At 38.5% G+C, this 57,671-nt stretch carries 52 protein-coding genes and 1 pseudogene (1 of these 53 running past the window's edge); 29 read left to right on the top strand and 24 right to left on the bottom strand.

Annotated features, from left to right (window positions below):
• From ABN256_RS06520 to ABN256_RS06510, 3 genes are all read left to right on the top strand, one after another.
• Positions 1–219, top strand: the 3' portion of a protein-coding gene (locus tag ABN256_RS06520) for an acetyl/propionyl/methylcrotonyl-CoA carboxylase subunit alpha (RefSeq protein WP_349439276.1). Its footprint begins 1,527 nt before the window's first position; 219 of the gene's 1,746 nt are visible here — the last part of the coding sequence; its start codon lies off the left edge, out of view; the stop codon is at positions 217–219.
• 202 nt (positions 220–421) lie between these two features.
• Positions 422–1,219 carry a sulfite exporter TauE/SafE family protein gene (locus tag ABN256_RS06515; RefSeq protein ID WP_196554892.1) on the top strand — a complete coding sequence of 266 codons (798 nt, stop codon included), beginning with the start codon at positions 422–424 and terminating at the stop codon, positions 1,217–1,219.
• Between the two features lie 103 nt (positions 1,220–1,322).
• Positions 1,323–1,553 carry a hypothetical protein gene (locus tag ABN256_RS06510; RefSeq protein ID WP_072069856.1) on the top strand — a complete coding sequence of 77 codons (231 nt, stop codon included), beginning with the start codon at positions 1,323–1,325 and terminating at the stop codon, positions 1,551–1,553.
• A gap of 38 nt (positions 1,554–1,591) precedes the next feature.
• Here the strand turns inward: ABN256_RS06510 and ABN256_RS06505 are convergent, their stop codons facing one another.
• Complete coding sequence (locus tag ABN256_RS06505) at positions 1,592–2,032, bottom strand: PACE efflux transporter (RefSeq protein ID WP_196554891.1); 441 nt, start codon at positions 2,030–2,032, stop codon at positions 1,592–1,594.
• 111 nt (positions 2,033–2,143) lie between these two features.
• On the opposite strand from ABN256_RS06505, the gene ABN256_RS06500 reads away from it, so the two are divergent.
• A complete protein-coding gene (locus ABN256_RS06500) occupies positions 2,144–3,046 on the top strand; it encodes a LysR family transcriptional regulator (RefSeq protein WP_340894911.1) in 903 nt (300 codons plus the stop codon).
• Here the strand turns inward: ABN256_RS06500 and narL are convergent.
• Positions 3,043–3,696 (bottom strand): two-component system response regulator NarL, encoded by a 654-nt coding sequence (gene narL / locus ABN256_RS06495; RefSeq protein WP_082151816.1) that lies wholly within the window; start codon positions 3,694–3,696, stop codon positions 3,043–3,045. The genes ABN256_RS06500 and narL overlap by 4 nt on opposite strands.
• Before the next feature lies 1 nt (position 3,697).
• Entirely contained in the window at positions 3,698–5,527 is a 1,830-nt protein-coding gene (gene narX / locus ABN256_RS06490; protein ID WP_196554889.1) for a nitrate/nitrite two-component system sensor histidine kinase NarX, read from the bottom strand.
• Positions 5,528–5,824: 297 nt separating this feature from the next.
• Here narX and ABN256_RS06485 point away from each other — a divergent pair, with 297 nt between their 5' ends.
• From ABN256_RS06485 to ABN256_RS06450, 9 genes are all read left to right on the top strand, one after another.
• Positions 5,825–7,219, top strand: coding sequence for a NarK family nitrate/nitrite MFS transporter (locus tag ABN256_RS06485; protein ID WP_072069851.1), 1,395 nt, complete (start codon positions 5,825–5,827; stop codon positions 7,217–7,219).
• Between the two features lie 52 nt (positions 7,220–7,271).
• A complete protein-coding gene (locus ABN256_RS06480) occupies positions 7,272–11,033 on the top strand; it encodes a nitrate reductase subunit alpha (protein ID WP_196554888.1) in 3,762 nt (1,253 codons plus the stop codon).
• Positions 11,033–12,586 carry a nitrate reductase subunit beta gene (gene narH / locus ABN256_RS06475; RefSeq protein ID WP_072069849.1) on the top strand — a complete coding sequence of 518 codons (1,554 nt, stop codon included), beginning with the start codon at positions 11,033–11,035 and terminating at the stop codon, positions 12,584–12,586. Before ABN256_RS06480 ends, narH begins: the two co-directional genes overlap by 1 nt.
• Positions 12,586–13,311 (top strand): nitrate reductase molybdenum cofactor assembly chaperone, encoded by a 726-nt coding sequence (gene narJ, locus ABN256_RS06470; protein ID WP_072069848.1) that lies wholly within the window; start codon positions 12,586–12,588, stop codon positions 13,309–13,311. The genes narH and narJ overlap by 1 nt, the downstream gene beginning before the upstream one ends.
• On the top strand, positions 13,308–13,985 hold the full coding sequence (gene narI, locus ABN256_RS06465) for a respiratory nitrate reductase subunit gamma (RefSeq protein ID WP_109409196.1): 678 nt from the start codon (positions 13,308–13,310) through the stop codon (positions 13,983–13,985). The genes narJ and narI overlap by 4 nt, the downstream gene beginning before the upstream one ends.
• Positions 13,986–14,361: 376 nt before the next feature.
• Positions 14,362–14,985: an isochorismate family cysteine hydrolase YcaC gene (gene ycaC, locus ABN256_RS06460; protein WP_072069846.1), complete on the top strand. Its 624-nt coding sequence runs from the start codon at positions 14,362–14,364 to the stop codon at positions 14,983–14,985.
• 126 nt (positions 14,986–15,111) lie between these two features.
• Positions 15,112–16,308, top strand: a complete 1,197-nt coding sequence (locus ABN256_RS06455; protein WP_196554887.1) for a lactate oxidase — start codon at positions 15,112–15,114, stop codon at positions 16,306–16,308.
• 127 nt (positions 16,309–16,435) lie between these two features.
• Positions 16,436–16,840, top strand: coding sequence for an SPM autocatalytic domain-containing protein (locus tag ABN256_RS19185; protein ID WP_502929689.1), 405 nt, complete (start codon positions 16,436–16,438; stop codon positions 16,838–16,840).
• A gap of 59 nt (positions 16,841–16,899) precedes the next feature.
• Positions 16,900–17,415: a tetratricopeptide repeat protein gene (locus ABN256_RS06450; RefSeq protein ID WP_197269592.1), complete on the top strand. Its 516-nt coding sequence runs from the start codon at positions 16,900–16,902 to the stop codon at positions 17,413–17,415.
• Positions 17,416–17,512: 97 nt separating this feature from the next.
• Here the strand turns inward: ABN256_RS06450 and eptB are convergent, their stop codons facing one another.
• Positions 17,513–19,204, bottom strand: a complete 1,692-nt coding sequence (gene eptB / locus ABN256_RS06445) for a kdo(2)-lipid A phosphoethanolamine 7''-transferase (protein WP_196554885.1) — start codon at positions 19,202–19,204, stop codon at positions 17,513–17,515.
• A gap of 530 nt (positions 19,205–19,734) precedes the next feature.
• On the opposite strand from eptB, the gene fdhF reads away from it, so the two are divergent.
• From fdhF to ABN256_RS06425, 4 genes are all read left to right on the top strand, one after another.
• Positions 19,735–21,879, top strand: a complete 2,145-nt coding sequence (gene fdhF, locus ABN256_RS06440) for a formate dehydrogenase subunit alpha (RefSeq protein WP_340894930.1) — start codon at positions 19,735–19,737, stop codon at positions 21,877–21,879.
• 298 nt (positions 21,880–22,177) lie between these two features.
• Positions 22,178–23,755, top strand: coding sequence for a PTS transporter subunit EIIC (locus tag ABN256_RS06435; RefSeq protein ID WP_196554883.1), 1,578 nt, complete (start codon positions 22,178–22,180; stop codon positions 23,753–23,755).
• Positions 23,756–23,769: 14 nt separating this feature from the next.
• Entirely contained in the window at positions 23,770–25,131 is a 1,362-nt protein-coding gene (locus tag ABN256_RS06430) for a 6-phospho-alpha-glucosidase (protein WP_072069840.1), read from the top strand.
• Positions 25,132–25,240: 109 nt separating this feature from the next.
• Positions 25,241–26,017, top strand: a complete 777-nt coding sequence (locus ABN256_RS06425; protein ID WP_115350572.1) for a MurR/RpiR family transcriptional regulator — start codon at positions 25,241–25,243, stop codon at positions 26,015–26,017.
• Between the two features lie 22 nt (positions 26,018–26,039).
• Here ABN256_RS06425 and ABN256_RS06420 read toward each other — a convergent pair whose 3' ends face one another.
• The gene (locus ABN256_RS06420) at positions 26,040–26,927 is read right to left on the bottom strand and encodes a 2OG-Fe dioxygenase family protein (protein WP_196554882.1); all 888 of its coding nucleotides are present in this window, start codon (positions 26,925–26,927) and stop codon (positions 26,040–26,042) included.
• A gap of 173 nt (positions 26,928–27,100) precedes the next feature.
• On the bottom strand, positions 27,101–28,714 hold the full coding sequence (locus ABN256_RS06415) for a sigma 54-interacting transcriptional regulator (RefSeq protein WP_164525901.1): 1,614 nt from the start codon (positions 28,712–28,714) through the stop codon (positions 27,101–27,103).
• 417 nt (positions 28,715–29,131) lie between these two features.
• On the opposite strand from ABN256_RS06415, the gene hydN reads away from it, so the two are divergent.
• The 4 genes from hydN (at position 29,132) to sugE (ending at position 30,902) form a co-directional block, all read left to right on the top strand.
• Positions 29,132–29,689, top strand: coding sequence for an electron transport protein HydN (gene hydN / locus ABN256_RS06410; RefSeq protein WP_349439274.1), 558 nt, complete (start codon positions 29,132–29,134; stop codon positions 29,687–29,689).
• Between the two features lie 72 nt (positions 29,690–29,761).
• Positions 29,762–30,103, top strand: a complete 342-nt coding sequence (hypA, locus tag ABN256_RS06405; RefSeq protein ID WP_109409209.1) for a hydrogenase maturation nickel metallochaperone HypA — start codon at positions 29,762–29,764, stop codon at positions 30,101–30,103.
• An 8-nt stretch (positions 30,104–30,111) separates the two neighbouring features.
• On the top strand, positions 30,112–30,402 hold the full coding sequence (hybG, locus tag ABN256_RS06400; RefSeq protein ID WP_072069834.1) for a hydrogenase maturation factor HybG: 291 nt from the start codon (positions 30,112–30,114) through the stop codon (positions 30,400–30,402).
• A gap of 185 nt (positions 30,403–30,587) precedes the next feature.
• Positions 30,588–30,902, top strand: a complete 315-nt coding sequence (sugE, locus tag ABN256_RS06395; RefSeq protein WP_072069833.1) for a quaternary ammonium compound efflux SMR transporter SugE — start codon at positions 30,588–30,590, stop codon at positions 30,900–30,902.
• 92 nt (positions 30,903–30,994) lie between these two features.
• Here the strand turns inward: sugE and ABN256_RS06390 are convergent, their stop codons facing one another.
• From ABN256_RS06390 to frdA, 5 genes are all read right to left on the bottom strand, one after another.
• Complete coding sequence (locus ABN256_RS06390) at positions 30,995–32,134, bottom strand: Fic family protein (protein WP_196554881.1); 1,140 nt, start codon at positions 32,132–32,134, stop codon at positions 30,995–30,997.
• A 331-nt stretch (positions 32,135–32,465) separates the two neighbouring features.
• Positions 32,466–32,825 (bottom strand): fumarate reductase subunit FrdD, encoded by a 360-nt coding sequence (gene frdD / locus ABN256_RS06385; protein WP_023583699.1) that lies wholly within the window; start codon positions 32,823–32,825, stop codon positions 32,466–32,468.
• A gap of 14 nt (positions 32,826–32,839) precedes the next feature.
• The gene (frdC, locus tag ABN256_RS06380) at positions 32,840–33,232 is read right to left on the bottom strand and encodes a fumarate reductase subunit FrdC (RefSeq protein WP_036933153.1); all 393 of its coding nucleotides are present in this window, start codon (positions 33,230–33,232) and stop codon (positions 32,840–32,842) included.
• A 14-nt stretch (positions 33,233–33,246) separates the two neighbouring features.
• Positions 33,247–33,984: a succinate dehydrogenase/fumarate reductase iron-sulfur subunit gene (locus tag ABN256_RS06375; RefSeq protein ID WP_109409210.1), complete on the bottom strand. Its 738-nt coding sequence runs from the start codon at positions 33,982–33,984 to the stop codon at positions 33,247–33,249.
• Entirely contained in the window at positions 33,977–35,773 is a 1,797-nt protein-coding gene (frdA, locus tag ABN256_RS06370; protein WP_196554880.1) for a fumarate reductase (quinol) flavoprotein subunit, read from the bottom strand. The genes ABN256_RS06375 and frdA overlap by 8 nt, the downstream gene beginning before the upstream one ends.
• Positions 35,774–36,718: 945 nt before the next feature.
• Here frdA and epmA point away from each other — a divergent pair.
• Positions 36,719–37,696, top strand: coding sequence for an elongation factor P--(R)-beta-lysine ligase (epmA, locus tag ABN256_RS06365; RefSeq protein ID WP_196554879.1), 978 nt, complete (start codon positions 36,719–36,721; stop codon positions 37,694–37,696).
• A gap of 46 nt (positions 37,697–37,742) precedes the next feature.
• Here the strand turns inward: epmA and ABN256_RS06360 are convergent, their stop codons facing one another.
• The 6 genes from ABN256_RS06360 to glpT form a co-directional block, all read right to left on the bottom strand.
• Positions 37,743–38,156: a hypothetical protein gene (locus ABN256_RS06360; RefSeq protein ID WP_196554878.1), complete on the bottom strand. Its 414-nt coding sequence runs from the start codon at positions 38,154–38,156 to the stop codon at positions 37,743–37,745.
• Positions 38,153–38,695 carry a LemA family protein gene (locus tag ABN256_RS06355; protein WP_349439273.1) on the bottom strand — a complete coding sequence of 181 codons (543 nt, stop codon included), beginning with the start codon at positions 38,693–38,695 and terminating at the stop codon, positions 38,153–38,155. The genes ABN256_RS06360 and ABN256_RS06355 overlap by 4 nt, the downstream gene beginning before the upstream one ends.
• Before the next feature lie 8 nt (positions 38,696–38,703).
• The gene (locus ABN256_RS06350) at positions 38,704–39,777 is read right to left on the bottom strand and encodes a hypothetical protein (RefSeq protein ID WP_340894948.1); all 1,074 of its coding nucleotides are present in this window, start codon (positions 39,775–39,777) and stop codon (positions 38,704–38,706) included.
• Positions 39,778–39,813: 36 nt separating this feature from the next.
• A complete protein-coding gene (locus ABN256_RS06345) occupies positions 39,814–40,371 on the bottom strand; it encodes a LemA family protein (RefSeq protein ID WP_197269588.1) in 558 nt (185 codons plus the stop codon).
• A gap of 303 nt (positions 40,372–40,674) precedes the next feature.
• Complete coding sequence (gene glpQ, locus ABN256_RS06340) at positions 40,675–41,754, bottom strand: glycerophosphodiester phosphodiesterase (RefSeq protein ID WP_072069825.1); 1,080 nt, start codon at positions 41,752–41,754, stop codon at positions 40,675–40,677.
• Positions 41,755–41,888: 134 nt separating this feature from the next.
• The gene (gene glpT, locus ABN256_RS06335) at positions 41,889–43,241 is read right to left on the bottom strand and encodes a glycerol-3-phosphate transporter (RefSeq protein ID WP_349439272.1); all 1,353 of its coding nucleotides are present in this window, start codon (positions 43,239–43,241) and stop codon (positions 41,889–41,891) included.
• Positions 43,242–43,621: 380 nt separating this feature from the next.
• Here glpT and glpA point away from each other — a divergent pair, with 380 nt between their 5' ends.
• The 3 genes from glpA to glpC are packed head-to-tail and all read left to right on the top strand — an operon-like array spanning position 43,622 to position 47,767.
• Positions 43,622–45,280, top strand: coding sequence for an anaerobic glycerol-3-phosphate dehydrogenase subunit A (glpA, locus tag ABN256_RS06330; protein ID WP_176694719.1), 1,659 nt, complete (start codon positions 43,622–43,624; stop codon positions 45,278–45,280).
• Complete coding sequence (glpB, locus tag ABN256_RS06325) at positions 45,270–46,577, top strand: glycerol-3-phosphate dehydrogenase subunit GlpB (RefSeq protein WP_196554875.1); 1,308 nt, start codon at positions 45,270–45,272, stop codon at positions 46,575–46,577. Before glpA ends, glpB begins: the two co-directional genes overlap by 11 nt.
• Positions 46,574–47,767, top strand: coding sequence for an anaerobic glycerol-3-phosphate dehydrogenase subunit GlpC (glpC, locus tag ABN256_RS06320; protein WP_349439271.1), 1,194 nt, complete (start codon positions 46,574–46,576; stop codon positions 47,765–47,767). The genes glpB and glpC overlap by 4 nt, the downstream gene beginning before the upstream one ends.
• Before the next feature lie 190 nt (positions 47,768–47,957).
• Here the strand turns inward: glpC and ABN256_RS06315 are convergent, their stop codons facing one another.
• Positions 47,958–49,103: a phosphoenolpyruvate-utilizing N-terminal domain-containing protein gene (locus ABN256_RS06315; protein ID WP_196554874.1), complete on the bottom strand. Its 1,146-nt coding sequence runs from the start codon at positions 49,101–49,103 to the stop codon at positions 47,958–47,960.
• A 59-nt stretch (positions 49,104–49,162) separates the two neighbouring features.
• Complete coding sequence (locus tag ABN256_RS06310) at positions 49,163–50,266, bottom strand: glycerol dehydrogenase (protein ID WP_349439270.1); 1,104 nt, start codon at positions 50,264–50,266, stop codon at positions 49,163–49,165.
• Between the two features lie 242 nt (positions 50,267–50,508).
• Between ABN256_RS06310 and ABN256_RS06305 the strand changes: the two genes are divergently transcribed.
• Positions 50,509–50,952: a hypothetical protein gene (locus ABN256_RS06305; protein WP_196554872.1), complete on the top strand. Its 444-nt coding sequence runs from the start codon at positions 50,509–50,511 to the stop codon at positions 50,950–50,952.
• A gap of 47 nt (positions 50,953–50,999) precedes the next feature.
• Here the strand turns inward: ABN256_RS06305 and ABN256_RS06300 are convergent, their stop codons facing one another.
• A complete protein-coding gene (locus ABN256_RS06300) occupies positions 51,000–51,671 on the bottom strand; it encodes a 7-cyano-7-deazaguanine/7-aminomethyl-7-deazaguanine transporter (RefSeq protein ID WP_196554871.1) in 672 nt (223 codons plus the stop codon).
• 205 nt (positions 51,672–51,876) lie between these two features.
• Here ABN256_RS06300 and tusA point away from each other — a divergent pair, with 205 nt between their 5' ends.
• Positions 51,877–52,131 (top strand): sulfurtransferase TusA, encoded by a 255-nt coding sequence (tusA, locus tag ABN256_RS06295; protein ID WP_069368408.1) that lies wholly within the window; start codon positions 51,877–51,879, stop codon positions 52,129–52,131.
• 89 nt (positions 52,132–52,220) lie between these two features.
• Here tusA and ABN256_RS06290 read toward each other — a convergent pair whose 3' ends face one another.
• Together ABN256_RS06290 and ABN256_RS06285 are read right to left on the bottom strand one after the other, a co-directional pair.
• The gene (locus tag ABN256_RS06290; protein ID WP_196554870.1) at positions 52,221–54,605 is read right to left on the bottom strand and encodes a zinc/cadmium/mercury/lead-transporting ATPase; all 2,385 of its coding nucleotides are present in this window, start codon (positions 54,603–54,605) and stop codon (positions 52,221–52,223) included.
• A 180-nt stretch (positions 54,606–54,785) separates the two neighbouring features.
• Positions 54,786–55,412 carry a lysoplasmalogenase gene (locus ABN256_RS06285; RefSeq protein WP_349439269.1) on the bottom strand — a complete coding sequence of 209 codons (627 nt, stop codon included), beginning with the start codon at positions 55,410–55,412 and terminating at the stop codon, positions 54,786–54,788.
• Between the two features lie 147 nt (positions 55,413–55,559).
• Here ABN256_RS06285 and ABN256_RS06280 point away from each other — a divergent pair, with 147 nt between their 5' ends.
• A complete protein-coding gene (locus ABN256_RS06280; RefSeq protein WP_196554868.1) occupies positions 55,560–55,946 on the top strand; it encodes a DUF2500 family protein in 387 nt (128 codons plus the stop codon).
• Positions 55,947–56,026: 80 nt separating this feature from the next.
• On the opposite strand, the gene ABN256_RS06275 is transcribed toward ABN256_RS06280, so the two are convergent.
• Both ABN256_RS06275 and rsmD read right to left on the bottom strand, forming a co-directional pair.
• Entirely contained in the window at positions 56,027–56,323 is a 297-nt protein-coding gene (locus tag ABN256_RS06275) for a DUF1145 family protein (RefSeq protein WP_072069814.1), read from the bottom strand.
• A gap of 17 nt (positions 56,324–56,340) precedes the next feature.
• Complete coding sequence (rsmD, locus tag ABN256_RS06270) at positions 56,341–56,925, bottom strand: 16S rRNA (guanine(966)-N(2))-methyltransferase (RefSeq protein ID WP_196554867.1); 585 nt, start codon at positions 56,923–56,925, stop codon at positions 56,341–56,343.
• 228 nt (positions 56,926–57,153) lie between these two features.
• On the opposite strand from rsmD, the pseudogene ABN256_RS06265 reads away from it, so the two are divergent.
• A pseudogene (locus ABN256_RS06265) lies at positions 57,154–57,671 on the top strand (signal recognition particle-docking protein FtsY); the annotation flags it as partial.

The following is a 57,671-nucleotide window of genomic DNA, read 5'->3' as shown; positions in this document are numbered from 1 at the left end:
GAAGAGAATGAAAATGCTGTGATAGCGCCAATCTCTGGCATATTACATAGCTGGATCTTATCTGATGGTGATAAAGTTAAAGAAGGTGATGTCATTGCCATTATGGAAGCGATGAAAATGGAAGTTCAGGTAGTCGCATCTCGTGACGGGGTATTACAGCAAAAAGCCAAAACAGGCGATTACTTTTCAGCAGAAACCATTTTAGCTGAAATAAATTAAGTACGTTAAAGAATTAATACATTGATTAATAAGAATAATACCTGTCTTTAATCTTATCCCTTTAATATGAGTAAATTTCGTATTAAAGGGTTTTTTATAATAACTTTATTTATATATTTATTTGTTATATCTAATTCCTTTTGGTTATAAGTTATTTTGCCTATAATCTAGGCTCGCTAAATTATCAGCAAAAGGAAATAAGATGTTACTCGTCTCACAACTGCTTATCGGCGCTGCAATAGGGTTAGTTATTACAACGACCGGAGTTGGCGGAGGCGTTATTTTATTGCCTGTTCTTATTTATCTTTTTGGAATGAATGCATTAGCGGCTGTGGCAACAGCTAATTTGTTATCTATGCTAATGAAACTCTCGTCTTCTTATATCCATTTTCGTTTAGGTAATATTCCATTAAAACCCGCATTATTAATTTTAGCGATCATGTTTCCTGCAACTTTTTTAGCAAGTTATGGGGTGACGTGGTTGGGATCGCAACCTCAATATTACGATCGTGTTGAATCTGGTATTAATATTTTAATGATCGTTGCCATTGTATTTTCATTGGTCTTGTTTTTACAACGAATGATAAGAAGATCAACAGGTTCAGATCCTTTAATTTCTTTGCCACCATCTTCATCTGTTACTTTTTCTTCCTTATTTGTACCAGGAATGAGTGCAGGGTTTGTGCTTGGAGCAACGGGAGTAGGGGGGGGATTAGTCGTATTGCCTGTATTAATGCGTTTTGCACAAATGGGGATTAAAGAGGCGATTGGTACCTCTATTTTTATTACAACCATTCTTTCGGGGGGCTCCGCTATCGCTTATAGTGCTGGTGGCTATACCGACGTACATACCGCACTTATTCTCTGTTTAGGCTCATTACTTTCTATTCCGCTAGCACGCTATCTTTTAGCATATTTATCAGAGCGTTTTTTCCAATACTTAACACTGTCTTTTATTCTGATCAGCATCATGATGATGAGTTGGAAGTTAATAAATTAACTTAATGTAATATCGAGTGAGTCAATTTTTCTCTTATTACCTTTCGTTAGACTAAACTAATTGATCATTATTAGATTAATTCTTAAGAGTAAGTAGAAACGAGATGAACATTAAAATAGGTGATGAATTTTTAGTTTATATGGCGCTAGGTGAAGAAAGCTATATGAAAGAATATTATCGTGTTGTTGAATTAGATACTCAGCTTTCTCAAGTAACAGGTAAGTTACTCAAAAGAACAACGGCTGATGATAAAAACATGGGTTTAGGTCGTTGTGAGTTAGAGGGCGGTATTGAGCAATTTGCCTTAGAAGATATCTATCCTGTTAAAGAGTGATCTTAATTGCAGATCACTCTTCTTAATTCGCTTGTCGTTTAGGCTACAGGCGCATTTTCAGGTAATGCAGATTTCGGTAAACCAAATACTTTGTCAAATATCCAGTTATAAACGAAAGTATAACAAGGGATAATGATGATCAGCGCAAAATCCATCACTAACGCTTGCCATAACGAAACATTAAGCCACCATGCAATTAACGGAATTAAATAGAGTACTAGTGTTAGCTGAAATCCAATTGCATGTACAATACGACGTCTAAAAGTTCGAATTCTTGAAATCTGCCGACTTTCCCAAAATTCAAACATACAGTTATAAATAAAATTCCAACTCACCGCGATTGTTGTTATCACAAGTGCTAATGGGCCAGTTACTGCTGTTGAGCTATCGGCCAAAAGAGCAAGTCCAACGGATGAAATAACCCACCCAAAAATCTCATAAGCTGTCACGTAGACAATTTTTCGTTTGATACCTTGCATTGTGCTCTCTTTTTTCTGTGGATTAGTGTTGTTAAGCATCGTAAGATAAATCAGCAAGAATGACAGAAAAAGTCAGCTAATATCAATTTAACTGAAACATCAGGAGTGAACATGCAGTTTTCAAGTGAACATATTGCGATATTTTTAGCCGTGATGGATAAGGGATCTTTTTCTGCGGCAGCTCGTTCATTAAAACGCGTTCCTTCCGCAGTCAGTATGGCGATTGCCAATATGGAAGCTGAATTAGGTTATGCACTTTTTGAGCGCTCATCACGGGAGCCTCAGCCAACCGAAAAAGCCAAAGCACTTGAACCTCATGCCAGAATGATCGCAGAGCAATTAAAATTATTACAAGTGCATGCTCAAGAGCTTTCAATGGATCTCGAAAGTGTCTTAAATATTGGTGTTGCAGCTGATATTAATCCTGATTATTTATTACCTGCGTTATCTGAATTAACGCAACGTTATCCATTACTTAATGTGAATGTGATAACCGCGGCACAAGATGACATTATTGAGATGTTACATTCACATAAAATTCAATTGAGCCTAGTTTATGGGGGGTTGTATGTGAACGGTGATGAGCAATTTCAATATCTCGGTTCTGAGTCATTAGTGGCAACGATCTCTGCAAGTCATATTGCATTAGCACACCCATCTGGCGTATTTATTGAAGATTTAGTGAATGTTCGCCAAATTATGATCGCAAGTCATACCAAAGAGTTGAGGGATGAGCGCTCATTAGTGGCTACGAATTATTGGCAAACGGATAGTTTTCAAATGGCATTAGGCATGGTTGAAGCAGGAATGGGATGGGGTAATTTGCCATATTCGTTGATTTATACTCAATTGCAAAAAGGTAAATTAAAACAACTTCAGTTTAAAAATACGAAAAATGAGTTGCGATTGCCTATTCATGCCATGTGGTTAAAAGGGGAGTCGTTACAAAAAGGGGCGAAAGAGTTAGTTGAGCTAATGAGAACTCATCAGCCCATTGTGCCTAATTTTGATTAATCGACACGTTGTTGATGAACCCAAACGGCAACTTCAACGCGAGATTTTAGCTTCATTTTTTTCAGTAAGTGTTTAACGTGTACTTTGACCGTACTTTCTGTGATATCAAGTTTACGTGCGATCATTTTATTGGATAGCCCTTGTGCTATTAGTTTTAAAATATCACGTTCACGCGGGGTGAGCTGTTCAATATCACGCTCACCTTCAGAACGATCTTCACGTAATGATTCAGCTAAAATAGGCGTTAATGCAGGGCTGACAACCATTTTTCCGGCAGCCGCCTGTTTAAGTGCCGCAAGTAATTCTTCAGGTTCCATATCTTTTAGAAGATAACCATCAGCACCACGTTTTAGTGCTGTTACTAAGTCATCACTGTAATTTGAGACACTAAAAACCACGATCCTGCCTGACAATGATTTTAATCGCAGTTGATCGAGTGTTTCAAAGCCGTTCATTCCTGGCATATTTAGATCGAGTAAGATTAAATCGGGATCGAGTTCCTCTGCTAATTTTACACCTTGTAGCCCATCACCCGCTTCCCCAACGACAGTTAATGTTGCATCAAGACTTAAGAGTTGTTTTACGCCATTGCGTAACATTGGATGATCATCAATCAGTAAAATTGTCGCTTTTTCTGTGGGTGGAACCATATTATTCATTACGACTTGCTCCATTTTGGACAGGATCTTTATGAGTAGTTATTAATGGAAATTTAACAAACACTTGAGTACCGCCCTGTTCACGTACTTTTATAGTATAAGAACCATTTAGGCTATTTGCGCGCTCTCGCATAATAATAAGACCATAATGATTTAATTTTTCAGGGTTAGGGCTAATTCCTTCACCATTATCATTAATTTTTAGTTCTACTTGCCCATTATTAAGGCTTAAAGAGACTTCAGCCCAGTTTGCATTGGCATGTTGCAAAATATTATTTAATGCTTCACGTACAATTTGAACAACATGGATGCTTTGATGTGAATTGACACATTTTGCTGGTAGCTGATAATCAAAATTAATAGCAAAACCAAGGCGCTGATTAAATTCATTGAGTGTGCTTTCTAGTGCAGCAAGCAATCCAGGCTCTGTGAGTTTTAAACGAAATGTCGTTAATAATTCTCTTAATTGTCGATATGCGACATTCAGTTCTTCACGCATCTCTTTAAGTAATTTTTGGCAATTATCTGGAAGGGTCTCAGACTGCATTTGCAAATAGCTAACCTGCATTTTTAAACATGATAACGATTGTGCAATTGAGTCATGCAATTCACGTGCAATCGCTGAGCGCTCATCCATCAATAGTAGCTGTTGCTGTTGCTCGTTTTGTTGTTCCATTGCCAGCATTGCCGAAATTTGTTTTGTGAGTAATAACATGAGATTTTTTTGCTCATCACTCAACACCATATTTTCAGGTAATTGCATAACAAACAATCCATAACGATGGATCTGATCGGCGAGTTCCCAATGCAGTAGTTCACTATGTAGTGGTGTTTCGGTAAAAGAAGTTTCTTCACAACGTTCGCACTCTCTATCAGGGCAATGCTCTGGGCGAGATTTTGGCGCTAAACTAATTTCATTAAACAACGTGTGGTGATTATCTTCATATAAACGTATTTGCAAATAAGCATCAGGAATAATTTGTTGAAGCTCAAATAATATTTGTCTTAATCGAGCGCAAAGAGGCGTGGGTGAATGCAATTGTTGACTTGAATGATAGAGGTAAGAGAGTACTTTATTCTTTTGTTGTAAATCGTGAGTTTTCTCAACCACTCTTTTTTCTAGCTCGCTATAAAGTGTAGAAAGCTCTTCTGACATAGTATTAAGTGCAATACCGAGTGTGGCGATTTCATCGTGATGTGTGCGTTGGTGAAAGCGGGCAGAAAAATTACCATGACCAATTGAGTTCGCCATTGCCATTAATTGCTGCCAAGGGTGAAGTAAACGGCGACGGAAATGCCAAACAGAGCCAAATAACAATAACAGTGTGAGTGCAGTGAAAATCAGCTGCGTATAAGCTACCAACCTTATTTTTTGTTCTGTTAACTGATCTATGCTTAAGACTAATTTGTCTAACTGAGAAACAAACAAGGCGACTTCTTGTTTTGCATCATCTCGTTGTTGTGCATAGAGCAAGGTTGGTTTTAAGGTTTCCTTCCAGTATGTATTTAATTGAGCATATTGTGATTGTAACGATGCATTACTCAGGACTTGAAGTAACTCATTGCTGTCTAAATCGGTTTCTAATTCATGAAGGTAATAACGATGTTGTTCATCTAGGGGTAAAGCAGATAGTAAGCGATAGCTTTGCATTCGTAGCGATCCAGACTTATTAATCGCATGAGCATTACCTTGTACGCTCAAAATAATATGGTTAGAAATCGCCATGCCTACCACACCCAATAGAGTGAAAAGTAACATTAATATCGCAATTTGATTAATAATTGAAAAACGGTAGTGCCATTGGACTTTATGAGTACTCATCGTTATTTTTCCAAATTTATTCTGGCGCTATATTGCCTTAAAAACTCATCAAATGTCACATACTACTAAAGTATTACCCCTAAATAGCCAGTAGGTGTAATTTCACTTACAAAGTATAGTGTTTTTTATTTAACTTGTTAATTTAAAATGAAAAATTAAGACTAACCCTATTAATACTTAGGTGTGAATAATACAATCAGTCTAAAAATCAAACAAAACCTTGCTTGATGCAGATCATGACTTATTAACAAATCTAATCGTAAAAAGGTGCCAATCTAACCGTTAATCGAGGTTGTTATGGCACTCACTCAACACCCAGAAAAAATGAGAAAAGGGGTGATCGAAGATTGGCATCCTGAAGATAAAGCTTTTTGGGAAAAGACTGGTCAAAAGATCGCTTCACGCAATTTATGGATTTCTGTTCCTTGTTTACTTTTATCGTTCTGTGTATGGATGCTTTTTAGTGCCGTTGCAGTAAATTTGAATAAAGTAGGTTTTAACTTTACCACAGATCAGTTATTTATGCTGACAGCATTACCTTCGGTATCTGGCGCTATTTTGCGCGTTCCTTACTCTTTTGTTATTCCTATCTTTGGTGGTCGTCGCTGGACAGCAATCAGCACGGTATTTCTGATTATTCCTTGTATTTGGCTGGGTTTTGCAGTGCAAGACACGACAACGACCTATTCAACCTTTATTGTCATTTCTCTATTATGTGGGTTTGCTGGGGCAAACTTTGCATCCAGTATGGCAAATATCAGCTTTTTCTTTCCTAAAGCACGTCAAGGTGGTGCATTAGGATTAAATGGTGGATTAGGTAATCTGGGTGTCAGTGTTATGCAGTTAGTCGCACCATTAGTGATTGGTGTTGGCGTTTTTGCAATGTTTAGTGGTCCGGGTGTTGTTCAGCCAGATGGTTCACGTTTATGGTTAGAAAATGCCGCGTGGATTTGGGTTCCTTTCTTACTTATTCTGACATTTGCGGCATGGTTTGGTATGAACGACCTTGCGGCGAATAAAGCCTCTTTAAGCCAGCAATTACCCGTTTTAAAACGTGGTCACCTCTGGTTATTAAGTATTTTATACCTGTGTTCTTTTGGTTCATTTATCGGTTTTTCAGCGGGTTTTGCGATGTTATCTAAAACCCAATTCCCAGATATCATTATTTTACATTATGCCTTCTTTGGGCCTTTATTAGGTGCCTTAGCTCGCCCTGTCGGTGGCGCTTTGTCTGATAAATTTGGGGGGATTAGAGTCACGCTGATTAACTTTATCATCATGGCAATTTTCTCTGCTCTACTTTTCTTAACACTACCTGAAAACGGTGCTGGTGGCTCATTTATCGCGTTTTATGGCGTCTTTATGGTGCTGTTTTTAACCGCAGGTTTAGGTAGTGGTTCTACATTCCAAATGATTGCAGTGGTGTTTAGAAAAATTACTGTTGACCGTATGAAAGCACAAGGTGCTTCCGATGAAGCTGCTCAAAAAGAAGCGGTAACAGAAAGTGCGGCTGCGCTTGGTTTTATCTCTGCAATTGGTGCAATTGGGGGCTTCTTTATTCCTAAAGCCTTTGGCACATCACTTGCAATGACTGGCTCACCTGCCGGAGCCATGAAAATCTTTGTTCTATTTTATATCGCCTGCGTCTTGATCACTTGGTTGGTCTATGGACGTAAACACAATAAACAATAATGACGAATTATACGCAATGTGAGAGCGCTCGCGCGCATTGGGAGAGTATCTGATGAGTAAGTTTCTCGATAGATTCCGCTATTTTAAACAACTTGGCGATAGCTTTTCAAAGGATCATGGCCAAGAATTAAATGTTAATCGTGACTGGGAAGATGGTTATCGTAGTCGCTGGCAACATGACAAAATTGTCCGTTCTACTCATGGTGTTAACTGTACAGGCTCATGTAGCTGGAAAATTTATGTCAAAAATGGGTTAGTAACTTGGGAAACCCAACAAACGGATTACCCACGTACACGCCCTGATTTACCCGATCATGAACCTCGAGGTTGCCCTCGTGGTGCAAGCTATTCATGGTATTTATACAGCGCAAACCGCGTTAAATATCCTATGGTGCGTAAACGCTTAATTAAATTATGGCGTGAAGCGAAAGCACAACACAGTGATCCTGTCGATGCTTGGGCTTCAATTATCAGCTCGCCAGAAAAAACAAAAAGCTATAAACAAGCACGCGGTCGTGGTGGTTTTGTTCGCTCTTCATGGTCTGAAGTGAATGAAATTATTGCCGCTTCTAACGTATTTACAGCTAAAGAATATGGTCCTGATCGTATTATCGGCTTTTCGCCAATTCCGGCAATGTCGATGGTGTCATACGCTGCGGGTGCGCGTTATTTATCTCTTATTGGCGGGGCATGTTTAAGTTTTTACGATTGGTATTGCGATTTACCACCCGCATCACCAATGACATGGGGTGAGCAAACAGACGTTCCTGAATCAGCGGACTGGTATAACTCTTCTTATCTGATTGCATGGGGCTCTAACGTACCGCAAACACGTACTCCAGATGCCCACTTCTTTACAGAAGTTCGCTACAAAGGAACAAAAACCGTTGCGGTTACACCGGATTACGCTGAAATCGCTAAACTGTGTGACCAATGGTTAAATCCAAAACAAGGTACTGACAGCGCAATGGCAATGGCGATGGGACACGTTATTCTTAACGAATTCCACGTTAAACGCCAAACTGAATACTTTAGTAACTACGTGCGCACTTACACTGACATGCCAATGTTAGTGATGTTAGATAAACATGATTCTGGCAATTTAGTTGCGGGTCGCATGCTACGTGCTTCTGATTTAGTGAACAATCTTGATCAGGAGAAAAACCCAGAGTGGAAAACCATTGCTATTGATGAGAAAACACAGCAACTGGTTGCTCCTCAAGGTTCAATGGGCTTTCGTTGGGAAGGGGCTGCTAAATGGAATCTAGAGCCTAAAGACGGTAAAAGTGGCGAAGAAGTCACTTTACAATTGGGGCTTCTAGAGAGCCACGATGATGTTGTTGATGTTGCATTTCCTTACTTTGGTGGCATTAAGAGTGAATACTTTGAAGGTGTTGCCCTTGATGATGTTCTCGTTCATAAACTGCCAGCTAAGCGTATTACACTTGCGAATGGCGAAGAAAAATACGTTACAACTGTCTATGACTTGTTATTAGCAAACTACGGTATTGATCGTGGCTTAAATGATGAAAACTGCGCATCAAATTATGATGAAATCAAAGCATATTCACCAGCATGGGCAGAAAAAGTTACAGGCGTAAACCGTCAAGATATCACCCGTATTGCGCGTGAATTTGCAGATAATGCAGAAAAAACGCATGGTCGTTCTATGGTGATTGTAGGTGCAGGTATTAACCACTGGTATCACATGGATATGACCTATCGCGGTATTATCAACATGCTGATTTTCTGCGGTTGTGTCGGGCAAAGCGGTGGCGGTTGGGCACACTATGTTGGACAAGAAAAATTACGTCCACAAACAGGTTGGTTGCCTTTAGCCTTTGGTCTTGATTGGCAACGTCCACCTCGTCATATGAACAGTACATCGTTCTTTTATAATCACTCCAGTCAGTGGCGTTACGAGACCGTATCACCAACGGAGTTATTATCACCATTAGCGGATAAATCACGCTTTAGTGGTAGCTTGGTTGATATGAACGTGCGTTCAGAACGTATGGGGTGGTTACCATCGGCGCCTCAATTAAACTTAAACCCTCTGACTATTGCGAAAAAAGCCCAAGAGGCAGGCGTTAGTGCCACTGACTATACCGTTAATGCATTGAAATCAGGTGAAATCCGTTTTGCTTCAGAGCAACCTGATAACCCACAAAACTTCCCTCGTAATTTATTTATTTGGCGTTCTAACTTATTAGGTTCGGCGGGTAAGGGACATGAGTATTTACTGAAATACCTGCTAGGTACAGAGAACGGGTTACAAGGTAAAGATTTAGGCGAGCAAGGTCAAGTTAAGCCACAAGAAGTGGAATGGCAAGATAAAGGTGGTGAAGGTAAAGTTGATTTAGTGGTGACTTTAGACTTCCGCATGTCAAGTACCTGTCTTTTCTCAGATATCGTTTTACCAACCGCAACATGGTATGAAAAAGACGATATGAATACTTCGGATATGCATCCATTTATTCACCCATTAACGGCAGCCGTTGATCCTGCTTGGGAGTCTAAAACAGACTGGGAAATCTATAAAGGTATCGCTAAAACCTTCTCTAAATTGTGTGTAGGCCATTTAGGGGTTGAAACCGATTTAGTGACATTACCTATTCAACATGACTCTGCTGCTGAAATGGCACAGCCTTTCGATGTAAAAGATTGGAAAAAAGGTGAATGTGACCTTATTCCGGGTAAAACAGCACCACACCTTATTCCTGTTGAGCGTGATTATCCAAATACTTATGCTCGCTTTACCTCACTTGGCCCTCTGATGGATAAATTGGGTAATGGCGGTAAAGGGATCAGTTGGAATACACAAACAGAAGTCGATTTCCTGAAAAAACTCAATCGTGTTCGTCATGATGGCGCAGCAAAAGGGCGTCCAGCGATTGAAACGGCAATTGATGCTGCTGAAGTTATCCTCTCTTTAGCGCCTGAAACTAATGGTCAAGTGGCTGTAAAAGCGTGGGATGCACTAAGTAAAGTGACTGGACGTGATCACACGCATTTAGCCAAAGTGAAAGAAGACGAAAAAATTCGTTTCCGCGATATCGTTGCTCAACCTCGTAAGATTATCTCAAGCCCTACATGGTCTGGTCTTGAAGATGAGCATGTCTCTTATAACGCTTGTTATACCAACGTTCACGAGATGATCCCTTGGCGTACGTTAAGTGGTCGCCAGCAGTTGTATCAAGATCACGAGTGGATGCGTGCTTACGGTGAAAGCTTAGTGGTTTATCGTCCACCAATTGATACCAAAGCGATTGATGCGGTTAAGGGTAAAAAACCAAATGGTTTCCCTGAAAAAGCGCTGAACTTCCTGACTCCTCACCAAAAATGGGGTATTCACTCAACTTATAGCGATAACTTACTAATGTTAACACTAGGTCGTGGTGGCCCCGTAGTGTGGCTAAGTGAAGATGATGCTAAAGAGATGGGAGTTAGCGATAACGATTGGGTTGAAGCGTACAACAGTAATGGTGCGTTAACGGCAAGAGCCATTGTCAGTCAACGTATTCCTGATGGCATGATTTATATGTATCACGCACAAGAGCGTCAAATAAACCTACCCGGCTCAGAAGTGACGGGAATGCGTGGTGGTATTCACAACTCTGTGACGCGTGTTTGCCCTAAACCAACCCATATGATTGGTGGATACGCTCAATTAGCTTATAGCTTTAACTACTACGGTACTGTTGGCTCTAACCGTGATGAGTTTGTTGTGGTGCGTAAGATGAAACAGATTGATTGGCTTGATGGTGAAGGTGATGCTTATCAACAGACCCTGAATGGACAGGAGAAGGCATAATGAAAATTCGTTCACAAGTCGGTATGGTACTCAACCTCGACAAATGTATCGGTTGCCATACCTGTTCAGTAACCTGTAAAAACGTATGGACTAGCCGTGAAGGTGTTGAATACGCATGGTTCAATAACGTTGAAACAAAACCAGGTACAGGGTACCCACAAAATTGGGAAGACCAAGAAAAGTGGAAAGGCGGCTGGATCAAAAATATCAAAGGTAAATTAGTGCCAAGAATGGGTAACCGTGTTGGTCTGTTATCTAAGATTTTTGCCAACCCTGATGTCCCCGCATTAGATGATTATTATGAGCCATTTGATTACGACTATGAGCATTTGAAAAATGCACCAGAAGGCTCATTGCCGACAGCACGTCCTCGCTCGCTGATCACTGGTCAACGCATGACTAAAATCGAAAGAGGTCCAAACTGGGAAGATGATTTAGGTGGCGAATTTAGCAAACGTGCTGCGGATAAAAACTTCGCCAACATGCAAAAAGAGATGTATGGACAGTTTGAAAATACATTCATGATGTATTTACCACGTTTATGTGAACACTGCCTAAATCCTGCTTGTGTGGCGACCTGCCCAAGTGGTGCGATTTATAAACGCGCTGAAGATGGCATTGTGCTTATCGACCAAGATAAATGCCGTGGGTGGCGCATGTGTTTAACTGGGTGCCCATACAAAAAAATCTACTTCAACTGGAAAAGTGGTAAGTCAGAAAAATGTATTTTCTGCTATCCACGTATTGAAGCTGGTCAGCCAACACTGTGTTCAGAAACTTGTGTAGGGCGTATTCGTTATCTGGGTGTAATGCTGTATGACGCAGATAAAATCTCACAAGCTGCCAGTGCGGATAATGAAAAAGATTTATACCAAAGCCAGTTAGATATCTTCTTAGATCCTTTTGATCCAGAAGTTATCAAAGCGGCAGAAGAACAAGGTATTCCATTAAGTGTGATTGATGCAGCACAGCGTTCACCTGTCTACAAAATGGCAGTGGATTGGAAGCTCGCATTGCCATTGCATCCAGAATACCGCACCTTACCAATGGTTTGGTATGTACCACCTTTGTCACCAATTCAATCTGCTGCTGATGCAGGGGTGTTACCACATACAGGCGTTCTGCCTGATGTAGAAAGCTTGCGTATTCCAGTTCAGTATTTAGCCAATTTACTGACGGCTGGGGATACTGCACCAGTATTATTAGCACTAAAACGAATGTTAGCGATGCGTCATTACAAACGTGCTGAAACCGTAGAAGGAAAAACTGATTTAAGTGCGTTAGAGCAAGTCGGTTTAACTGAAGCACAAGCACAAGAGATGTATCGTTATCTTGCTATTGCAAATTATGAAGATCGCTTTGTTATTCCATCAAGCCATAGAGAACTTGCAAGAGAGGCTTTTCCAGAACGTAATGGTTGTGGTTTTAGCTTTGGTGATGGTTGCCATGGCAGTGATAGCAAATTTAATTTGTTTAATAGTCATCGCATCGATGCGATTGATATCACTTCAAGAACACCTCAGGATGAACGTCGTTCAGAGGAGAAAATATAATGATTTCTCTGAAAGTTATTTCTCATCTCTTAGATTATCCCACACAAGAGTTGTGGGATAACCGTGGCGAGCTTATTGATGCATTACAGGAGGCCGATGAGCTTCCTGTGACTCAAGTTGCAAAATTGATGGCGTTTATTCACGCTTTAACGCAACAAGAGTTATTAGATGCGCAATCTAACTACAGTGAGCTTTTTGATAGAGGTCGAGCTCGGTCACTGTTGTTATTTGAACATGTTCATGGTGAATCTCGCGATCGTGGTCAGGCAATGGTTGATCTGTTAAATCAATATCAACAAGCGGGGATCACATTAAGTAGCCGTGAACTCCCTGACTATTTGCCTACTTACCTTGAGTATTTAACACTTTTACCTACAACCGAGTGTATTGAAGGGCTAAACAATATTGCTCCTATTTTGGCACTGTTAGGTGAGCGTTTAAAACAGCGAGGCAGTGATTATCACGCTCTCTTTGATGTATTACTTTGTCTTTCACAAAGCGGACTAGAAGCATCACAACTCACTGCTCAAGTAGAAAAAGAGCCTTTAGATGATACCCCAGCGGCGTTAGATGCAGTATGGGAAGAAGAACAAGTGACGTTTCTTGGAGAAGGTACACAATGTGGCAGTAGCAATATTAGCCAACATCAGCGTCGTTTTGCACAAGAAACCGCAGTTCAATATCTCAATGTGGGGAATTCTTTGAATACGGGAGCACAAAAATGAATTACATCAATATGTTATTTTTTGATATCTATCCCTATATTGCTGGTGCCGTTTTTATTATCGGTAGCTGGTTACGCTATGATTACGGTCAATACACTTGGCGTGCAGGCTCTAGCCAGATGCTAGACAAGAAAAATATGCGATTGGCTTCTAATTTATTCCACGTTGGGATCATCGGTATTTTTGCAGGGCATTTTTTAGGTATGTTAACGCCACACTGGATGTATGAATCATTCCTGCCTATTGAATATAAACAAATTATGGCGATGGTGGGGGGAGGTACTTGTGGTGTGTTAATGCTGGTGGGGGGCGTGATGTTATTAAAACGCCGTTTAACCAATCCACGAGTGAGAGCCACATCTTCATTTGGTGACATTATGATTTTAACGCTGCTGGTTATTCAAGTGGCATTAGGTCTACTAACAATTCCATTCTCAGCACAACATATGGATGGTAGTGAAATGATGAAGCTGGTGGCATGGGCACAATCTATTGTGACATTCCATGGTGGTGCTTCAGCAAATCTTGAAGGTGTTGCATGGGTATTTAAACTGCATATTTTCTTAGGAATGACGATTTTCTTATTATTCCCATTCTGTCGATTAGTCCATATTTGGAGCGTACCTGTTGAGTACTTAACTCGTCGCTATCAAATTGTCCGTAATCGTCATTAATGAGATCCATCTCCTGATAGTAAGTTAGAGACCTTTTAGTTGCGCTTATCTCACCCCCGCCCGCGGGGGTTTTTTTATTTCTTTTTCCTGTCCTAAAACATCAACAAATTTTTTGAACGGTTAGAGCAATAATCTTTAGATTCATTTAAGAATGATTGCACTTATAATTCTTTTCAACGAAACGAATAAATTTATATAAACAAATAAGCAGTTAATTAAGTATCGTGATATTCAATTAAATTTTAAGTTTGCAATAGATTGTTTATTATTAATAAGTACATTTAAATGTAAATTTAAAAGGATCTGAATATCGTCATATAAATTTGGTGCTATGATTTAATTGAGTCTTACCTCTATTATATTATCGGAGATTATTATGAGCTTTAAATATCATCGTATTGATAAAAATAATGCCGCTGTTTTGTTGGTAGACCATCAAGCCGGATTACTCTCTTTAGTGAGAGATATCGAGCCAGATAAATTCAATAATAATGTATTAGCATTAGCCAATGCTGCTAAATACTTTAATTTACCTACCATTTTGACTACCTCATTTGAAAATGGCCCTAATGGCCCTTTAATGCCTCAACTTGTTGAGATGTTCCCTGATGCACCTTATATAGCTCGCCCCGGACAAATTAATGCTTGGGATAATGAAGATTTTGTAAAAGCAGTTAAAGCAACAGGTAAAAAACAACTAATTATTGCTGGTGTTGTGACTGAGGTTTGTGTCGCATTCCCTGCATTATCAGCACTTGAAGAAGGTTTTGAAGTATTTGTTGTCACAGATGCTTCAGGGACTTTCAATTCAATCGCACGTGATTCAGCGTGGGACAGAATGTCAAAAGCGGGTGCTCAATTGATTAACTGGTTTGGTTTGGCTTGTGAATTACACCGTGATTGGCGTAATGATGTCGAAGGATTAGGTACACTGTTTGCTAACCATATTCCAGACTATCGTAACCTTATGACAAGTTATAATGCATTAACAAAAAAGTAATCGATTAATTTAAGTTTTTCCTAAAAATAGGGCTTATATTATTTTTCGGTAAGTATAATTTAATGAAAATAAAATTTATTAAATTATAGATATAAGCCCCTAATTAAATTAACAAATGGATCAGAAATGAAAAATAAGCTATTAAAAACAACCGCTATTGCAATGGCATTAAGCGTAGGTGTTGCACAAGCAGCTGAATATAAAGCAAGTACAGCAGAAGGCCCAATTAAAATAGTTAACTTAAAAGCCATGGAAGCACAAGTTCAGGCGAATATGGAAAAAGGGGCTTTTGGTTATATTCGTGGTGGTGCAGAAGACGAAAATAATTTACGTTCAAATACGACTGCTTTTGATAAAAAATATATTATGCCTCGTTCATTACAAGGCATCGAATTTTCTGACATAAATCTAAAAACAGAATTTCTAGGTATTAAATTAGATACGCCTATTATTCAGGCGCCGATGGCGGCTCAAGGGCTTGCTCATCAACAAGGCGAAGTTGCCACAGCAAGAGGTATGGCGAAAGCGGGTTCTATTTTCTCATTAAGTACTTATGGAAATAAAACCATCAAAGAAGTGGCTGATGCTCAACCAGGTTATCCGTTCTTCTTCCAGCTCTATATGAGCAAAAATGATGCCTTTAATGAGTATATTTTATCTCAAGCAAAACAGTATGGCGCTAAAGGTATCATTATGACTATCGACTCTTCTGTTGGTGGTTATCGTGAAGATGATGTGAAAAATAATTTCCAATTTCCACTCGGCTTTGCCAACTTAGAAGCGTTTGCAAAAATCAGTGATGATAAATCTAAAACAGGTAAAGGTGCGGGTATTAGCGAAATTTATGCACAAGCTAAACAAGCCTTCACACCAGCAGATATTCAGTATGTGAAAAAAATGTCTGGTTTACCGGTCATTGTAAAAGGTATCGAATCACCTGAAGACGCAGATACTGCTATTAAAGCCGGTGCAGATGCAATTTGGGTTTCTAACCATGGTGGTCGTCAATTAGATAGCGCACCCGCAACCATTGATGTATTACCTGCGATTGCAAAAGTGGTGAATAAACGTGTTCCTATTGTCTTTGACAGTGGTGTTCGTCGTGGCTCTCATGTATTTAAAGCATTAGCAAGTGGCGCAGACGTTGTTGCAGTAGGTCGTCCAATTCTTTATGGTTTAAATTTAGGTGGTGCTGAAGGTGTGAATTCAGTTATCCAACATTTAAATAAAGAATTAAGAATTAATATGATGTTAGGTGGCGCGAAAACAATAAAAGATATTCAATCTACTCCACTTTATACTGAAGCAAGTTTTAATCAATAATTAAAAATGTATTAAAAAAATAAAATGAACCGCACTTAAATTAAATGTTAAGTGCGGTTTTATTTTTATATAAAAATAAATCTATAAATTATAGTGTCATGTTTTTATATCACTATTTTTATAATGGATTATCAAATGGATAGAAGCGTTTGGTCATAAGGTCTCTAATATATTAGGAAGTTATGCAAAGCACGGGTTTGAAGCATTATCTCAATATGATAGCAATCAAGATAATAGAATTGATAAGAGCGACATAATCTGGTCTTCTTTAAATCTATGGATAGATAAAAATATTGATGGAAAAACAGATGCTGATGAATTGATTAAGATTGAGTGCTCAGGTATAGAATCAATAGATTTAAATTATAAGAAAAATGGCGTTATAGATGAAAATGGAAATCAAATTTTATTAACAAGCACTGTTATATGGAATGATGGCCGTCATACTGAAATTTCCGATATCGTATTTAATACACATATTTCTTCTCAAAAGAATAATACCTTACTTAATAGTGATGATATATGGTTATGAAAAATAGATGGATTAAAATCATTTTTTTTAGTACGGCAATTATGTTAAGTGGAAACACAATGGCTGATATTCTTGTTCCTGATAAAGTTTATTCACATGATCCCGATTTTCTAGCATCGTCCAACATAAAAATGCCAAATACAAAAGATGAATTTTATAGTTTAATAAAACTTGCTGATGATGGTAATAGTGAAGCTAATTGGATGGTTTCAGTTATTTATCAGCAAAGTGGTAATAATGTTGAAGCTGAAAAATATTACCAACGCTCTATTGATCGACAAGATGATTACATGGGGCCATCAGCTGTAAATTTAGGTTATATGTATGATAAAAACAATAATATTAAAAAGGCAATGGAATTATTTCATCAAGCAGGTGATGCGGGTTATTATGGCGGTTATCAAGCAGTAGGTACTGAGTATTTTTTAGGGCGTGATATACCGTTAGATTTTGAAAAAGCAAGGTTTTATTATAAGAAGGCCGCAGAATTAGGATGTTATGAATGTCAATATTATATTGACAACTGGGATGGAGTTGTACAGTTAAAAATGAAAGATTTAAAAATAGAAAAATAAAACAATAAAACAATAAAACAATATATATACTTATGATAATAAAAACCCCATGCTCAATATCAAGCATGGGGTTTTGTCTATTGGTTATTACGAAAATTTAATTTTGGGTTGATGGCATATCACCAAAACAGAGGTTATTTTGATTATTAATACCACCATCTGACGATGAATAACCTAAGCAACCTAACATCGAATCAAAAATATTGTGATGATAGAACGTGCGCTCTGCATCTTGATTACGTTTTAGATTATCAAATAACTGTTTATTTTCAGGCTCAGCTAAATAACTATCCGACATCCAAACTAAGAAAGGCACCTTAAATTGTTCTGGTGGTGCAATTTCTTTTGGTGTGCCGTGTAAGCCACCTTTCTCTGAAATAGATTCACCGTGATCGGAGGTATAAAACACAATGGCTTTCTTATCGCGTAATGTGTCGAGTATGCCATCAATAAAATAGTCGGTATAAAGAATCGAGTTATCATAAGCATTCACTAATTGTTCTTTAGTACATTCATCATCCACATTTAAACATTCAGGTTGATATTTTTTGAATGACTCAGGATAACGCTGAGAATACATAAAGTGAGAACCTTTCGTATGTAGAATCACTAAATGGTTTCCTTTAGGATAATTAGCGACGGCATTCGCCGTTTCAGCAATTAATAAGGTGTCATCTAGCTCTTTACCGAAGTTGCTGTTTTTCGCGGTCATCATCTCTTTCATTGCATAGTTGTTTAAATCAAGTTTATTGTAAAACCACAGCTCACTTTGCATTGAAAAAAGTTCTGATGTCATTCCTAACTGTTTCAGAACTGAGAAAATATTGTTCTCTTTTAATGTACGCTGGTCGTTACTTTCGGTCCCATCTTCACGAACAAACATACATTTTAGCGAAAGTTTGGTTGCGGTATCACAAGAAATACCTTTAAAGGCAACAAGATTTTTCTCTTGGCTTAATAGAGGATTTGTTTGACGCTCATATCCTAACAACCCCATATGATCCCATCTTGCGGTCTCACCAATAATAAAGACAACATATACATCTTCATTAGCTTTTGATGGTTGATAGGTGAAATGATCGGCTGGATTAAAAATATTTTGGTTATTAAAGGTATCGTCATATTGCGTTATAGCATATTGAAAGAGTGGAATAATCCAGTTTGTTGGCAAATACGCATAACTTAAGCCACCACTATAACTTGGTAGATCCAAATTATTTTTTATTTCATAGGCTTTTTGTCTTGAATCGAGTGTTTTTAAATAGGCAAAAACAGCCAGTGCAATCACTAGCATTTTTACGGTATTTTTTATCCAGATTTCTTTCTTTTGTTGTGTAGTGAGATTTTTTTCTGGTTTCTTACATAGCCAAATAAGCGCTAAGGGCAAAATAGATAAGCCAATAATCCAAATAATCACATTTGGGCTGACCAGCTCTTTAGATAAATCGGTATCTGTGGTGAGTGTTGAAATGATAATACCGTATCCAATGACGACGTCATAAAAAGAAATATAGTAACTCGCACAGACACTGACAACGAGAATAAAAGAGGCGACTACTTTAAAAAATAGAGAGCCAAAAAAAGAAATAAGTCGTAATAAGAAGAAAGTAAAAGCAATATTAACGGCAATTTCACCTAGAATATATAATGCATCAATGAGGGGGTTGTTTGTGTTCTGTGTGCCGTATCGGCCAATGTAAACGGAAATATTAAGAAAAAAACCAAGATAGATAGCTAAAAAAAGGGCAATATTTTCTTTCGAAAACCTTAAAAACTTTAATTTTTGCATGTTCAATTATTATCAAAATGTATGGTGTAGAGGTCTTTATGACCGCGAAGTTGTTTTCAGGTTCAGTATTATGTGCTTTTTTTTATTGAAGTTTAAAAATTTTTTATTTGAATAACATTAATATCAAAATTATTAATTTTGAATAGTTCTAGTAAATAGAAATATTGGTAGAGATATTAGGATGTTGTCATCATTATATACGGCAAGGCCTCGATAAAGGCAGATAAGAAAGCGTATTTGCTCAATTGTTATTTCTTATCAAATGAAAGATATTTTTTCGCTATAACTCCTTATGCATAACGTATATTGATAGAAATGAAAGTCGACATAAATATCGTCATTAGTGTCGATGACTCCTCACTATTTCATTATTCGTTACTTGTTCATTGATTTATTCATATTTATTTCCCTTTATTTTTCATTGCATTACAAAAAGCTAAAAAAATATGCTTATTTGGCACACTCTCTGCATAGATAAAGGAGAAGATCAGGTAATAACCTGAAAGTTGATGAACACAGGAGCAATGTTGATGAAAAAAGTCATCACGGTCTGTCCGTATTGCGCCTCAGGATGCAAAATCTACCTGAAGGTGGAAAACGGTAAAATCATTGGCGCTGAAGGAGCCAATGGTTTAACAAACCAAGGTGAGCTGTGTCTGAAAGGGTATTATGGATGGGATTTTATCCATGATACTAAGATACTGACTCCACGTCTTAAAACACCGATGATCCGTCGAGAAAGAGGCGGAAAATTAGAATCGGTTTCTTGGGAAGAAGCGATTGAGTTTGCCAGTAGCAAACTGCTTGCTATCAAAGAGAAATACGGTGCTAAATCTATTATGACAACCGGTTCATCACGAGGTCCGGGTAACGAAGCTAACTTCGTTATGCAGAAATTTGCTCGTGCGGTTATCGGAAATAATAATATAGACTGCTGTGCTCGTGTCTGACACGGCCCTTCGGTTGCAGGTCTGCAGCGTTCGGTCGGTAATGGTGCTATGAGCAACTCAATCGTCGAGATTGAGGATACCAAATGTCTATTTGTCTTCGGCTATAACGCCGCAGACTCGCATCCTATTGTTGCTCGTCGTATTGTTAAGGCGAAAGAAAAGGGTGCCAAAATTATTGTATGTGACCCTCGTTACATCGAAACAGCACGCTTAGCTGATTTACACTTAGGCTTAAAAAATGGTTCTAACATTGCGCTATTAAATGCAATTGCACATGTGATTATTGAAGAAGGATTGCATGATAAATCCTTTATTGAAAATCATACTGAGCAGTTTGAAGAATATTGTAAATTAGTTGAAAGCTATACACCTGAATCGGTTGAAGAAACAACAGGTTTAAGTGCTCAAATCATTCGTGAAGCTGCGCGTATGTACGCAAAAGCAGAAACAGCAACAATTCTTTGGGGGATGGGTGTTACTCAATTCTACCAAGGTGTTGAAACTGTCCGTTCATTGACTAGTTTGGCATTATTAACCGGTAATTTAGGTAAAAAATATGTCGGAGTTGGCCCCGTTCGTGGTCAAAATAACGTACAAGGTGCGTGTGATATGGGAGCATTACCTAACACACTACCAGGTTATCAATACGTTACCGACGAAAAAGCACGTGAGAAGTTTGCTAAGTTCTGGGGCATTGAATCTATGCCTGAAGAAGTGGGCTATGCATTGAGTGAAGTTCCTCATAATATCGATCACGGCTTATTAAAAGCTCACTATGTAATGGGTGAAGATCCACTGCAAACTGAGCCTGATTTAGCAACCATCCGTAGAACTTTTGAAAAACTGGAACTGCTGATAGTCCAAGATATCTTTATGACCAAAACGGCAGCGATTGCTGACGTTATCTTCCCTGCAACATCATGGGGTGAACATGAAGGTGTTTACACTGCTGCAGACCGTGGTTTCCAACGTTTCTATAAAGCGGTTGAACCTGTTGGTGATGTGAAAACAGACTGGCAAATCATCAGTCTGATGGCAACCGCAATGGGTTATCCAATGCATTACAACAATACCAAAGAGATTTGGGATGAGTTGCGTGAGTTATGCCCAATTTATTATGGTGCGACTTACGAAAAAATGGCGGACTTGGCTTATATTCAATGGCCTTGCCCAACAGAGGATAGTCCAGGTACACAATATTTGTATGATGGTGGTAACTTTGATACCCCTAATGGTAAAGGTCAATTCTTTACTTGTGAGTGGGCACCACCAATTGACAAACTTTCTGATGAATTCCCAATGGTGCTGGCAACAGTCCGTGAAGTTGGGCACTACTCTTGCCGTTCAATGACGGGTAACTGTAAAGCATTGGCGGCATTAGCTGATGAGCCGGGTTATGTTCAGTTAAACACTGAAGATGCCAAACAACTAGGAATTAAAGATCAAGAGCTAGTTTGGATACGCTCTCGTCAAGGTAAAGTGATTACGCGTGCTGCAGTCAGTGATAGACCGAATAAAGGCGCGGTATATATGACTTACCAGTGGTGGATTGGTGCTTGTAACGAACTCGTTGCGGAAAACTTAAGCCCAATAACCAAAACACCTGAGTATAAATATTGTGCAGTATGTGTTGAGCCAATCAAGGAACAGGCTCAGGCAGAACACTATGTGAAAACGGAATATAGCAATATTAAACGTCGTTTAAGAGAAGCCGCCGAGGGCTAATTTTATCTGATTAATATTACTTTTCTGCCTTAAGACCGAGTTTATTGACCTTGTGTCAGTAAGCTCGGTTTTTTTTATAATTTTTTATTGTCACAAGCTCTTTTTTCTACAGCTTATCGTTAAACCCTCTTTTTATCTGTCTGAATATTCACCATGCGTTGGCTCACAATAAAAAAAGTAACATGTTACTTTTGACGTAATCCGTTTCTAAATCAAGTGGATAAATTGCTTTTTATTTAAGGCCAGCGCAGGATGCTGTCATGGAAATGAGTGTAAGAAAACAACAACGAGATACTGTATGAAAAAACTCATTAATGCCCTACAAGCGTTTGGTAAATCCTTATATGGACCCGTCTTGATATTGCCTATTATCGGTTTATATATCGCTTTAGGTAACGTCTTTGGTAATGGCAATCTTGCGGAATATATTCCGTTTTTAAATCACCCGGTTATTCAAAGTATTGGACAATTACTCGCAAAATCATCGGTTGCTATTTTAGTCAATTTGGCGCTGATTTTTGCTGTAGGTATTCCTGTTGGCTTAGCAAAAAAAGATAAAGGTTATGCAGGGCTAATTGGCTTAGTCGTGTTTGTTATTTTCACGAATGCGATGAATATTACGCTAACACTGCAAGGGAAGTTGGTTAGCGCAGAAGAGATGCGAGCCGCAGGTCAAGGCATGGTGTTAGGTGTACAAGTCCTTGAGATGGGAGTATTTGCCGGTATTTTAACAGGGGCAATATCTGGATGGCTTTATAATCGTTATTCAGGTCGTCAATTTAGTGGCATTATGGCTATCTATTCTGGTCATTGTTTTGTCGCCATTATTGCTATTCCCTTCACCATTGCATTGGCCGTTTTAATGTGTGAAATCTGGCCTTTTGCTCAGGCAGGTATTACTAAAATGGCACTTGTTATTCATGACTCTGGTGCTTTTGGTGCGCTGATTTATGGATTCTTAGAACGCATTCTTATCCCAACAGGATTACACCATTTAGTCTATACCCCATTCTTGTATACCGAACTAGGCGGTGTTGCTGATGTTTGTGGCACAACTTACCAAGGTGCAAGAAATATCTATTTTGCTGAAATGGCTTGTCCTGACGTGAAACAACTCAGTAGCACTGTAATTTGGGATGCTCGTGGTATTGCTAAAATGTTCGGTCTAACAGCAGCAGCTGTAGCCATGATCTCTGTAGCCAAAAAAGAGAAAAAGCAGATAGCAAAGGCGATTTTAATTCCTGCGGCTGCAACTTCTTTCTTGCTAGGGGTGACAGAGCCTCTTGAGTTTTCCTTCCTTTTTGTTGCTCCTGTTCTATTTTTAGTTCACGCCGTATTGACGGGTATTGGCATGATGCTGTTCTACCTATTAGGTGTTCATGCGATTGGTGCAAATGGTGTCATTGACTTCATTTTATATAACTTGCCGTTAGGGACTGAAAAATCAAATTGGCCAATGTATATCGTGGTGGGTTTGATTATGTCAGCTCTCTATTTCGTTATCTTTAGAACCTTGATTTTAAAACTAGATCTTAAAACTCCTGGGCGAGAGGATGATGATGAAGAAACGCGACTATATAGCAAAGAAGACTATAAGAAAAAAGCAGAAGTAGTCACTGGTGAGGAACAAAACACTAAAATAATTAATAGCTTAGGTGAAGATATTATTGAAGGGCTAGGTGGGCGTGACAATATTGAAGTTGTTGATAATTGTTATACGCGCTTACGAGTCATTGTTAAAAATGTCGATGCAATTCATGAAGATCTACTGAAAAAAACCGGTGCTAAAGGCGTTGTTCGCCACGGTAATAATGTTCAAGTGGTTTATGGATTACATGTAAAAAAAATGCGTGAAGCGGTCGAAGCCGCACTTTAATAGGAGAAAGTAAGATGACGAAATCACCTTTTATCTTAAGTATTGCAGGCGGCGGAAGCACCTATACACCGGGAATTGTAAAAAGTTTAATGGTACGTTTAGAGGATTTTCCACTGAGTGAAATTCGTTTATACGACATTGATAAAGATCGCCAAGATACTATTGCACCCGTGGTTGAAAAAGTGATCCGTGATCATAGTGAGACCATTAAATTTACGGTGACAACAGATCCAGAAACGGCATTTGATGGTGCTCACTTTGTATTTGCCCAAATGCGTGTGGGTCAATACAAAATGCGTGAACAGGATGAAAAAATTCCATTACGTCATGGTGTTGTTGGGCAAGAAACCTGTGGACCCGGAGGACTTGCTTATGGCTTACGCACTATTTTACCAATGGTTGAGCTAATTGATTTAGTTGAACAACATGCCTCTCCTAAAGCATGGATTGTAAACTATTCTAATCCAGCGGCGATTGTTGCTGAAGGTGTGCGTCGTTTACGTCCTAATGCTCGAGTATTGAATATCTGTGATATGCCTGTTGCGGCAATGCGTAATATGGCCGCTGTATTAAAAGTGGATCGTCATGATTTAGATGTGGATTATTTTGGCTTAAATCACTTTGGTTGGTTTACTTCAGTGCGCGTAAAAGGCGAAGAAAAACTGCCTGAATTACGTGAACATATCGCTAAATTTGGTCTTTTAACAGAAGATGCGGCACAAACTGACCCACAACATTCTGATCCATCATGGGTAAAGACGTGGCGTCATATTCAGCCATTAATGGAAGCATTCCCTGAATATATTCCAAACCCATATTTACAGTACTACTTGATGCCAAATTATATCGTGGAACATCAAGATCCTGACTACACTCGTGCAAACGAAGTGATGGATGGTCGTGAAAAACGCCTGTTTGAAGCTGCTCGAGAATATAAAGAGACGGGGATTTTACCAGATGCATTCCATGTCGGTGTTCATGGTGCCTTTATTGTTGATGTTGCTTGCTCTTTAGCTTTTGATTTACGTCAGCGTCACTTGGTGATTGTTGAAAATAAAGGCGCAATTTCTGATTTGCCTTATGATGCGATGGTTGAAGTACCCGCTTATATTACGTCTCATGGTCCTGAGCCTATTCGTGTCGGCGATATTCCTCGTTTCCATCGGACTTTACTGGAACAACAACTGGCATCAGAGCAATTATTGGTGGAAGCAACATTAGAAGGTAGCTATGAAAAAGCACTAGAGGCGTTCACACTGAATAAAACAGTTCCAAGTGTGATCCACGCGAAGAAGATCCTTGATGATATGATCGAAGCAAATCGTGAATATTGGCCTGAATTACGTAAAGCTTATGTAAAGGGCAAGCGTGTTTGATCTCAACACTTGCTGTTAACGAGTAATTGAATAAAAATGCTGTTCTATCACCAGAACAGCATTTTCCTTTTATGTTGGTAAGGACGATGTATCAATGAAGGTAACCGGTATGTCGGCACGATTATCATCTTTACTCTCAAGAGCAACAGAATTAACACGCGCAGAATATCGTATTCTCTCTTATTTAATTGATAACCCAGCACAAGTTGGAAAACTTACGATCAGAGCACTAGCACAAGCCAATTTTGTTTCGACAACGACCATTATGCGACTTTGCCAGAAATTAGGTTTTTCTGGTTATAGCGAGTTGGTTTATTATTGCAAGCAGTTGTTATCCACGGCTGAAAAATCTCATCAATTAAAAAGTGATGAAAACGAGGTAACAGAGCCTCTTTTTGATCAGTTTTTGGCAAATTATTTAAAAACCTTCACGTTAATTTCAGATGAAAAAAGACACGCTTTTGTTAATTTAATTAACAGTAAGAATTCATTTTTTATTTATGGTGCAGGATTTTCTCATATATTCTCAGAATATATCAGTAAGCGATTACAACTGATTGGCAAGGATGCATTTCTCTCAGGATTGAGCGACAGTAAGAATATCTTTATTAATAATGCTTCACGCTATACCGTTTTTATTGCGATATCTCGTAGTGGAGAGACAGAGCAAGTGGTTGAAAAAGTGAGAATAGCAAAAAGTATTGGTATGAAGATTATTGCATTTACTCGCGCAAGTGCCAATCCGTTGGCAGAACTTGCTGATATTCATTTTCCCATTTATGACGATGCAGTGAATTATCATTGTGACACTATCGAAAGCTCATCTTTTGAATCGAACCTTGTCTTGATTATTGATTTATTACTTAGCCGAGCTCAACGATTTTAATTTATATAATAACGCTTTATGACTAAGCAACTGACTGATTTAAATAAAGCGTTAAGGGTAAATCAGGGTGTGCATTCATTGAATCAAATTTATGTGACGGGTGAGCATCAACGGTAGGATAACGAGATAATAAAACCATAAAATCTTGGTAAGCCTGATTTTTATTATCATGAGTAAAAATAGGTGTACCACTATGATTTAACTCATTATCTGCAATTAATAAAACATCAAGATATTGTGCATTATTGTGTTCATAAAGTACATTTTCAGGATTAATTTCTTGCCAAGGTGTTCCTATGGCTTCTTGTGGTGAATGAACACGTAAAGCACCTGTATTATCCTTAACATTATGCTTATTCATCGTAACAATCATGGTGTGGTCAACTCCATCCTTATGCACTCCTTCAATTGAAAGTTCGCTTAAAGAATCCGGTTGAGCAATTAATCTTAAATGAAAAACAGTCGATATTGATTTTGGCGATTGTTGATCTGTTAAGTGGCGAGGAGTAAATGTATTACCTTGAATTAATAGCATTTTTAACTTTAATAAGGCTTGATAGGCTGTATTGCTCTGCCAGCGATCATCAAGTGCTCTAAAATGTCTTTGTGCACCACTGTCTTCACGAATAAATCCATCTTCCTCAGTAAGAACAAAAGGTTGGTACTCTAATCTGGAGATAGTTTCTATGTCATTATCAAAAAGGTAGCGCCCTGTTCGAGAGTGACGAAACGAAAGGGTGGGATCTTGTGCTAAATAATCGCCGTACTCTATCAGAGTATTAATATCTTTTTCTTCAGCACCTAATTGTTTTATTAAATCAATAACAACATTTTGAGGAATAAAGACATATTTATTATTTTTATATTCTTTTTTTATCTCATTAATTTTATTTGTAAGCAGGCTGTTCATATATAATATGCTCCATTGATGATTTATATTATTAATAATTAATTAGAGGAATAATAAGTAAAATATAATTACTTTTATTATAGATAGAGATTAATAAGTTTCAAATGAATTAAAAAAGAGAGTGTAATAAAATTATTACACTCTCTTTATATAAATAAGAAATTATTTCAAGATTAAAGTATTTCTGGAATTGAAATACCTAAACGTTGCATCCGTGATAATAACGTTGTTCGTTTTAATCCTAGTTTTAAAGCTGCACCTCTGGCTCCAGCAACAACACCATTGGTTTCTCTTAACGCTTGAATGATCCTTTCTCGCTCCTCATCATCACTTTCTGGCGCATTAGTTTGCATGCGTTTTTCAATTGATGATGGTTGAGTTAGTACCTGTTTTAAACGAGAGGGCTTATTAATGTGAAGCTCTTTTAATTGAAGGTTTAATGTTGAACCTCGAGTTAAAATAACAGCACGCTCAATAATATTTTCAAGCTCACGGACATTACCTGGCCATGGATAAAGTGTTAATTGTTCCAATGCATTGGCCGGAATACAATCTATTTTTCTATCCATTCTACGGGCAATTTTTTGTGTAAAATGTTTAACCAAAAGTGGAATATCTTCTGGTCGTTCTCTTAACGGCGGAATAATAATAGGGAAGACATTAAGGCGATAATAGAGATCTTCTCTAAATTCACCTTCATCTGTTAATTCATGAAGATCTTTATTGGTTGCTGCAATCAGCCTAACATCAACAGGAATAACTTTATTACCACCCAGTCTTTCTATTTCTCGCTCTTGAAGAACACGAAGCAGTTTAGGTTGTAATTCAATTGGCATATCACCAATTTCATCAAGAAATAGAGTGCTTTTATCCGCCATTTCAAATCGACCAATATGTGTATTGGTTGCACCCGTAAATGCGCCTTTGTCATGGCCAAAAAGATCGCTTTCTAATAGGCCAGAAGGTACAGCAGCACAGTTCATCTTTATCATCGACTTACCTTTGCGCTGACTAAGACGATGAATCGCTCGTGCAATTAATTCTTTACCTGTACCTGTTTCACCTAAAATAAGTACCGTGCTATCACTTTGTGCCACTAATTCAATTTGTTCGAGCACATTATGCATAGCGTCGCTTTGGTAAATAATTTCACTAAAGCATCCATTTTTATCTATTTGCTCATTAAGCCAAATATTCTCATTCTTTAAACTGTCTTTTAGATGCGTTATTTCTTCATATGCAGCTGCGTTTTCAATAGCGATACCAATACGAGCAGCAATCTGTTGTAGCAATTGGCAGGTATCGTCGGTAAAAACACTACCGATTTCATGTGCTAAAATTAATAAACCTAGTGGTTTATGATTAAAAGCCAGTGGCAATAACAAAGCCGTCTGCATATTTTGCTTAACTAGACGTTTAATCAAAACATCTTCTTGATCTTCATTATTAATATCAATTAAGACAGGTTTATTTTGATTAATAATTTCTTCTGCTTTGTTATTCGCGCTACTAAACTTACGTTGTTGGCGGATGACTGATTTTCCACTCTGATAACGACTAGAATAAAGAATACCTTCATGACTATTTTGTGATGAAGTACGGCATAACATTAGACTAATATGATTTAGTCCAAAAAAACGATGTATTTCTTTAGAGACTTCAGAAATAAGACCATCCATGTCTAGGTGAGCTAATACAGAGTTTGTGATATCAACCAATATTCGATATTGGTTACGCTCATTACGAAGGCTCTCCATAGTTTCAGCATTGTTACTGCTTAATTTCATGACACCACCGATTGCCCTAAAAAATTAGCTATATTGTAGTAGGTTTATAATAAATTTATATCAATGACTGAATCATTTTTGATCCAACCCGCTATTTTTGTATCTGTAATGAAACTTAAAAATATAAACTTATCAAATTGTTATATATTTGATTATATAGCGTTTTAATTTATCGTCAAAAATGTCGAATAATTTGACGAAGTGACTTATTTATTAATTAATAATCATTTTTATTTAAAAATTATTTAATTGAAAAATAAGGAATAGTTATATCAAAAATATATTGGCATGAACCGTGCTAGATTCATTCTATAGATACTCTAATTATTACTCTTAATTAGAATAACTCGTTGCATTTATCGCCATATATAACGGCTATATATAACAGCTATATATAACAAAAAGCAGGAGAATATGATGAACCGTTTCATCATTGCAGACCCTAAAAAATGTATTGGTTGCCATACTTGTGAGGTAGCTTGTGTGGTTTCACATCAACAAGCCGATCAAGATAATTTAGCCATTGAGCAAATTAGTGAGCAAAATTTTCAACCACGAATTCATGTGGTTAAAGGATTCTCAATTAGTACAGCTGTTGTCTGTCACCAATGTGAAGATGCCCCTTGTGCAAATGTGTGCCCGAATGGTGCCATTATTCATAATAAAGATTATTACTATGTCGATCAGGATAAATGTATCGGCTGTAAAACCTGTGTGTTGGCTTGCCCTTATGGCACTATGGAGGTGGTTTCACGCCCTATTATGCGCAAATTAACTGCGCTCAATACTATTGATGCATTTAAGGCTGAAGCAAATAAATGTGATTTATGCCATCACCGAGAAGCGGGGCCTGCATGTATTGAAGTTTGCCCAACACATGCTTTAGTGTGTATTGATAGAGACGCACTTGAAGATATGGTGAAAGAGCGTCGTCGTAAAGCGGCTTTTGAAACCGGTGCTGAATTGTTGTTTTAAGATCAATAATAAAGCAACTATGTACTGATACTATAGTTGCTATTATTTATCCTGCTTCAATAAGGTATCGACATGCATGAAATCACACTTTGCCAAAGTGCATTTGAGATAATAGATTCTCAGGCAAAATTAAATAATGCAAAAAAAGTAAAAAGCGTATGGATGGAAATTGGTGCATTATCTTGTGTTGAAGTGAGTGCGCTTGAGTTTTGTTTTGATATTGTTTGCAGAGACACTATTGCACAAGGCTGTGAATTACATATAGAAGTTATTCCTGCAAAAGCGTGGTGCTGGGATTGTCATCAAGTCGTGACGGTTTCAACGTTTAACGCAGGGTGCCCGTCTTGTGGTAGCCAAAATATGCGTGTTGAGAATGATGATGCAATGCGAATAAAGCAAATAGAGATCGAATAGGGGTTGTTATGTGTCTTGGTATTCCAGGTCAGGTTGTTGAAGTAGGAAAAACAATCACTGAAAATGCAATGGTCGATGTTTGTGGTGTAAAACGTGAAGTGAATATTGCACTAGTCTGTGAGGGAGAGCCTCATACGATGATTGGAAAGTGGGTATTAGTACACGTGGGTTTTGCCATGAGTATCGTCAATGAAGAAGAAGCAAAAGAGACTCTGGATGCCTTGATGGCAATGGGAGAAGTGGAAGATGATGTCTCTGCTTTTCTTTATGGTGAAGACGGCGCACCTAAAAAAAATTGAGTTAATTTTATGCTATTGCATGATTAATTTCTTTTTCTTATACTAGGTCGAGTTGATCTTTTCTTGCTATAAAACAAGCAGAAAAGATCAATATGCTCTACACCTTCATCTTTTAAAAGCTGGGACGACCCAGCTTTTTGTCTTTGTATTCAGGGGACGACCCCAATTTATCGATAGGGGACGTTATGTCTTGGATTATTCTTTTTGTTGCGGGTTTATTGGAAATCGTTTGGGCCGTTGGTCTTAAATATACACACGGTTTTACACGCTTAACACCAAGTATTATCACGATTAGTGCCATGGTTGTAAGCATGGGAATGTTATCTTATGCCATGAAAGGTTTACCTGCGGGTACTGCTTATGCAATTTGGACGGGTATTGGTGCTGTCGGTACTGCAATCTTTGGTATTTTGGTCTTTGGTGAGTCTGCGAATATCTATCGCTTATTGAGTTTAGCGATGATTATTTTCGGTATTATTGGGCTGAAACTAGCGAGTTAAACCCTGAATATCCGATATAAAAAAAGCCACTCATTGAGTGGCTTTTGGCCGAAAATAAGATGTATCACTGTTAAATATAGCCACAATATTTATTAATCTCGAAGAAGTTCCACATAGCGATTATAGGTATAACTTCTATGTCGCGCTTTACCTGATGTTTCAGTCAAAATTTCTGCTTCAACCAGATTTTTCACTGCGGTATTTGCTGTTGGATAAGTCACATCAAGAAGCTCAACTGCTCGCTCTACAGTGAGTTTTGGCATTGTTGGCAAATATTCAAATAGGCGAATAGTATGCACGGATGTTGAATGCATTGAGAGGAGCTTTTTTCTATCATTAGCAAATAATGTCGCAATTTTTATAATATTTTGTTGTGCTTCATCTGCTGAAAAACATACGGCTTCAAGAAAAAATGTTACCCATTTTTCCCAATTACCATCGTTTCTGATATCTGTTAAGCACTGATAGTAGTATTGCTGATGCCTTTTTAAATAGCCTGATACATACAAAAGAGGTTCTTTCAGTAATTGCCATTCTTCAAGAAGCATGGCAATTAACAAGCGGCCAATGCGTCCGTTACCATCAAGGAATGGGTGAATAGTTTCAAACTGAGCATGTACTAATGCAATACGCACTAATGGCGGTAATGATGGAGAAGAATTATGAATAAATTTTTCCAGATCAGACAGTAACTCATCCACTTTTTCTGGTGGAGGAGGGACATAAGAAGCATTACCGGGTCTAGTTCCTCCAATCCAGTTCTGTGTTGTCCTTATTTCTCCAGGTTGTTTTGTTGCGCCACGAGAACTTGATAATAGGATCCGATGGGCTTGTTTAAGTAGGCGGATACAAACAGGTAAACCTGATGGTGAGTTAAGCTCATTATTAACAAATTTATATGATTGCAGATAATTAGTCACCTCTTCAACATCATCAATATTTACAACAGTAAGTCCTGCTTCTTCATCAAAGATATCAGTTAACGTTGCTTGTGTACCTTCCAACTGTGAAGTTAGTAGAGCTTCTTTACGAATAGCGCTATATACCAGCCACTGACTAGAAGCAACGAGTCCAGATATACCAGATAGTTTTGCTAAAGAATTTTCAGCTTTTTTATTTGATTCTAAATACGATGTGGGATCTATCTTGGGTGGTAAAGGCGCTGGTATAAAAGCTTTAACTGTTTCAGCATAGCTATGCGTTTCGATAAATTGTCCTGATGTGCGTTTCATTAAAAAATCCTTTTATTGTGGTTAGTGTTATTAAAGCATGCTTTAATAAGATAGATGTAATTAAAAAATTTTTGCCTACGGTATTGTGGTGATATAACTGTGATATAGCCTATTGTGTGGCTAAGGATTTCGGAGGGATAGAAGAATATATAATGTATTTCAATACCTAACGAATTAAGACCGAGTTAAAAAGACCAAATCCTAGTAAATATAAAATGAGATCTAGCCAGTTAAACCTGAATTTTACCCATAAAAAAACACCCCAAAGTTGGTGCCCAACTTTTGGGGTGCAGTTCACATTGAGTGGCTTTTTATCTTACATATTAATCAATTACAGTGTAAATACGCCAATGATAGCGAGAACACTGATAATCGCAGCACCACCATAAAATACCCATTTGCTTGCAGGTACATGCACTTTAAAATCATGCAAAGTATGGTGAATACGGTGTAATGCACACCAAACTGGCAGAATGATCATCAATAGTAAGAACAGACGGCCAATAATGCTTTGGCTAAATGCCATAATACGTTCATAAGTAAATGCTTCTGGCGCAATACCCATAGGGATTAGGATACCGAGCAGGATGATGATTGCTGGAGAAACAATCGCACTCCACATACCACCTGCACCAAATAATCCCCAGAAAATAGGTTCATCAGAGCGCTTAGGAAGTTGATTCTGATTCATTATTTCCTCCTGGGTTACATTAACGCCACTGCCAGAATAGCGGCAGTAACAACGATAGTGACAGCCCAAAAACCACGAACAATAGGCTCTTGAGGCATTTTTTCATCTTTAACAACGATAACCACAGCTTTTGGTGCAAGTTTAAACCAAGTTGCAGTGTGGAATACTGTTGCAATAAGAGTCACAATGTTAATCAGCATTACAATTGGGTTGCTCAGGAATCCAACGAAACCTGCCCAACTTTCTGGTCCATTTTTCAGTGCGAATACACCAAACAGTACAACCAGACTGAACCAAAGTTGTGGAAGACAAGTACCTTCACGGGTGATATAGAAACGATAGAAACCGAGTTTCGTCCACCAGTTTGGTTGCATGCCACGAACATAAGGCTTACGTTTTGTTGTCATGTCTTGTTTCCTCCTTAACGTGGTTTCAGCATCGCAATGACAAAGTCTTGCGCGCTGGCTGCTTTACCTTGCTGAATAGCAGCAGCAGGGTCCACATGTTTTGGACAGACTTCAGAACAGTAGCCAACAAAGGTACAAGACCAGACACCGTTCTCACCATTTAACTGAGGCATACGCTCTTTTGCCCCATGGTCGCGACTATCTGTGTTATAACGTTGAGCTAACGTAATCGCTGCTGGACCAATAAACTCTGGGTTCAAACCAAACTGAGGACATGCTGCATAGCAAAGGCCACAGTTGATACAACCAGAGAACTGGTGGTATTTTGCCATTTGAGCAGGAGTCTGTTTATTCGGACCTTCTGAAGGCTTACGATCATTACCGATGATATAAGGTTTAATCGCTTCTAAGCTTTCGATAAAGTGAGTCATATCAACAACGAGGTCGCGCTCAACTGGGAAGTTACCTAGAGCTTCAACTCTTACGCCGTCTGGATATTCACGAATAAAGGTTTTACAAGCCAATTTAGGTACTTTGTTGACCATCATGCCGCAAGAGCCGCAAATCGCCATACGGCAAGACCAACGGTAAGAAAGATCAGGCGCTAAATTGTCTTTAATATAACCCAATGCGTCCAGTAATGAGGTTTGCTCATCATAAGGAACATCATAAGTGACGAAATGAGGTGCTTCGTCAGTTTCTGGGTTATAGCGCATGACTTCCATTTTAATGTGCTTCATGTCATCAGCCATTCGCTTTCTCCTTATTCTGCTTGTCTTGTGCAGTCGCTTCACCACCATAGACACGTTTAGCAGGAGCAGACTTAGTGATCTTCACATCGCTATATTCTAAACGAGGGGCACCTTCTGGGTTATAGAACGCCAGAGTATGTTTCAGGAAGTTCACGTCATCACGCTCAGTACAACCTTCGTCAAGACGTTGGTGTGCACCACGAGACTCTTTACGATTGATTGCAGAATGAGCCATACATTCAGCGACATCTAAACCAAAGCCAAGCTCAATTTTGTACAGTAAATCTGTATTAAAGACGCTACTGGTGTCTTTAATTTCAACACGTTTGAAACGTTCTTTTAATTCAGCCAGTTTATCAACGGTTTTTTGCATTAACTCAGGTGTACGGTAGATACCGCAACCTTCTTCCATTGATTCACCCATTTCATCGCGAATTTGAGACCAGCTTTCAGAACCTTTTTGGTTCATCAGTTTTTTCAGGCCATCTTCAATGTCACGAGTACGAGCATCTAATGCTGATGCGTTAGCAGGTGCTGCTTCTTGAGCACAACGAACCGCTTCTTCACCCGCAAGGCGACCAAATACAACCAGTTCTGCCAGTGAGTTAGAGCCTAAACGGTTAGCGCCGTGTAAGCCAACAGATGAACATTCACCTACTGCAAACAGACCTTTAATACGCGTTTCTGTTTGTTGGTTGGTTTCGATACCACCCATAGTGTAGTGAGCAGTAGGACGAACAGGGATTGGTTCATTAACTGGGTCAACACCCACATACGCTTTTGCCAGTTCACAAATAAATGGCAGACGTTCATGAAGTTTTTTCGCACCCAGATGACGTAAGTCAAGATGAACAACGTCACCACGGTGAGTTTTGATAGTACGGCCTGCACGCCACTCATGCCAGAATGCTTGAGAGACTTTATCGCGAGGGCCTAATTCCATGTATTTATTTTCTGGTTTGCCTAATGGTGTTTCTGGTCCTAGGCCGTAATCTTGCAGATAACGATAGCCATCTTTATTGACCAGAATACCACCTTCACCACGACAACCTTCAGTCATCAGAATACCTGAGCCTGGTAAGCCGGTTGGGTGATATTGAACAAATTCCATATCACGCAGTGGAACGCCATGGCGTAAAGCGATACCCATACCATCACCCGTTACAATACCGCCATTGGTATTGTAACGATAAACACGTCCAGCACCACCGGTTGCCATAATGACAGCATTTGCACGAATTTGAACTTTCGTACCTTCCATCATATTGATAGCAACAAGACCACGAGCGTGACCTTCATCAACAAGGATATCGAGAACAAAGTGTTCGTCAAAACGTTGAATCTGTGGGTATTTTAAGGATGTTTGGAACAGGGTATGTAGCATATGGAAGCCGGTTTTATCGGCTGCGAACCAGGTCCGTTCGATCTTCATCCCACCAAAACGTCGGACGTTGACTGACCCGTCTTCTTTACGGCTCCAAGGACAGCCCCAGAGTTCTAGTTGAGTCATCTCTGTTGGACAATGCTCAACGAAGTAATCTACGACATCCTGTTCACACAACCAGTCACCGCCTGAAACGGTATCATTGAAGTGGAAATCATAGGAGTCGTGAGCCTGAGTCACTGCTGCTGATCCACCTTCTGCTGCCACGGTGTGGCTACGCATTGGGTAAACTTTTGAGATCAGAGCAATTTTCAGTTGAGGATTCGCTTCCGCGGCAGCTATTGCTGCTCGTAAGCCTGCGCCCCCGGCTCCGATTATCGCTATATCGGCATTAAAGGTTTGCACTGCGCTTCTCCATTGTTCAAGTGAAAATTGGAATAATTGTCTAGAATTCAATTCACTGACATTATTAATTTGTAATGCTATTTTTTTAAGCTATCCGTAACGAAATTGTTTCACTGCCTTGTGACTGCGCTTGATAACATCTTTATTATCATTGACTGTAATTTTAGTATAACGAAATGTAGGGCACCGAAATTTGATATGAATGATGGTTTTCCCGTATTTCGCAAAAAAAGTGTGATCCACGCCAAGAATTCTGGGTTTTGATAATAAGAGCCCAGAGAAACTTGAAGATAAAATAGAATATATTTTTTTAAATTGAAAATTATAAATAGTAATGAATAATCCGTTTTTAAAGTATAGATAACTTTAATTGAAAATGACAAGGTTTTTTTGTTATTTATTGATTTTAAAGAGTAAATGTTTATGTCTTTCATTTAGGTAATTTAAATTAATAAAAAGTCATTCTGAAAATTAAAATAAATTTTTTACTATTTATCTAAAACAAATCGGTTTGTCTTGTTAATTGTTAATAAAATATTAATAATATTTCTAAAGGTTTTTAATACTCGTCAAAATACGCAAATTTAAATAGAAAGTTAACGTTGAAGTTAAAATGAGATTGGCTATTCAAATATAAGCATTGTGTTAGATTATTGTTATTCGCAATTGAGAAAAAGAATTATTACAATTTACTATTATTATAAAATAATAGCTAAAGAGTTGCCTCTGGTGCATTGGATTGATGTTTATTTCGACGATAAAAAGTACCTTAAAGTAGATGTTTTGTAGAATTACATTTATTTGTCTTATGTGTTTTTACTTAAAAAACTATAAAGATAATGAATAAACATAAAATGAAACGCCTCTTTAATTAGGGAGAAATTTGTCTGTTGAAGAGGATGCGAGTAAACTGCACGCTTTGTTTTCTGTTGGAGTTTTTTGTTCATGAGTGATATCGCGGATTGGCAGCCAAGCGCCTCAATCGCCAACTTACTGAAAAAGGCGAAAATAGTCAGTAATATTAGGCGTTTTTTCGCTGATCGTGGTGTGTTAGAAGTTGAAACACCTATGATGAGTCAGGCTACCGTTACCGATGTTCATCTTTTCCCATTTGAAACTCAATTTGTCGGGCCAGGTGCTTCACAAGGGCTAAAACTTTATTTGATGACAAGCCCTGAATATCACATGAAGCGTTTATTAGCGGCAAACAGTGGGCCTATTTATCAAATGGGGCGTTGCTTCCGTAATGAGGAAGCCGGTAGATATCATAATCCGGAATTTACGATGCTAGAATGGTATCGTCCTTGTTTTGATATGTACCGGTTGATGAATGAAGTCGATGATTTATTGCAAGAAGTGTTAGATTGTGAAGCGTCAGAATCACTCTCTTATCAACAAGCATTCTTGCGCTATCTTGATATCGATCCTTTATCAGTTGATAAAGAAAAATTACGAGAAGTGGCAGCAAAACTAGATTTATCAAATATTGCAGATACTGAGGAAGATAAAGATACACTGCTTCAGTTGTTATTTGTCTCTGGAGTTGAGCCACATATCGGTTTAGAAAAACCAACCTTTATCTATCATTTCCCTGCGTCACAAGCGTCATTGGCTGAGATTAGTTCAGAAGATCACCGTGTTGCAGAGCGCTTTGAAGTCTATTTTAAAGGTGTGGAGTTAGCAAATGGATTCCGTGAGCTAACAGATGCGCAAGAACAACGCCATCGCTTTGAACGTGATAATCGCCAGCGAGTGGCAATGGGATTACCTGAGCAACCTATTGATGAGCGCTTTTTAGCTGCCCTTGAAGCAGGATTACCAGAGTGTTCTGGTGTTGCTTTGGGTGTTGATCGTCTCATTATGTTGGCGCTTGGTGTCGATCGTCTTAGTGATGTGATTGCATTCCCTGTTTACAGAGCATAAGCTCACCTATCGATGAAGATTAAAAAAGAGAGCCAAGGCTCTCTTTTTATTTTTTAGATTTTCGGCTTTGTCTTCGTTTTTCTTCTGCTTCAAGTGCTTTTTCTTGAAACTTTGCAAACTTATCTCCTGTTACGTCTTTCATATAGCGATAATTAATAAACCAAAACGTAATGCACGAAAATAAAATAACCCACCAAATTAAAAGTAGTTTTAATGAAGAATTAACGCCTAGCATTAAATTAAAGCTAATTAAGACCATTAAGCTGACAAAGATCGAGCTAAATAGCCCACCAGCAATTTGCGACATATATTTTTTTAAAGGAGTGATACTTATTAATGGCAAAATAATGGCCATAGAAAACAGCACGCCAAATGTGGCAAACATAATAATCGAAATAGGTTCATCAAAGCTTAAAAACCAATCCGTTATACCAAAAAAAGAAAAAGGAATTTCTATCATGATATTACCTCCCTACTAGGGTAAAAAAGAGGGATATCTTTAAATTTAAAAATAAATGTAAATAACACATTAGGGAAAATATGTATTTCAGTATTATAGAGAGTCACGGATTGATTGAAGAATTCTCGTCTGTCAGCTATGCATTCTTCTAGTTCTTTCGCTTGTATTTGTAATAGGTGTAAGTTTTTTCCACTGATAAGTTCAGGGTAATTTTCAGCAATGATGAGTGATTTTTTTATTTGAGGTAATAACTGATTAGCTAAATCAACTTTTTGGTCTAATACATCTGCGCGTAAATAGTGATCTCTATTTTCAGCTAATTTTTCAAATAAGGCCTTCTCATGCTCCATCGCTTTTTGTGTAATCACTATCAGCATGGGGATCAAATCAGCTTGTTTTTTTAATAAAACATCAATATTTGCAAAGGCTTTATAACAATTATTCTTTAACATCACCATGTTGTTATAAATCATCACTAATTGGCGTATTAAGAAATAAACCAAAGTGAGAATAAAAATGATGAAAATAAGCCATTCCATATAATTAATTACCAAGGAAGAGAAGTATTATTAAAATAAAGCGTTAGTATGCCGTTTTGATAATCCATTGGTATCACTAGAATGGAAAGGATAACAAAAAGAGCAATGATAACGATAGTGGTCGCGTTGCGACGAAAAGGGCGCGCTTTGTTCCAACTAACAACATAATCTTGTGGCGATAAACCCAGTAGGTAATGAGGTGCTTTACGTGTGATAACCACTTCGCCATTGATAGACTCTGCATGACCAATTAATAAATACGTTGTGTTTGCTCCTAAGATGTACTCTTTAAAACGTTTATTATTATATTCAAGATCCTGATGAGGCTTGATACCAAGGTGAACAAAAGGAGTATCTTCTGCGAGCACTTGGATTGATCCCGTATCATCGCTCATCGTGAAATTATGGATCTTCTTTTCACAGAGTGTTTGGTGATAGCTTTTTTTGCCTTCTTTGTCTGTGGATATATCATATTCATAATAGAAGTAGCCATAACACTCTTTTTGGCCTAATCGACTACTTAAGATTTTCCCTGCGGTTATCTTACCTTCAATTTCAACAAGCCCAATGGCCAAAGAGCGGATCTTTGATGTTGCTAGAATTTTTTGAAAGCGTAAAAAACGTTTTTCAGGAGTTCTTTTGACGATTTGGTAAACGAACATTAAAACGAAACTTAAAAAGAACAATCTTTGGTCAATAAACAAGCTGAAGCTTAAACTCAACAATAAAAGGCTAATAAATACAGTGTTTATCAGTGCCGAAAATTTAGAGTTTCCTTCATTTTGCAATTGATGATAATTCTTTATCGCTTTTTCACCAATATTAGCAATATGGGTTGAAATGCCATAGGCAAATAGCAAAATAACAGAGAACGCAATACCAGAAATAAGATTAACAACGGAGTCTTCGCCACTAGGATATAAGTTAGTTTCTCGCGAAAAAAACAGGTATTTTCCGGCAGCAAAAGCGATCCCTAAAAAAGGAATAATACTCAAACTGTTCTTCTTTTTTTGAGTACGTTTGCTGCGTAAAAAATAGATTAATACGCCTACAGCACAGCCGATAAAAAAATAAATTAACACTGTAACCTATCCTTAATGCGGTTATTTAAATTGCTGTCATTTAAAATGAATACCATCAAATTTGATTTCTTCTTTTGGTATTTCTAGCAATTGCATACGTTCAAAGCGGAAAAGGCCAGCAATTAAGCTATCAGGAAACATCTCTATTGCGGTGTTGTAGTTGGTAGTTGCATCATTAAAGCCTTCACGGCGTTGAGCAATTTTATTTTCTACATCACTAACACCCGTTTGAAGTAATGCTAATTGTTCACCTGAAATTAACGTAGGATAATTTTCAGCAAGGGCAATCATGCCACGCAATGCGGTATTCATCTCATTTGATGCGCTGATTTTTTCATTAATATTTTGTGCTTTAAAGTAGCGTTGTCTTGCGTCGCTTAATGCAATAAATACACTTTTTTCGTGCTCCATGGCTTTTTCAGCTACAGCCATTAATTGAGGAATTTGGTCTGCTCGTTGTTTTAAAATAACGTCAATATTCGCAAATTGATTACTGACTTGGTTACGCGTCGCAATAAGACGATTATAAATTGAAATACCCCAACTAATAAAAAGAACGATAAGAACGAGTAAAATAATGGCCATTATTGTCATTGTGATCCCTTCTTTTAATCAATATTTAAGAAATGATAATAGCTAACTCAAAAAGTTATTTTGGTTTTTTAATTAAATTATTAGAGTAACTTAAAGAAAGATGAAGAAATATACAATCAGAAAGGGCGCAAATAGCCTACTCTTTCAAAAGAAAGAGTAAAATACTTGTCATACTTCAAGTTGCAGCGTTGTTGACGCCGTTTACTCGCGCTAGTCACATACTCATGTATGCTCCTAGCGTTTCGTTCACTTGTCGCCTAGCTGCACCTTGAATTATTTAGGGTGTAAATAAAATGCGATGAATTATTTGGCTTGTTTTTGTAAGAACTTAACCCCTAAATCAGGGAAGTCTGTAAAGACACCTTCAGCGCCTGCTTGGTTATAAATAATGTCATAAAGCTGGTCACCATCTTTTGCGTATTTAGGAAGTTTATCAATACGAACAGTAAACGGATGAATAGTCAGTTTATTAGCATGGGCATCAGCAGACATACCGGTTAAGGTGATTTTTTCTGGCGTTGAGTTTTCTTCCACTAACATATGGTAATCAGGACCAATTCCATCAGCATAAGTGGCAATCTCTTTCATTGCACCCGGCTTAAACATCCATTCATAGCTGTAGTTTGTCCATGTGCCGTCGGGCTGTTTCTCATAAGTCTCATTCCAGTCGGTATAAGCAATTAACTGAACAAGTTTTAAGTCCATGCCCATTTTTGGCATCAATTCTGTTTTGATGCGTTTTAGGTCGTTAGCATCGAATGATTGCAGATAAACATTATCGGTTTTTTTCGTATAACCGTACTGTTTAAGCACTTCTAGTACTTTGGTGGTAATGTCTTTACCTTCTTGTTCATGGAACCAAGGGGCTTTAATTTCAGGGTAAATACCAATGTCTTGACCCGTAGATTTATTTAAACCCTGAATAAATTCAATTTCTTCTTGGAAGGTATGCACACGAAAATCAGATTTCCCCATCGGGAAACGATTTGGATAACTTTGGACTTTTTTACCGTCAACGATATCGAAGCCTTCGGTAAATTTCAGTCCTTTGATCTCTTCAAGCGTAAAGTCGATAGCATAGTAGCGACCGTCTTTTCTTGCTCTATCAGGGTAACGCTCAGCCACATCTGTTACACGATCAAGATAGTGGTCATGTAAGACAACCAATTCATTATCTTTGGTCATCACCAAGTCTTGTTCTAGATAATCTGCACCTTGCGCATACGCTAATGCTTTAGCAGGAAGCGTATGTTCAGGCAAGTAACCACTTGCACCACGGTGAGCGATAACGACTTTATCACTTGCCGCTTGTGCGATTGCACTTAAAGATAGAGTTAAAAGAACGCCTGCAACTAACGGTTTTAGTCTAAAAGATGTACTCATAAAGCTGCTCCATTTTAATTCTACGTACAATAATGTTATGTACAGTTGGCAATAAAAAAGCCACATCAAATAACGGATGTGGCTTGGTTTTTAGAGATGAGATTTAATCAATTTCATAAATAATCAGTTAGCGATTATTCGTACTTCTGAAGCATTTCACGTTTGTGTTTGGTTTCAGTAACCATCACGATAAGTAATAACACAACAGACAGTGCACTACCGCCGATCATGACCATAAAGCCGCCATCCCAGCCGAAGTAGTCAACGGTGTAACCTACGATAGCACTCGCTGCAACAGAACCACCTAAGTAACCGAATAGTCCAGTAAAGCCGGCTGCTGTACCTGCTGCTTTTTTCGGTGCAAGCTCAAGGGCATGCAGACCAATCAACATAACAGGGCCGTAGATTAAGAAACCGATGATTAACATACACGCCATATCAACATTCGGGTTACCCGCTGGGTTCATCCAGAATACGATAGTTGCGATAGTTACTAAGGTCATAAAGAACACACCTGTTGCACCACGGTTACCTTTGAACACTTTATCCGACATCCAACCACACAGCAGTGTGCCCGGAATACCTGCGTATTCGTATAAGAAGTAAGCCCATGATGATTTATCCATTGCAAAGTGTTTTACTTCACGCAGATAAGTCGGTGACCAGTCCAGCACGCCGTAGCGCAGTAAGTAAACGAACACGTTCGCAATCGCAATCATCCACAGAAGTTTGTTAGGGAACACATACTTCATAAAGATTTCTTTTGCAGTCAGTTCTTGTTCGTCAGTTTCTTTATAATCAGGTGGATAGTCGTTTTTGTACTCTTCAATTGAAGGTAAACCACATGATTGAGGGGTATCGCGCATTAATGCGAATGCAATCATAGCAACTAAGATCGCGGCAAATGCTGGCATATATAACGCTGCTTTCCAGTCGTTAAACCACGCCATACCTAATAAGAACAGTAATGGAGGTAAGCCACCGCCAACGTTATGTGCACAGTTCCAAATCGAAACGATACCGCCACGTTCTTTCTGTGACCACCAGTGCACCATGGTACGTCCACAAGGAGGCCAACCCATACCTTGGAACCAACCACAAAGGAACAACAGAACGAACATTATCATAATGCTCGAAGTTGCCCATGGTACAAAGCCCATAAATAGCATCACTAGAGACGCTAAAATAAGACCTGCTGGTAAGAAATAACGAGGGTTAGCGCGGTCAGAGAATGAGCCCATGATAAACTTAGAGAAACCGTAAGCAATCGAGATCCCTGATAAAGCAAAACCTAGGTCACCTTTAGAAAACCCTTCTTCTACGAGGTAAGGCATTGCTAACGCAAAGTTTTTTCTTACTAAATAATAAGCAGCATAACCGAAGAAAATCCCCATAAAGATCTGCCAACGTAGGCGACGATAGACAGGATCTATCTGCTCTTTTGGCAAACGCGCTTTATGTGGCGCAGGTCTAAACAGACTTAACATATTAGCCTCCGATGGCTTTTATTTTAATATGTTGATATTAAATAATGACAAAACGAACAGTGAAATTATCAAAAAATTTTCTTTAACGAACTTAATAGTAAACTTATACAATCAAATTTACTGTGAGGTATTACTCAGTTGTCGAATAATTTTTCAAGATGTGCAATTTTGAGTGATATGTTAACTTTATCAAATACTTTTTGTTAAATAATTTGTGATTAGTATCACATATGTGGTTTTAATTTTTCACTCGTGAGCGTTTCTCTTTCGTTTTTGCTCATTATCAAACATTAACCACACTTTTTGTGTATCTTATACACTATAATTAACGCTAAAGAATAATTAAGCGTTTGCTGAATGTAATGTGAGAGGGCATCTCTATGATGAGCGGTTCACCAGTGACAGAAACAGATGTCATTATTATTGGCGGAGGAGCAACCGGTGCAGGCATGGCAAGAGACTGTGCACGCCGTGGATTACGTTGCGTTCTGCTAGAAAGACACGATATTGCAACCGGTGCAACCGGTCGAAATCATGGGTTGTTACACAGTGGTGCGCGTTATGCAGTAACCGATCCTGAGTCAGCACGTGAGTGTATTGAAGAGAATATGATCTTAAAACGGGTCGCTCGTCATTGTGTAGAAAAGACGGATGGCCTTTTTATTACCCTGCCTGAAGATTCTTTAGAGTTTCAACAGACTTTTATTCAATCTTGCCAAGCAGCAGGTATTGATGCTCAAGCTATTTCACCCGAAGAAGCTATTCGCTTAGAGCCTTCTGTTAACCCGAATTTAATCGGTGCAGTTAAAGTACCTGATGGCACAGTCGATCCTTTTCGTTTAACCGCGGCAAATATGTTAGATGCTCGCGAACATGGCGCACAAGTCCTGACTTATCATGAAGTCGTTGGTCTTATTCGTGAAGGTGACCGTGTTAAAGGTGTCAAAGTTTACGATCATCAAACGAAAAGAATGTATGAAATTCGCGCACAAATTGTGGCGAATGCTGGCGGTATTTGGGGACAAAAAATTGCTGAATACGGTGAATTAAAAGTTCGAATGTTCCCAGCAAAAGGTGCATTACTGATTTTAGGTCATCGCATTAACAATATGGTGATCAATCGTTGTCGTAAACCTGCCGATGCCGATATTTTAGTGCCTGGCGATACGATTTCATTAATTGGTACAACTTCAACACGTGTACCTTACGATGAAATTGACAATATGTATGTCACTCCTGAAGAAGTCGATATTCTTATTCGTGAAGGTTCAATGTTAGCGCCAAAACTGGCTCAAACTCGAATTCTACGTGCTTATGCTGGTGTACGTCCTTTAGTGGCAAGTGATGATGATCCATCAGGCCGTAATGTTAGCCGTGGTATTGTTTTACTCGACCATGCGCAACGTGATGGATTAGAGGGCTTTATTACCATTACGGGCGGTAAATTAATGACTTACCGTTTAATGGCCGAATGGGCGACAGATAAAATATGTGAGAAATTAAATGTCTCTGCGAAATGTACCACTGCAGAAGAAGCATTACCTGGCTCTCGCCAATCTGCGGAGCAAGCATTACGTAGCGTTGTTTCATTACCTGCACCAATTCGTGGTTCAGCGGTTTATCGCCATGGTGATTTAGCGAATAAATTACTGAGCAATGAACGTATTGATAAAAGCTTAGTATGCGAATGTGAAGCGGTAACAGCGGCCGAAGTTCGCTATGCGGTTAACTCTTTAACAGTTAATAACTTACTTGATTTGCGTCGTCGTACTCGTGTGGGTATGGGAACTTGCCAAGGTGAACTTTGTGCTTGTCGTGCTGCTGGATTATTAAACCGTTTACAAGTTACTACTCCTCACGAATCAGAGCAGCAACTTGCTCATTTCTTGAATGAGCGTTGGAAAGGTATTCGACCAATTGCTTGGGGCAATGCATTACGTGAAAGTGAGTTTACCAGTTGGGTTTATCAAGGTTTATGTGGTTTAGATGCAGATATGATTGAAAAAACAGCTTCAGCGGAGGCAGATAATGAAATTTGACGTCATCATTATAGGTAGCGGACTGGCAGGGTTAACTGCGGGTATTCGTCTTGCCGAAGCCGGTAAGTCTTGTGCAATCATTAGTAATGGTCAAAGTGCGTTGCATTTTTCATCAGGTTCACTGGATTTATTAACTCATCTTCCTGATGGAACAGCGGTGACTCAGCCTAAAAAAGCTCTGGCAACGTTAGCAGAGTTAGCGCCAAAACACCCTTATAGCCGTATTGGTGAAATTCAAGTTTCAACTTTAATTGAACAAGCTCAGGCATTGTTGGCAAGTACAAGTGGTCTTGAGTATCAAGGTAGTGGTGATGAAAACCATTATCGTATTACGCCAGTAGGGCGCTCTCGTATGAGTTGGATGAGTCCAAAGCGAGTTCCTATTCATGGTATTGATAAAGCATTACCATGGAAAAAGTTGGCCGTGGTAGGAATTGAAGGTTTCTTAGATTTTCAACCTCAATTTGCAAGCAATACGCTTAATGAGCAAGGTGTTGAAGCAATTCCTTATCATATCCACTTACCGTTATTAGATAGATTGCGTGATAATCCAAGTGAATTTAGAGCAGTTAATATTGCGCGTTATTTAGATAAACCTGAAAACACACAAGCGTTAGCTGACGAACTGAAAAAGCATGTTGACGACAGTGCTGAGGCGATTATTTTACCTGCATGTATTGGGCTTGATGCTGAAGAGCCTGTGACATTACTGCAACAGTTAGTAGGTAAACCGATTTGTCTATTACCAACATTGCCACCTTCTCTATTAGGAATTCGTCTACATCAAGCATTAAAACTGCGTTTTCAAAAAGCGGGCGGTTTAATTATGCCAGGTGATCGCGCAGAGGAAGTTGACTTAGTGGGTAACACTGTTACAGGCGTTCACACTAGAAATCACACTGATATTCCTATTCGTAGTGAGCATGTGGTATTAGCAACGGGTAGTTTTTTCAATAATGGCTTAATTGCCGAGTTCGATCGTGTTTATGAGCCTTTAATGGAGCTGGATTTGTTAGAGGTATTACCTCGTAATGAGTGGACGCAAGAGAATGTCTTTGCGAAACAGCCCTATATGCGCTTTGGTGTTAATACCGATAGCCAATTAAGGCCCATGAAATATGGTGAAGTATTAGACAATGTCTATGCTGTGGGTGCTGTGTTAGGTGGATTTGATCCGCTAAATGAAGGCTGTGGTGCTGGTGTTTCAATGATTAGTGCTCTTTATGCCGCGCAACAAATTTTACAGCATCATAAATCAGAACAGACCACATCTGCGGTTGTGGAGGCAGCACAATGAGTTTACAAGATAACAGTTTTGAAGCTTGCATTAAGTGTACAGTTTGTACCACTTACTGCCCAGTTGCAAAAGTAAATCCACTTTATCCTGGTCCTAAACAAGCAGGTCCTGATGGTGAGCGTTTACGCTTAAAAGATCCGATGCTTTATGATGAAGCATTGAAATATTGCACTAACTGTAAGCGTTGTGAAGTTGCATGTCCGTCAGATGTAAAAATTGGTGATATCATTTCGCGAGCGAAACTGAACTACAATACCAAAACACCTAAAATTCGTGATGCTATTTTAAGTCATACGGATTTAATGGGAACATTATCCACACCAATGGCGCCGATAGTAAATACTATTACCGGATTAAAACCAGTCCGTAAAATCTTGGATAAAGCGCTTAAAATCGACCATCGTCGTGAATTACCAAAATACTCTTTTGGTACATTTAGAACATGGATGAAAAAACAAGCTGAAGAGCAGGCACGCTTTAAAGATCAAGTTGCTTTCTTCCATGGTTGTTATGCTAACTATAACCACCCACAATTAGGGAAAGATTTAGTTAAAGTATTCAACAAAATGGATATTGGTGTTCAGTTATTAAAACGTGAAAAATGCTGTGGTGTTGCATTAATTGCGAATGGTTTTGTTAAACAAGCCAAAAAACAAGCCGCTGTGAACCTTGAATCTCTGACAGAAAAAATTGTTGAAAACAATATTCCTGTTGTTGCAACATCATCAACCTGTACTTTCACTATTCGTGATGAGTATGAACATATCCTTGATGTTGATACATCAAAAGTACGTGAAAATATCGAATTAGCGACACGTTATATTTATCGCTTACTGGAAGATGGTCGTGAATTACCACTGAAACATACCCCGTTAAAAGTGGCATATCACACTCCTTGTCATATGGAAAAAATGGGATGGACGGCATATTCCATTGATTTAATTAAACGTATCCCTGGTGTTGAGGTGATTGTTCTTGATTCTCAATGCTGTGGTATCGCCGGAACTTATGGTTTTAAATCTGAAAACTACGATGTTGCTCAAGGTATTGGGGCGGGCTTATTCCGTCAAATTGAAGAGAGTGGATGTGATCTCGTTATTACAGACTGCGAAACCTGTAAATGGCAAATTGAGATGTCAACAACGAAAAAATGTGAGCACCCCATTAGTTTATTGGCAAGAGCATTATAAGTATTGCCTATCCGATAATAAAAAAGTAATTGATTACTAAGATAACAAGCAGCTAGGGAGTAAAAGAGGATCTTTTATTCCCTTTTTTTATTTTTAATAAAAAAACATGTGAAATATAAGAATATAAGAAAATAAGGAAATTAAATAACCTGATATTGTGGAGCACAGGTTATTTAAATATTTTTATTTTTTAATGAGAGATATAGGTATTTTGGTAAAGCCAAATATTTTGGACTTTTTTAAGTGTGATATTTTGCCCATTAGTCAGCGATAATGCCTGTTTTCCGGCCTCATTAATAATGGGGATATCTAATGCATTTGCTAATAAAGTTGTGTTAGATAGTGGATTCCCATGGCTTAATAAAATTCCTTTAATTCTATGGGTATCAAGTGCAATTAATGTGGAGGGATGAAGTTGTTTTGTCACTAGAATAGCATTTGGATAGGGAGGCGGCGTCATTGGTGGTGGTGCTGACGTCAAATAGCGCAGTAATCGAGATAAAATATCATCTAAATCACTTTCTCTGGCACGCATATTATCATCATCCATTTGCGCATAAGTATCTATTAAATCAATAAATGTCTGTTGTAGGGCAAACTCAGCATTACAGTGATGTTTACTTATCATGCTACACACTGTTAGTTGTAATTCTGCATTTTCTAATAAGAAACGATGACTAGAAAAAATATGAGTATATTGCTCGCCAATCTTGCGATAGGTTTCTTCGGTTAACCAGTCTATATCCTTTTTGGAGCGCTCAATGGCTTTTACGAGACGTTTTTGCTCTTCAAGTAATAAGTGAGCGGATATTTCTTTACGAGGGATCACGAAACGATGATAAGGGTATAGCCAAACAGGTGCGGTTATAGTTCTGACAGGTTCGTAATTAGTATTTTTGGGGTGAATGTTAAAGTTAGGGAGATTTTCTCCTAATTGAAGTTTCTTTATCGTAATGGTTTTATGTGCTGCTTTTTCTGCTTCTTCAAGAGAAGCACCGAGCGCAATGCTATTGGCTGCCGCTAGTGTTCCCTCAACGATAGGGGCAGAGCTTAATGCGACGTTAGCTGCAATGGCATGCTCTAGATTCGCGATTGCAAGTGCGGCATTTTGCGCTGAATGATAAGTATCAAGTAAAACGAGTACACCTTGTTTGCTATAACACTTTTTGATTGCTGTGAGTATAGTTTCTGGAGATACTTCATTTGTGAGATCTAAAGGTGTTTGATTATTGGTCGCAATGGCAATTTTTACTTGGCGATCTACAGTCTGATTAACGAGTTCTTTAATACCATTGGCAAGCGTAAGGCTCTTTGAAACTAATACGATACTGACCATAAAGCACCCTTTTTTGTAAATGCAAACAGGGAGATAAACACTCCCTGTTTACTCAGGCTTTAATAAAGCCATTCCCGTCCTAATTGGTCGGCAGTTAAAATTGCGGCGTAAACTTTATCTGAATCAACATCAAATGGCATGTTGTAAATTGTCTCACCTTCAGCACAACTTAACTCAGCCACTGCCATGATTTTTTCATTCAGCTCATCACCTGTGGCATTGATACCTAATTCTTCTAAGGTGACAGGCAATCCCACTAAAATACAGAAGTCGAGAAATTCTTCTAATTCTTCTAATGGGCTATTTTCTAACACTAATTGCACTAATGTACCAAAGGCAACTTTTTCGCCATGATACATATGGTGACACTCTTCTAGCGCAGTAAATCCATTATGAATAGCATGAGCAGCAGCAAGGCCTGCACTTTCGAAACCAATACCACTTAGAAATGTATTGGCTTCGATAATATTTTCGACTGCCGTTGTACAAACACCTCGGCTTACTGCAAGTTTTGCTTTATAGCCATCCTCTAAAAGGGTGTTATAGCAAAGTTCAGCTAAAGCAAGCGCTGCAAGTGTTGATTTACCACCTGCCATGGTTTGTTTTTGTGCGTTGCTACAGGCTCTTGCTTCAAAGTAAGTTGCTAAAGCATCACCCATACCTGCAACTAATAAACGGGCAGGCGCAGAAGCGATAACATTGGTATCCATAACAACCACATCAGGGTTGGTTGGGTAAAATAGATAGCTATCGAATGCACCGAGCTCTGTATAAATGACAGAAAGGGCACTGGTTGGCGCATCAGTGGAGGCAATGGTAGGGGATATCACGACAGGGAGCTGGCATTTATAAGCAACAGCCTTGGCGGTATCGAGTGTTTTACCACCACCAACGCCGATGATCACAAGCGAGGCTTGTGCTTTTGCGAGTTCAGATAACCGATTGATTTCGTTGTGTGTGCATTCACCATTAAACAGCTCGAAATGCCCATTTACTTCGTATTGAGACAGACTGTCTTTAACGGTACTCCCGACTAACTCCATGACAAATTTATCGGCAATAATCAGTGCTCTATCGCCAAAAGGTTTCGCATATTTACCAATATGGTACAACGCATCAGGCCCTTGAATATATTTAGAGGGAGATTGAATAACTTTTAACATAATAGACTCCTACTGTTTATTGGTGAAACGAGAGAAAATCTGTATGTGATGTATTAATGCGTGAGTGACAATAATACTCTTATTGTCTCTCCATCATACTTGATATGCTGTGATATTAATTAAGAATATAAATATTTTAATAAAAATAGTACGTTCATTGAAAAATAGGCTTTTTTTGTATGAAAAATTATTTTAAATAAAAAATAATATTGGCGTATTCGTCAATATTATTAGAAGGTCTTATGAATCAAATAAAAGCTCTAGGGCATGGTGCTCCATTTTTTGCACATTTAAAGAAATTAACGATAGTTGAGAGTGAGAGTAAATCTAGATTTATCTCAATGTCTGTTTCAACAGGTTTGATGGACGATTATGTTAAAGAAATAAATAAACATATTTCTGCGGTATCTAATACTTCAACCATGTTAATACTGCAATCTTGTTATAGTGCAATGGGAGGGCGATGTTCCAGTGCGCAATATATGGCAAATAGATTGAATATAAAAGTCGCTGGATTTAATGGTAAAACAAATGAAACAGGAAATATGACATTAACCAGTGACTGTAAAAAGAAAGTATTCACACCTCAAACATCATCGTTAGCAAAAGCTATTACATCAATTGGTTACCATATAGGATATAAGTGCATAAAAATATTGATGACATTTAAAAAAACAACAAATTGATGATTTATTTATTCTCTCATTCTCAATAGAGAGAATGAGAGAATTTATTAGTGAACTTCCACGTAATCTTGTTTTTTATTTTCTTGTGCGAAAAAGTGACGCAAAATAAAATTCAACAAAACACCATATGCAGGCAAGAAGAACAGCATACAAATGGTCAATTTAAACACATAGTCAACCAATGCAATTTCTACCCAATTCGCCGCCATAAATGCGTCTGTACTACGGTAAAAGGCAATAAAGAAGAAGGCGAGTGTGTCGAGTAAATTACCAAAGAACATCGCTGCACTTGGTGCTACCCACCATTTTTGTTGTTGTCTTAAACGATTAAAGACAGACACATCCATTATTTGACCTAGCACATAAGCCATAAAGCTTGCTGTTGCGATCCTTGCCACCATGATGTTGAAATCAGTGAGTGAGGCAAAGCCTTGCCAACTTCCTTGGAAAAAGAGCGTTGAGATCAGGTAAGAAATCGCTAATGCAGGGAGCATAACAGCGGTAATAATGCGTCTGGCAAGTGGTGCGCCATAAATACGAACCGTTAAATCTGTTGCCAGAAAAATAAACGGAAAAGTAAAGGCACCCCAAGTGGTATGGAAACCAAAAATGGAGATAGGTAACTGCACAAGATAGTTACTGGATGTAATTATCAGGATGTGGAACAAAGAAAGCCATAATAGCGCCACCGCTTTTTGGCGGGGAGTAAACGTATACATAAATTGTACCTTTTTAGTGATTGGGGTGAGGGAACCCAATAAAACAGTGATTTATCTCTTCAATGAGAGGATGCGCATAATACGCCTGTTGCGCAACAAAAGCAAAGGTTAGAGGGAATACCTTTGTGCTTAATGTGCCGTGATGTGAACACGAAAGAGAGATATAATAATGGCATCTGTCAGTGTAAGAAAAATGGTTAATAGAATGAATGCTCAATTTGACGATGCAACTAAAACATTAGATACGCTAGGCCTACGTTGCCCTGAGCCAGTAATGTTAGTGCGTAAAACCATAAGAAATATGGCATTAGGTGAGACACTTTTAGTGATTGCGGATGATCCTGCCACAGTGCGTGATATTCCCGGCTTTTGCCGTTTTATGGAACATGATTTATTAAATCAAGAGACTGAATCTGCACCTTATCGCTATTTGATCCGTAAAAAAGAGAGCAATCTGTAATTTATGCTGTAAATATTGCTTATCTTTGCGCTAAAAAATAACCCAAACCCCAGATTAACTGAGGTTTGGGTTTTGTTATTTTAGCGTGCTTACTCTTTATGTGAGGCGTTAATTTTGACTCTTAACAGTCTTACTGCATTGGCAGTAACCAGTGCTGTTGCGCCGGAGTCAGCAAGAACTGCAACCCAAAGCCCAGTTATACCTAATAAGCTGGTCACTAAGAATATGGCTTTTAAGCCCAGTGCTATTGTAATATTTTCACGAATAATTTTACGAGTAGCACGAGATAGCTTAATAATTTCAGGCAAGCCCGTTAAACGGTTATGCGTCAAGGCAGCATCAGCAGTTTCAAGCGCAACGTCAGTACCGCTTCCCATTGCAACACCAATGGTTGCCGCCTTCATTGCTGGTGCGTCATTGATACCATCGCCCACCATCATGGTGTTATGTGTTTTGCTGATTTCCATTACTGAAGTGACTTTATCTTCAGGTAGTAATCCTGCTCGGAAATCCATACCTAGTTTTTTCGCAATAGCCGCGGCTGCTCTTGGATTATCACCCGTTAGCATTACGGCATTGATATTCATCTCTTTCAATAACTTCATTGATTCGACAGCATCATTGCGTAAGGTATCTTGCATAGCAATAACACCAATAAGCTGACTCTCTTTTAATACGACAACAACGGTTTTGCCTTCGTCTTCAAGACGCGCAACTTCTTGTTGCCACTGAGAAGAGAGTGACGTGGCTTCTGATAACTGCGAAGGCGCACTCACTAGAATATGTTGGCTATTTAAATAACCTTCAATTCCTTTGCCCGCTAAAGCTTTGCGATCTTCAGCTTCAACAACAAGTACACCGTTTTCTTGCGCCTTATTGATAATAGCTTTTGCTAATGGGTGATGAGAGCCAATTTCTACGGATGATGCAAAAGTTAGGATATCTTTTTCATTAAATCCGGTTTCAGCCACAACATCAGTAACTTGAGGTTTCCCTTCTGTTAATGTGCCAGTTTTATCTAGTGCGACAGTATTAACTGTACCTAATTGTTCTAATGCTGCGCCACCTTTGATCAGTGCTCCGCGCTTAGTTGCTGCCGCTAATGCTGAAGTAATTGCTGCGGGTGTTGAGATAACTAAAGCACAAGGACAACCAATCAGTAATAGCGTTAAGCCGCGATAAATCCATGTTTCCCAAGGTTGTGAGAACAACAGTGGTGGAACAATAATAACCAGCGCAGAGAACAGCATAATCGCAGGTGTATAGTAACGGCTAAAGCGGTCAATAAAGCGTTCAATTGGAGCTCTGCGCTCTTCAGCTTCTTCAATCAATTGCAAAATACGGTCGATAGCATTTTGCCCTTGTTCAGAGACCACTTTCATTTGGACTGATCTATCAACAGATAAACAACCAGCAGCCACTTTTTCGCCTTGTAAACGCTCTACTGGTACGGATTCACCCGTTAATGCACTTTCATCAAAACTTGCAAATGGACTGACTAATTCTGCATCCGTTGGCAACCGAGAACCTGGGGCAATTTCGATAATATCGCCAGGGCGAAGTTGCGCAACAGGAACTGTTTGTTTTTTGCCGTCTTTGACTAATGTTGCTTCTTCTGGCACTAGTGCCATTAATGCACTTACACCACGACGAGCACGGCCTGCAGCGTAAGACTCTAACATTTCGCCAATCATAAACAGCAAAATAACCATTGCTGCTTCTTCGGTAGCATTAATAAATAGTGCACCAATTGCAGCAACGCTCATTAATGTTTCGATAGCAAATGGTGTGCCACTGCGAATAAGTTGTAAGGACTTTTTCACAATGGGGAATAAACCAATTAAGGTTGTTGCAATAAAGGCTGCGCGACCTGCTTGAGGATCAATAAATTCAGTACCCCAGCTAATCACCATTAAAAGTGCCAAGACAATGACAAATGAACTTTCTTTTAAGAAGCTTTGTTTAGCGACTTTTTGAGATTGGGGTGAGGAGAGGTCAAAAAGCTCAAAGCCTGCACTGTTAATTGCAGCAATGACATCAGCACGTAAATCACTATCCGCATCAACAACCAGTTTTTCAGTGGCAAAAAGCACTTTTGCTTGCTTTACGCCTGTGACTTTGAGTGCCGCGGTTTCAATTTTTTGAGCGCAACTTGGGCAATCCATTCCTTGTACTTTCCAGCTAAAGCGTTGTTGTGCAACTTTTTCTGGCTCAATGTTAGAAACAGGGGCGTTGATATCACAGCTTCCATGAGCATGGTTATGCCCATTATGGCTATGATCATGTTCGTGGGAGTGCCCGTGGTGATGCTCATCCTCGCATTCAGGATCACTTTTATCTATCTTGGTATGAGAATGCCCGCTTTCAGTATGTGAGTGCGTACTATTCTCTGAGTGGCCTGAACAGCATTGAGAACTTGAGCAACAAGCATCGGTATGTTTATGATTATCGTGTTGATGAGCATGTTTAGTCATAACTGGCTCTCCTTGTTCAACGAAGTAAAGTTCTAAAGACATTTATTTGATAAGTACTTTACAGCTTGGAGTAGAGTCCAGAGTCAAGGTATGTGACAGAAAATAATTGGCAAAAAGTGCGAATTAAATTAGAAATCTAACCCCTTGATTTAAAGATTTAAATCAAGGGGTTGATGAAAACTAAAGGAATAAGGCTCTAACAATAAAGAAATGCCCAATAAAATAACAGGCACTGACAAGCCCTTTAGAAGCCGAAAATGAGAAGCGGAAGCGGTTGATTAGCCATATTGAGTAAGCAATCACTAACAATAATGAACCTATCATCACTGATAAGTTGTAATCATTGCTTAAGTAGAAAAATTTTTCACCAGCAATCCAAAACATAGCAAATGCAGCTAATAAAGTTAGAGAGGCTGGAATGGCTAATTTATCGAGCTTAGTCCAAACAATAGCTAGAATGATAATGAAAGCAAGAATAACGAATCCAAGTAAAGGAAGATAAAACGAGAGCTGTAATGGTAGTAAAAAACTCACCATATAAAGTATGTAGCTTAGAAAAATCAATGCGAAAGACGGTAGTAAATACTTACCATCAAATATTCTTAGGACATCAGAAAGTAGTGTTGCTAATAACGCACCGACAATCAGGTAACTATTAATATTGTGTTCAGGAACTTGCCATGCCCAAAGTAATAAAAGAAGTAACGTGATAGGACGGAATAACCATCGTTGCCAATTCGGCCCACGATATGCTGCATCAATATAAAGCCATCCTGAGAATAATACTGCGAGAAAAGGCCAACTCATAATATCTTCCTTATATTCAGAACTGTTTTATTATTCATAACAGAAAGCTTAATTTAAGAATAGCGGTTAATGACGAAACTGACAGACTTATTAAAATAATATAAAGCACACTGCTTTTTAATCTATATAACGATAGGAATTAATGTAATGAATAAAGCAGCGATTATCGGTATTGCAGTACTGATCATTATTATCGCATCGGCAACTTATCGTTTTTTTGAACAGCGAAAACAACGAATAAGTGACGATAACTCACCTGTAAAACTTTATATGGTTGAAGTCATTGATAAAAAAGAAATTGCGGCAAATGAACGACGCTCAAGAGAAAATGACGTGAATGGCCCAGAAACAACTTATTATTATCAAGTGACCTTTCGTTTAACCACTGATGAACGTAAAGATTTGGTCTTGAATATTGATAAATCATCTTATCAAAATATCGAACCTGAAATGAAAGGACGTTTGTTTATGCAGGGCAGTCGTTTTGTACAATTTGAAACAGATATGCCAATCGATGAGCAAAATAATAAATAAGCGAAAGTGTTTATAAGATTGGCAACCTCTGGGGTTGATGGGTAACCCCAGATAATTGCGAGGATATACGAAGATGACAGTTATTGTTTCGTTTTATTTTTCTGTTTTTCTTCGTATTCTTTTCGTAGCTCTTTTTGTATTTTTAATAATTCAAAAATACCAAAGAAGAAAATACGAAATTGTAATCCAGTGGAAGGTTTTTGATCTTTAGGCTGACCTGCTTTATACATGACAATTTGTAAACCATGCATAATTACCATAAAAATCAATGCAATATCCATAAAGTATTTTAATGGCTTAGGAAAAGGGGAAATAATATTTAAAAATAGAAAGCCCCAAACGCCGACCATTAAAAGTCGGCCAAAAAAGATTAACATAACAACTCCATAAAAAATTAAGCAGATAAACTGCGAATATAGAGGCGATACGCAACTTGTCCAGCGATCTTCTCTCTATGCAATGTCCAATTGATTGGCAGTGTATAAGTCTGTGCTTTAACTTCTTCCTCAATATAAATATAGCAATCTTGTGCTAACCAACCGTTATTTTCTAATAATTGGACAGTGTCAGACAACATGCCTTTATGAAAAGGAGGATCTAAAAAAACCACATTATAAGGCGTGCCTTGTTTTGCGAGAAAGGATAATGCGCTGTCTTGAATAACATGTCCATTATCAGCATTTAGTAAGGCTAAATTTGCAGTAATTTGTTGAGCAACAGGGCGCTCATATTCGATAAAAGTCGTTTCACGAGCATAGCGAGAAAGGGCCTCAATTCCCAAGCCACCACTACCTGCAAAGCAGTCGAGACAGCGAGCATCTTGGATGATGGGCATAAGCCAATTAAAGAGCGTTTCTTTCACTCTATCGGTTGTTGGTCGTAATCCTTGACTATCGAGAACAGGAAGTTTACGACCACGCCATTTACCCCCAATTATTCTAATTTGTCCCATTGGGGCTTTTTGTGGTTTTTTGGCCATATTATTTTGATTTATATCGTTTAAACGTGATTTCTGGAGTGTCTTTTTGAATAAGGGATATGTGTCTATTGATATCTTGATGACTTCCCTTGATTTAATCCGGAATAATTTACCATAAAATTCGTATAAAAGATGCGTTTATCCATGATCAAATGATAGACTTCATTATTATTTTCAATATCGTCAATGTAATCGCGCCATGATTTAGTGCGAGGAGTTTAGTAGCTAATGGCAAAAGAAAAAAAAGGTTTTTTCTCGTGGCTCGGTTTTGGGCGTAACAAAGAAGAAAATATTGAGCAAGAGAAAGAACAGCAACGCTTAGAAGAAGAGCGTTTAGAAAAAGAACGTTTGGCAAAAGAAGCACAAGAAGAAGCTGTTCGCCAAGCAGAACTAAAAGCGGAGCAAGAACGTTTAGAAGTAGAGCGCCAAGAAGCGCAACGTGTTGTGCAAGATAGATTGGCACAGGAAGCCGAAAAACAACGTTTAGCACAAGAAAAAGCACAACGCCAAGCAGAAATAGATGCAGAACAAGTGCGTCTAGAAGCTGAGCATGCAGAACAAGCACGTCTGGTTCAAGAGGCACAAGCTCAACGCCTTGCGCAAGAAGAAGCCCAGCGCCAAGCAGAGCTGAAAGCAGAGCTGAAAGCAGAGCAAGAGTGTTTAGAAGCACAACGTATCGAACAAGAGCGTCTAGCTCAAGAAGCTGAAACTCAACGCCTTGCGCAAGAAGAAGCCCAGCGCCAAGC

This window comes from Proteus sp. fly-1008 (genome assembly GCF_040140305.1).
GTDB classification, from domain to species: domain Bacteria; phylum Pseudomonadota; class Gammaproteobacteria; order Enterobacterales; family Enterobacteriaceae; genus Proteus; species Proteus vulgaris_B.
This window is presented reverse-complemented; position numbering and strand designations above follow the sequence as displayed.

Coding starts and splice junctions, on each gene's coding strand:
- ABN256_RS06515 (WP_196554892.1), top strand. CDS start 422: ATGTTACTCGTCTCACAACTGCTTATCGGCGCTGCAATAGGGTTAGTT.
- ABN256_RS06510 (WP_072069856.1), top strand. CDS start 1,323: ATGAACATTAAAATAGGTGATGAATTTTTAGTTTATATGGCGCTAGGT.
- ABN256_RS06505 (WP_196554891.1), bottom strand. CDS start 2,032: ATGCAAGGTATCAAACGAAAAATTGTCTACGTGACAGCTTATGAGATT.
- ABN256_RS06500 (WP_340894911.1), top strand. CDS start 2,144: ATGCAGTTTTCAAGTGAACATATTGCGATATTTTTAGCCGTGATGGAT.
- narL (WP_082151816.1), bottom strand. CDS start 3,696: ATGGTTCCACCCACAGAAAAAGCGACAATTTTACTGATTGATGATCAT.
- narX (WP_196554889.1), bottom strand. CDS start 5,527: ATGAGTACTCATAAAGTCCAATGGCACTACCGTTTTTCAATTATTAAT.
- ABN256_RS06485 (WP_072069851.1), top strand. CDS start 5,825: ATGGCACTCACTCAACACCCAGAAAAAATGAGAAAAGGGGTGATCGAA.
- ABN256_RS06480 (WP_196554888.1), top strand. CDS start 7,272: ATGAGTAAGTTTCTCGATAGATTCCGCTATTTTAAACAACTTGGCGAT.
- narH (WP_072069849.1), top strand. CDS start 11,033: ATGAAAATTCGTTCACAAGTCGGTATGGTACTCAACCTCGACAAATGT.
- narJ (WP_072069848.1), top strand. CDS start 12,586: ATGATTTCTCTGAAAGTTATTTCTCATCTCTTAGATTATCCCACACAA.
- narI (WP_109409196.1), top strand. CDS start 13,308: ATGAATTACATCAATATGTTATTTTTTGATATCTATCCCTATATTGCT.
- ycaC (WP_072069846.1), top strand. CDS start 14,362: ATGAGCTTTAAATATCATCGTATTGATAAAAATAATGCCGCTGTTTTG.
- ABN256_RS06455 (WP_196554887.1), top strand. CDS start 15,112: ATGAAAAATAAGCTATTAAAAACAACCGCTATTGCAATGGCATTAAGC.
- ABN256_RS06450 (WP_197269592.1), top strand. CDS start 16,900: ATGGCTGATATTCTTGTTCCTGATAAAGTTTATTCACATGATCCCGAT.
- eptB (WP_196554885.1), bottom strand. CDS start 19,204: ATGCAAAAATTAAAGTTTTTAAGGTTTTCGAAAGAAAATATTGCCCTT.
- ABN256_RS06435 (WP_196554883.1), top strand. CDS start 22,178: ATGAAAAAACTCATTAATGCCCTACAAGCGTTTGGTAAATCCTTATAT.
- ABN256_RS06430 (WP_072069840.1), top strand. CDS start 23,770: ATGACGAAATCACCTTTTATCTTAAGTATTGCAGGCGGCGGAAGCACC.
- ABN256_RS06425 (WP_115350572.1), top strand. CDS start 25,241: ATGTCGGCACGATTATCATCTTTACTCTCAAGAGCAACAGAATTAACA.
- ABN256_RS06420 (WP_196554882.1), bottom strand. CDS start 26,927: ATGAACAGCCTGCTTACAAATAAAATTAATGAGATAAAAAAAGAATAT.
- ABN256_RS06415 (WP_164525901.1), bottom strand. CDS start 28,714: ATGAAATTAAGCAGTAACAATGCTGAAACTATGGAGAGCCTTCGTAAT.
- hydN (WP_349439274.1), top strand. CDS start 29,132: ATGAACCGTTTCATCATTGCAGACCCTAAAAAATGTATTGGTTGCCAT.
- hypA (WP_109409209.1), top strand. CDS start 29,762: ATGCATGAAATCACACTTTGCCAAAGTGCATTTGAGATAATAGATTCT.
- hybG (WP_072069834.1), top strand. CDS start 30,112: ATGTGTCTTGGTATTCCAGGTCAGGTTGTTGAAGTAGGAAAAACAATC.
- sugE (WP_072069833.1), top strand. CDS start 30,588: ATGTCTTGGATTATTCTTTTTGTTGCGGGTTTATTGGAAATCGTTTGG.
- ABN256_RS06390 (WP_196554881.1), bottom strand. CDS start 32,134: ATGAAACGCACATCAGGACAATTTATCGAAACGCATAGCTATGCTGAA.
- frdD (WP_023583699.1), bottom strand. CDS start 32,825: ATGAATCAGAATCAACTTCCTAAGCGCTCTGATGAACCTATTTTCTGG.
- frdC (WP_036933153.1), bottom strand. CDS start 33,232: ATGACAACAAAACGTAAGCCTTATGTTCGTGGCATGCAACCAAACTGG.
- ABN256_RS06375 (WP_109409210.1), bottom strand. CDS start 33,984: ATGGCTGATGACATGAAGCACATTAAAATGGAAGTCATGCGCTATAAC.
- epmA (WP_196554879.1), top strand. CDS start 36,719: ATGAGTGATATCGCGGATTGGCAGCCAAGCGCCTCAATCGCCAACTTA.
- ABN256_RS06360 (WP_196554878.1), bottom strand. CDS start 38,156: ATGATAGAAATTCCTTTTTCTTTTTTTGGTATAACGGATTGGTTTTTA.
- ABN256_RS06355 (WP_349439273.1), bottom strand. CDS start 38,695: ATGGAATGGCTTATTTTCATCATTTTTATTCTCACTTTGGTTTATTTC.
- ABN256_RS06345 (WP_197269588.1), bottom strand. CDS start 40,371: ATGACAATAATGGCCATTATTTTACTCGTTCTTATCGTTCTTTTTATT.
- glpQ (WP_072069825.1), bottom strand. CDS start 41,754: ATGAGTACATCTTTTAGACTAAAACCGTTAGTTGCAGGCGTTCTTTTA.
- glpT (WP_349439272.1), bottom strand. CDS start 43,241: ATGTTAAGTCTGTTTAGACCTGCGCCACATAAAGCGCGTTTGCCAAAA.
- glpA (WP_176694719.1), top strand. CDS start 43,622: ATGATGAGCGGTTCACCAGTGACAGAAACAGATGTCATTATTATTGGC.
- glpB (WP_196554875.1), top strand. CDS start 45,270: ATGAAATTTGACGTCATCATTATAGGTAGCGGACTGGCAGGGTTAACT.
- glpC (WP_349439271.1), top strand. CDS start 46,574: ATGAGTTTACAAGATAACAGTTTTGAAGCTTGCATTAAGTGTACAGTT.
- ABN256_RS06315 (WP_196554874.1), bottom strand. CDS start 49,103: ATGGTCAGTATCGTATTAGTTTCAAAGAGCCTTACGCTTGCCAATGGT.
- ABN256_RS06310 (WP_349439270.1), bottom strand. CDS start 50,266: ATGTTAAAAGTTATTCAATCTCCCTCTAAATATATTCAAGGGCCTGAT.
- ABN256_RS06305 (WP_196554872.1), top strand. CDS start 50,509: ATGAATCAAATAAAAGCTCTAGGGCATGGTGCTCCATTTTTTGCACAT.
- ABN256_RS06300 (WP_196554871.1), bottom strand. CDS start 51,671: ATGTATACGTTTACTCCCCGCCAAAAAGCGGTGGCGCTATTATGGCTT.
- tusA (WP_069368408.1), top strand. CDS start 51,877: ATGAATGCTCAATTTGACGATGCAACTAAAACATTAGATACGCTAGGC.
- ABN256_RS06290 (WP_196554870.1), bottom strand. CDS start 54,605: ATGACTAAACATGCTCATCAACACGATAATCATAAACATACCGATGCT.
- ABN256_RS06285 (WP_349439269.1), bottom strand. CDS start 55,412: ATGAGTTGGCCTTTTCTCGCAGTATTATTCTCAGGATGGCTTTATATT.
- ABN256_RS06280 (WP_196554868.1), top strand. CDS start 55,560: ATGAATAAAGCAGCGATTATCGGTATTGCAGTACTGATCATTATTATC.
- ABN256_RS06275 (WP_072069814.1), bottom strand. CDS start 56,323: ATGTTAATCTTTTTTGGCCGACTTTTAATGGTCGGCGTTTGGGGCTTT.
- rsmD (WP_196554867.1), bottom strand. CDS start 56,925: ATGGCCAAAAAACCACAAAAAGCCCCAATGGGACAAATTAGAATAATT.